The 56,180-nt window shown below is 71.8% G+C and carries 50 protein-coding genes, 3 tRNA genes and 1 pseudogene (1 of these 54 running past the window's edge); 28 read left to right on the forward strand and 26 right to left on the reverse strand.

Annotated features, from left to right (window positions below):
* Positions 1–143 precede the first annotated feature (143 nt).
* Positions 144–1,172, reverse strand: coding sequence for a LacI family DNA-binding transcriptional regulator (locus tag AB0J57_RS27860; protein ID WP_366131084.1), 1,029 nt, complete (start codon positions 1,170–1,172; stop codon positions 144–146).
* 339 nt (positions 1,173–1,511) lie between these two features.
* On the opposite strand from AB0J57_RS27860, the gene AB0J57_RS27865 reads away from it, so the two are divergent.
* From AB0J57_RS27865 to AB0J57_RS27895, 7 genes are all read left to right on the forward strand, one after another.
* A complete protein-coding gene (locus AB0J57_RS27865) occupies positions 1,512–2,852 on the forward strand; it encodes an extracellular solute-binding protein (protein ID WP_366131085.1) in 1,341 nt (446 codons plus the stop codon).
* Positions 2,853–2,902: 50 nt separating this feature from the next.
* On the forward strand, positions 2,903–3,850 hold the full coding sequence (locus AB0J57_RS27870; RefSeq protein ID WP_366131275.1) for a sugar ABC transporter permease: 948 nt from the start codon (positions 2,903–2,905) through the stop codon (positions 3,848–3,850).
* A gap of 2 nt (positions 3,851–3,852) precedes the next feature.
* Positions 3,853–4,695 carry a carbohydrate ABC transporter permease gene (locus tag AB0J57_RS27875; protein WP_366131276.1) on the forward strand — a complete coding sequence of 281 codons (843 nt, stop codon included), beginning with the start codon at positions 3,853–3,855 and terminating at the stop codon, positions 4,693–4,695.
* Positions 4,696–4,766: 71 nt separating this feature from the next.
* Positions 4,767–6,209, forward strand: coding sequence for a GH1 family beta-glucosidase (locus AB0J57_RS27880; RefSeq protein WP_366131086.1), 1,443 nt, complete (start codon positions 4,767–4,769; stop codon positions 6,207–6,209).
* Positions 6,210–6,295: 86 nt separating this feature from the next.
* The gene (locus AB0J57_RS27885) at positions 6,296–7,594 is read left to right on the forward strand and encodes an extracellular solute-binding protein (RefSeq protein WP_366131087.1); all 1,299 of its coding nucleotides are present in this window, start codon (positions 6,296–6,298) and stop codon (positions 7,592–7,594) included.
* 5 nt (positions 7,595–7,599) lie between these two features.
* Entirely contained in the window at positions 7,600–8,565 is a 966-nt protein-coding gene (locus AB0J57_RS27890; RefSeq protein ID WP_366131088.1) for a sugar ABC transporter permease, read from the forward strand.
* A complete protein-coding gene (locus AB0J57_RS27895) occupies positions 8,562–9,380 on the forward strand; it encodes a carbohydrate ABC transporter permease (RefSeq protein ID WP_366131089.1) in 819 nt (272 codons plus the stop codon). Before AB0J57_RS27890 ends, AB0J57_RS27895 begins: the two co-directional genes overlap by 4 nt.
* 70 nt (positions 9,381–9,450) lie before the next feature.
* On the opposite strand, the gene AB0J57_RS27900 is transcribed toward AB0J57_RS27895, so the two are convergent.
* The 3 genes from AB0J57_RS27900 to AB0J57_RS27910 form a co-directional block, all read right to left on the reverse strand.
* Positions 9,451–10,920 (reverse strand): cellulose binding domain-containing protein, encoded by a 1,470-nt coding sequence (locus AB0J57_RS27900; protein WP_366131090.1) that lies wholly within the window; start codon positions 10,918–10,920, stop codon positions 9,451–9,453.
* Between the two features lie 148 nt (positions 10,921–11,068).
* Positions 11,069–12,451, reverse strand: a complete 1,383-nt coding sequence (locus AB0J57_RS27905) for a HAMP domain-containing sensor histidine kinase (protein WP_366131091.1) — start codon at positions 12,449–12,451, stop codon at positions 11,069–11,071.
* Positions 12,452–12,566: 115 nt separating this feature from the next.
* Positions 12,567–13,256 (reverse strand): response regulator transcription factor, encoded by a 690-nt coding sequence (locus AB0J57_RS27910; protein ID WP_366131092.1) that lies wholly within the window; start codon positions 13,254–13,256, stop codon positions 12,567–12,569.
* Positions 13,257–13,325: 69 nt separating this feature from the next.
* Here AB0J57_RS27910 and AB0J57_RS27915 point away from each other — a divergent pair, with 69 nt between their 5' ends.
* The gene (locus AB0J57_RS27915) at positions 13,326–13,880 is read left to right on the forward strand and encodes a hypothetical protein (protein WP_366131093.1); all 555 of its coding nucleotides are present in this window, start codon (positions 13,326–13,328) and stop codon (positions 13,878–13,880) included.
* 11 nt (positions 13,881–13,891) lie between these two features.
* Here AB0J57_RS27915 and AB0J57_RS27920 read toward each other — a convergent pair whose 3' ends face one another.
* The 3 genes from AB0J57_RS27920 to AB0J57_RS27930 all read right to left on the reverse strand — a co-directional run bounded on the left by AB0J57_RS27920 (position 13,892) and on the right by AB0J57_RS27930 (position 15,595).
* On the reverse strand, positions 13,892–14,020 hold the full coding sequence (locus tag AB0J57_RS27920) for a hypothetical protein (RefSeq protein ID WP_366131094.1): 129 nt from the start codon (positions 14,018–14,020) through the stop codon (positions 13,892–13,894).
* Between the two features lie 105 nt (positions 14,021–14,125).
* Positions 14,126–14,992, reverse strand: a complete 867-nt coding sequence (locus AB0J57_RS27925) for a fused MFS/spermidine synthase (RefSeq protein WP_366131095.1) — start codon at positions 14,990–14,992, stop codon at positions 14,126–14,128.
* Positions 14,993–15,145: 153 nt separating this feature from the next.
* The gene (locus AB0J57_RS27930; protein ID WP_366131096.1) at positions 15,146–15,595 is read right to left on the reverse strand and encodes a hypothetical protein; all 450 of its coding nucleotides are present in this window, start codon (positions 15,593–15,595) and stop codon (positions 15,146–15,148) included.
* Positions 15,596–15,849: 254 nt separating this feature from the next.
* On the opposite strand from AB0J57_RS27930, the gene AB0J57_RS27935 reads away from it, so the two are divergent.
* Entirely contained in the window at positions 15,850–17,178 is a 1,329-nt protein-coding gene (locus tag AB0J57_RS27935; protein ID WP_366131097.1) for a tetratricopeptide repeat protein, read from the forward strand.
* On the opposite strand, the gene AB0J57_RS27940 is transcribed toward AB0J57_RS27935, so the two are convergent.
* Positions 17,175–17,771 (reverse strand): histidine phosphatase family protein, encoded by a 597-nt coding sequence (locus tag AB0J57_RS27940; RefSeq protein ID WP_366131098.1) that lies wholly within the window; start codon positions 17,769–17,771, stop codon positions 17,175–17,177. The two genes, AB0J57_RS27935 and AB0J57_RS27940, sit on opposite strands and share 4 nt — an antisense overlap.
* 119 nt (positions 17,772–17,890) lie before the next feature.
* Between AB0J57_RS27940 and AB0J57_RS27945 the strand changes: the two genes are divergently transcribed.
* The 6 genes from AB0J57_RS27945 to AB0J57_RS27970 all read left to right on the forward strand — a co-directional run bounded on the left by AB0J57_RS27945 (position 17,891) and on the right by AB0J57_RS27970 (position 23,313).
* Positions 17,891–19,015 carry a hypothetical protein gene (locus AB0J57_RS27945; RefSeq protein WP_366131099.1) on the forward strand — a complete coding sequence of 375 codons (1,125 nt, stop codon included), beginning with the start codon at positions 17,891–17,893 and terminating at the stop codon, positions 19,013–19,015.
* On the forward strand, positions 19,006–20,595 hold the full coding sequence (locus tag AB0J57_RS27950) for a hypothetical protein (RefSeq protein WP_366131100.1): 1,590 nt from the start codon (positions 19,006–19,008) through the stop codon (positions 20,593–20,595). Before AB0J57_RS27945 ends, AB0J57_RS27950 begins: the two co-directional genes overlap by 10 nt.
* The gene (locus AB0J57_RS27955) at positions 20,592–21,926 is read left to right on the forward strand and encodes an AAA domain-containing protein (protein WP_366131101.1); all 1,335 of its coding nucleotides are present in this window, start codon (positions 20,592–20,594) and stop codon (positions 21,924–21,926) included. Before AB0J57_RS27950 ends, AB0J57_RS27955 begins: the two co-directional genes overlap by 4 nt.
* 270 nt (positions 21,927–22,196) lie before the next feature.
* Positions 22,197–22,547: a hypothetical protein gene (locus tag AB0J57_RS27960; protein WP_366131102.1), complete on the forward strand. Its 351-nt coding sequence runs from the start codon at positions 22,197–22,199 to the stop codon at positions 22,545–22,547.
* Positions 22,548–22,655: 108 nt separating this feature from the next.
* Positions 22,656–23,249, forward strand: coding sequence for a bifunctional DNA primase/polymerase (locus AB0J57_RS27965; protein ID WP_366131103.1), 594 nt, complete (start codon positions 22,656–22,658; stop codon positions 23,247–23,249).
* Positions 23,240–23,313, forward strand: a tRNA-Lys gene (locus AB0J57_RS27970). The genes AB0J57_RS27965 and AB0J57_RS27970 overlap by 10 nt, the downstream gene beginning before the upstream one ends.
* 45 nt (positions 23,314–23,358) lie before the next feature.
* Here AB0J57_RS27970 and AB0J57_RS27975 read toward each other — a convergent pair.
* On the reverse strand, positions 23,359–24,600 hold the full coding sequence (locus tag AB0J57_RS27975) for a M6 family metalloprotease domain-containing protein (RefSeq protein WP_366131104.1): 1,242 nt from the start codon (positions 24,598–24,600) through the stop codon (positions 23,359–23,361).
* 550 nt (positions 24,601–25,150) lie between these two features.
* On the opposite strand from AB0J57_RS27975, the gene AB0J57_RS27980 reads away from it, so the two are divergent.
* Positions 25,151–27,193, forward strand: a complete 2,043-nt coding sequence (locus AB0J57_RS27980) for an EAL domain-containing protein (RefSeq protein WP_366131105.1) — start codon at positions 25,151–25,153, stop codon at positions 27,191–27,193.
* Here the strand turns inward: AB0J57_RS27980 and AB0J57_RS27985 are convergent.
* Positions 27,180–28,085, reverse strand: coding sequence for a LysR family transcriptional regulator (locus AB0J57_RS27985; protein WP_366131106.1), 906 nt, complete (start codon positions 28,083–28,085; stop codon positions 27,180–27,182). The two genes, AB0J57_RS27980 and AB0J57_RS27985, sit on opposite strands and share 14 nt — an antisense overlap.
* Before the next feature lie 92 nt (positions 28,086–28,177).
* On the opposite strand from AB0J57_RS27985, the gene AB0J57_RS27990 reads away from it, so the two are divergent.
* Positions 28,178–28,582 (forward strand): nuclear transport factor 2 family protein, encoded by a 405-nt coding sequence (locus AB0J57_RS27990; protein ID WP_366131107.1) that lies wholly within the window; start codon positions 28,178–28,180, stop codon positions 28,580–28,582.
* A gap of 46 nt (positions 28,583–28,628) precedes the next feature.
* Here AB0J57_RS27990 and AB0J57_RS27995 read toward each other — a convergent pair whose 3' ends face one another.
* The 4 genes from AB0J57_RS27995 to AB0J57_RS28010 all read right to left on the reverse strand — a co-directional run bounded on the left by AB0J57_RS27995 (position 28,629) and on the right by AB0J57_RS28010 (position 33,365).
* Complete coding sequence (locus tag AB0J57_RS27995; protein ID WP_366131108.1) at positions 28,629–30,308, reverse strand: glycosyl hydrolase family 18 protein; 1,680 nt, start codon at positions 30,306–30,308, stop codon at positions 28,629–28,631.
* Between the two features lie 387 nt (positions 30,309–30,695).
* Positions 30,696–31,778, reverse strand: a complete 1,083-nt coding sequence (locus AB0J57_RS28000; protein WP_366131109.1) for an LLM class flavin-dependent oxidoreductase — start codon at positions 31,776–31,778, stop codon at positions 30,696–30,698.
* A gap of 43 nt (positions 31,779–31,821) precedes the next feature.
* Positions 31,822–32,553 carry a decarboxylase gene (locus AB0J57_RS28005; RefSeq protein WP_366131110.1) on the reverse strand — a complete coding sequence of 244 codons (732 nt, stop codon included), beginning with the start codon at positions 32,551–32,553 and terminating at the stop codon, positions 31,822–31,824.
* Positions 32,550–33,365, reverse strand: a complete 816-nt coding sequence (locus tag AB0J57_RS28010; RefSeq protein ID WP_366131111.1) for a decarboxylase — start codon at positions 33,363–33,365, stop codon at positions 32,550–32,552. Before AB0J57_RS28010 ends, AB0J57_RS28005 begins: the two co-directional genes overlap by 4 nt.
* Before the next feature lie 76 nt (positions 33,366–33,441).
* Here AB0J57_RS28010 and AB0J57_RS28015 point away from each other — a divergent pair, with 76 nt between their 5' ends.
* Entirely contained in the window at positions 33,442–34,392 is a 951-nt protein-coding gene (locus tag AB0J57_RS28015) for a D-2-hydroxyacid dehydrogenase (RefSeq protein WP_366131112.1), read from the forward strand.
* Positions 34,385–35,806, forward strand: a complete 1,422-nt coding sequence (locus AB0J57_RS28020; protein ID WP_366131113.1) for an amidase — start codon at positions 34,385–34,387, stop codon at positions 35,804–35,806. Before AB0J57_RS28015 ends, AB0J57_RS28020 begins: the two co-directional genes overlap by 8 nt.
* On the opposite strand, the gene AB0J57_RS28025 is transcribed toward AB0J57_RS28020, so the two are convergent.
* Positions 35,787–36,284 (reverse strand): DUF3830 family protein, encoded by a 498-nt coding sequence (locus tag AB0J57_RS28025; RefSeq protein WP_366131114.1) that lies wholly within the window; start codon positions 36,282–36,284, stop codon positions 35,787–35,789. The two genes, AB0J57_RS28020 and AB0J57_RS28025, sit on opposite strands and share 20 nt — an antisense overlap.
* Positions 36,285–36,326: 42 nt before the next feature.
* Here AB0J57_RS28025 and ehuB point away from each other — a divergent pair, with 42 nt between their 5' ends.
* From ehuB to AB0J57_RS28055, 6 genes are all read left to right on the forward strand, one after another.
* Positions 36,327–37,214 carry an ectoine/hydroxyectoine ABC transporter substrate-binding protein EhuB gene (ehuB, locus tag AB0J57_RS28030; RefSeq protein ID WP_366131115.1) on the forward strand — a complete coding sequence of 296 codons (888 nt, stop codon included), beginning with the start codon at positions 36,327–36,329 and terminating at the stop codon, positions 37,212–37,214.
* Positions 37,211–37,870, forward strand: coding sequence for an ectoine/hydroxyectoine ABC transporter permease subunit EhuC (gene ehuC / locus AB0J57_RS28035; RefSeq protein ID WP_366131116.1), 660 nt, complete (start codon positions 37,211–37,213; stop codon positions 37,868–37,870). The genes ehuB and ehuC overlap by 4 nt, the downstream gene beginning before the upstream one ends.
* Positions 37,867–38,517 carry an ectoine/hydroxyectoine ABC transporter permease subunit EhuD gene (gene ehuD, locus AB0J57_RS28040; RefSeq protein WP_366131117.1) on the forward strand — a complete coding sequence of 217 codons (651 nt, stop codon included), beginning with the start codon at positions 37,867–37,869 and terminating at the stop codon, positions 38,515–38,517. The genes ehuC and ehuD overlap by 4 nt, the downstream gene beginning before the upstream one ends.
* Positions 38,507–39,262: an ectoine/hydroxyectoine ABC transporter ATP-binding protein EhuA gene (ehuA, locus tag AB0J57_RS28045; RefSeq protein WP_366131118.1), complete on the forward strand. Its 756-nt coding sequence runs from the start codon at positions 38,507–38,509 to the stop codon at positions 39,260–39,262. Before ehuD ends, ehuA begins: the two co-directional genes overlap by 11 nt.
* Positions 39,263–39,428: 166 nt before the next feature.
* Positions 39,429–40,187, forward strand: a complete 759-nt coding sequence (locus tag AB0J57_RS28050; protein ID WP_366131119.1) for an IclR family transcriptional regulator C-terminal domain-containing protein — start codon at positions 39,429–39,431, stop codon at positions 40,185–40,187.
* An 86-nt stretch (positions 40,188–40,273) separates the two neighbouring features.
* A tRNA-Lys gene (locus tag AB0J57_RS28055) sits at positions 40,274–40,347 on the forward strand.
* Between the two features lie 58 nt (positions 40,348–40,405).
* On the opposite strand, the gene AB0J57_RS28060 is transcribed toward AB0J57_RS28055, so the two are convergent.
* The 5 genes and pseudogenes from AB0J57_RS28060 to AB0J57_RS28080 form a co-directional block, all read right to left on the reverse strand.
* The gene (locus AB0J57_RS28060; RefSeq protein ID WP_366131120.1) at positions 40,406–41,059 is read right to left on the reverse strand and encodes a response regulator transcription factor; all 654 of its coding nucleotides are present in this window, start codon (positions 41,057–41,059) and stop codon (positions 40,406–40,408) included.
* Entirely contained in the window at positions 41,038–42,291 is a 1,254-nt protein-coding gene (locus AB0J57_RS28065) for a sensor domain-containing protein (RefSeq protein WP_366131121.1), read from the reverse strand. Before AB0J57_RS28065 ends, AB0J57_RS28060 begins: the two co-directional genes overlap by 22 nt.
* Before the next feature lie 107 nt (positions 42,292–42,398).
* The gene (locus AB0J57_RS28070; RefSeq protein ID WP_366131122.1) at positions 42,399–42,989 is read right to left on the reverse strand and encodes a lytic polysaccharide monooxygenase; all 591 of its coding nucleotides are present in this window, start codon (positions 42,987–42,989) and stop codon (positions 42,399–42,401) included.
* A gap of 150 nt (positions 42,990–43,139) precedes the next feature.
* Positions 43,140–44,315 (reverse strand): annotated as a pseudogene (locus AB0J57_RS28075) (SPFH domain-containing protein); the annotation flags it as partial.
* A gap of 56 nt (positions 44,316–44,371) precedes the next feature.
* Positions 44,372–45,691 carry a peptidoglycan-binding protein gene (locus AB0J57_RS28080; RefSeq protein ID WP_366131123.1) on the reverse strand — a complete coding sequence of 440 codons (1,320 nt, stop codon included), beginning with the start codon at positions 45,689–45,691 and terminating at the stop codon, positions 44,372–44,374.
* A gap of 196 nt (positions 45,692–45,887) precedes the next feature.
* On the opposite strand from AB0J57_RS28080, the gene AB0J57_RS28085 reads away from it, so the two are divergent.
* The 3 genes from AB0J57_RS28085 to AB0J57_RS28095 all read left to right on the forward strand — a co-directional run bounded on the left by AB0J57_RS28085 (position 45,888) and on the right by AB0J57_RS28095 (position 50,251).
* A tRNA-Lys gene (locus AB0J57_RS28085) sits at positions 45,888–45,961 on the forward strand.
* A gap of 415 nt (positions 45,962–46,376) precedes the next feature.
* Positions 46,377–48,302 carry a glycosyltransferase family 2 protein gene (locus tag AB0J57_RS28090; RefSeq protein ID WP_366131124.1) on the forward strand — a complete coding sequence of 642 codons (1,926 nt, stop codon included), beginning with the start codon at positions 46,377–46,379 and terminating at the stop codon, positions 48,300–48,302.
* Entirely contained in the window at positions 48,299–50,251 is a 1,953-nt protein-coding gene (locus AB0J57_RS28095; RefSeq protein WP_366131125.1) for a galactose oxidase-like domain-containing protein, read from the forward strand. The genes AB0J57_RS28090 and AB0J57_RS28095 overlap by 4 nt, the downstream gene beginning before the upstream one ends.
* A 58-nt stretch (positions 50,252–50,309) precedes the next feature.
* Here the strand turns inward: AB0J57_RS28095 and AB0J57_RS28100 are convergent, their stop codons facing one another.
* The 6 genes from AB0J57_RS28100 to AB0J57_RS28125 all read right to left on the reverse strand — a co-directional run.
* Positions 50,310–51,335 carry a glycoside hydrolase family 6 protein gene (locus AB0J57_RS28100; protein ID WP_366131126.1) on the reverse strand — a complete coding sequence of 342 codons (1,026 nt, stop codon included), beginning with the start codon at positions 51,333–51,335 and terminating at the stop codon, positions 50,310–50,312.
* A 375-nt stretch (positions 51,336–51,710) separates the two neighbouring features.
* On the reverse strand, positions 51,711–52,379 hold the full coding sequence (locus tag AB0J57_RS28105; protein ID WP_366131277.1) for a class F sortase: 669 nt from the start codon (positions 52,377–52,379) through the stop codon (positions 51,711–51,713).
* On the reverse strand, positions 52,376–52,966 hold the full coding sequence (locus AB0J57_RS28110) for a hypothetical protein (protein ID WP_366131127.1): 591 nt from the start codon (positions 52,964–52,966) through the stop codon (positions 52,376–52,378). The genes AB0J57_RS28105 and AB0J57_RS28110 overlap by 4 nt, the downstream gene beginning before the upstream one ends.
* A 125-nt stretch (positions 52,967–53,091) precedes the next feature.
* Positions 53,092–53,871 carry an HAD-IIA family hydrolase gene (locus AB0J57_RS28115; protein WP_366131128.1) on the reverse strand — a complete coding sequence of 260 codons (780 nt, stop codon included), beginning with the start codon at positions 53,869–53,871 and terminating at the stop codon, positions 53,092–53,094.
* A gap of 81 nt (positions 53,872–53,952) precedes the next feature.
* Positions 53,953–55,476, reverse strand: a complete 1,524-nt coding sequence (locus AB0J57_RS28120) for an alkaline phosphatase family protein (protein ID WP_366131129.1) — start codon at positions 55,474–55,476, stop codon at positions 53,953–53,955.
* Between the two features lie 137 nt (positions 55,477–55,613).
* Positions 55,614–56,180, reverse strand: partial view of a 2-aminoethylphosphonate ABC transporter substrate-binding protein gene (locus AB0J57_RS28125; protein WP_366131130.1) — the 3' portion only. It continues 495 nt past the right edge of the window; the window shows 567 of its 1,062 coding nt (coding positions 496–1,062); its start codon lies off the right edge, out of view; it ends in the stop codon at positions 55,614–55,616.

Below are 56,180 nucleotides of genomic sequence, written 5' to 3' on the forward strand. Positions count from 1 at the left end.
CCGGTCAAGGGTGGGCGAAGCCCATCGGCGAAGCCGACGCGAAGCGCCCTTGAGGGGACGCCGGAGCCCGCCACACTCGGAGAGAGGGCGGCCCACACGGTGACCGTCAAGGGGCGCCCACCCCGAGAAGCCCCACCCCCGCGTCACGTCGAGTCGCGGACCACCAGGGCCGTCGGCAGGATGACCTGGCTCGGCTCGGTGCCGGTGCCGGTGATCTCCTGGAGCAGTACGCGGGCCATGCGGCGGCCCATCTCCTCGATCGGCTGACGCACGCTCGTGAGCGGCGGGTCCATGAGGCGGGCCACCGCCGAGTCGTCGACGCCGATGAGCGCCACGTCGTCGGGGACGCGCCGGCCCGCCTCGCGCAGCACGCTCCGGGCGCCCGCGGCCATGACGTCCGAGGCGGCGAAGACGCCGTCCACGTCGGGGCAGCGGTCCAGCAGCTCCCGCATGGCGCTGCGGCCGCCCTCCTCGGTGAAGTCGGCGGCGGCGACCAGCCGGTCGTCGGCCGGGAGGCCCGCCGCTTCGACGCCCTGGCGGTAGCCGTCGAGGCGGCAGCGCGCCACGTACATGTCGAGCGGTCCCGTGATGGTCGCGATCCGGCGGCGGCCCCGCCCGGTGAGGTGGTCGACGGCCGAGCGGCCGGCGCCCACGTTGTCGGAGTCGACGTAGGCCCCGGGCTCGTCGCCGGAACGGCGGCCGTTCAGCACGGCGGGCAGGCCCAGTTCCCGTGCGAGGTCCGGCAGCGGGTCGTCCCCGTGGATGGAGACCAGCAGCACGCCGTCCACCCGCTGGGCGGACAGGTACTGCTCGAACCGCTGCCGCTCCTTGCTGGACCGGATCAGCGTCAGCAGGAGCTGCATGTCGGCGTCGGCGAGCTCGGCGCTGACGCCCCTGATGATGTCGAGGAAGTAGGGCTCGGCGAACAGGCGGGCCTCGGTCTCGGGTATCACCAGGGCGATGGCGTCCGTGCGGGCGCCGGCCAGTGCGCGGGCGGCGCGGTTGGGGACGTACCCCAGCTCGGCGATGGCCTGGCCGACCGCCTCCTTCGCCCGGTCGCTGACCCGCGGCGAACCGTTGATCACCCGGGACACGGTGCCGCGCCCGACGCCCGCCCGGGCCGCGACCTCCTCCAGCGTGGGCCTGCCGGTCTGCCGTCCGCTCACCGCCATCGGTCTCCCATCGAACCTTGAGCACGAACCTTGAGCACGAACCTTGAGCACGAACCTTGAGCATCGAACCTCGAGTATCGAACCTCGAGTATCGAAACATCGGACACCGGACATCGAACTCGAAAGCCAGTGACTGTCGTCAACCTAGAGGGTGCCCCTCCCGGGCGCCGAGCGGGAGTACCGGTTCGTAAACCCGTCATGGGAGCGCTCCCACCCTAAAGCCACAGCCCCTCTCCCCGCCACCGGCGACTTTGTGCACGCGCCTTGACACCCGCACCCGGCAGGCAGCAATCTTCCGGCGAGTGGGAGCGCTCCCACCACCTGGACGAGGAGAGTGGAATGCGCACTTCCAGCAGTACGCGCGGCCGCCGCCCCGCATCCGCGGCCGTCGCGGCGTTCATCGCCGGCGCCGCCCTGATCACCGGCTGCAGCGGCGACGCCGGTGGCTCCGGCGGGGCCACCGGCGACGAGAAGATCACCCTGCGCATAGGAACCTTCGGTTCCTTCGGCTACGACAACAAGAACGGCGCCAAGCTCTACGCCGAGTACGAGAAGCTCAACCCGCACGTCACGATCGTCGAGTCGAACGTCGCCGACGGCCAGAAGTACTGGGACACGCTGAAACTGCGCCTCTCCCGCAACAGCGGCCTCGCCGACATCCAGGCCATCGAGGTCGGTTACATCGCCGAGGCCATCGGCCCCACCATGGCGAACAAGTGGGTGGACCTGTCCAGGACCGGCGGCGCGGACACCTCCGCCTTCCTCGACTGGAAGGTCAAGCAGGCGACGACGGCCGACGGCAAGGTCATCGGCCTCGGGACGGACATCGGGCCGATGGCCATCTGCTACAACAAGGACCTCTTCGCCAAGGCCAAGCTCCCCACCGACCGCACCGAGGTCGCCAAGCTGTGGGCGGGCGACTGGGCGAAGTTCGTCGCCACCGGCAAGACGTACCGGAAGAACGCCCCGGCCGGGACCGCGTTCCACGACTCCGCGAGCGGCCTGTTCAACGCCGTGCTCTCCAGCCAGCCGCAGCAGTACGCCAACGCCGAGGGCGAGCTCGACTACGAGAACAGCCCCGGTGTCCGCGAAGCCTGGGACCTGGCGGTCGAGGCCGCACAGGGCGGCATCACCGCCAAGCTGCGGCAGTTCGACGAGAAGGGCACCTGGAACGCCGGGTTCAAGAACTCCCGGTTCGCCACCGTGGCCTGCCCGAGCTGGATGACCGGCATCATCAAGGACCAGGCCGGACCGGCCAACAAGGGCAAGTGGGACATCGCGAGCCCGCCGGTCGCCGGCAACTGGGGCGGCTCCTTCCTCGCCGTACCGAAGGCCGGCAAGCACGCGGAGGAGGCCGCCAAGCTCGCCGCCTGGCTGACGGCGCCCGAGCAGCACGCCAAGGTGTTCGGCGTCAACGGGAACATCCCGTCCACCAAGGAGACGCTCGCCTCGGCGACCGTGCAGAACGCCAGGATCCCGTACTTCGGTGACACGCCCGTCGGCAAGATCTACTCGCAGGCCGCGGCCGGGATCACGCCCGCGCCGGTCAGCCGCTACGACGGCCAGGTGAAGACGTTCATCACCGACAACGGCATCCTCGACATCGAGCAGCGCGGGACGTCGCCGGACGCGGCCTGGGAGAACGTCAAGAAACTGATCGAGGACAAGATCGACCGGTGACCTGGAAGGACGCCCCCGTGGCCACCTCCGTCCGCGCGGCGGCCGACCCCGTGTCACCGCCCGATCCACCTATCGCCCGCAGGACCCCCGGGGGCGACTGGCGCAGTCGCCTCTACCGGTGGGACCTCAAGGCGTCCCCGTACGCGTTCGTCTCGCCGTTCTTCCTCTGCTTCGCGGCCTTCGGGCTCTTCCCGCTCATCTACACGGGCTGGCTCTCGCTGCACCGCGTGGAGCTGGGCGGGGAGGCGGAGTGGCGTGGCTTCGGCAACTACACCGGGCTGTGGGACAGCGACTTCTTCTGGAACGCGCTGGCGAACACGTTCACCATCGGCGTCATCTCCACCGTCCCGCAGTTGCTGATGGCGCTGGGGCTCGCCCACCTGCTCAACTACCGACTGCGGGGCCGAGGGTTCTTCCGGGTCGCGGTGCTGGCGCCGTACGCGACGTCGATCGCCGCCGCGACGCTGGTCTTCGCCCAGCTCTTCAACGCTGACTACGGGTTGATCAACACCGTTGTGGGGTGGGCCGGGTTCGAGCCGGTCGACTGGGAATCGTCCAAGTGGCCGGCCCAGGTCGCGATCTCGGTGATCGTCATCTGGCGGTGGACCGGCTACAACGCGCTCATCTACCTCGCCGCCATGCAGGCCGTGCCCCAGGACCTGTACGAGGCCGCCTCGCTGGACGGGGCTTCGCGCTGGCGGCAGTTCGTCAGTGTGACCATTCCGTCGATCCGTCCGACCATCCTGTTCACCATCGTCGTCTCCACGATCGGTGCGACCCAGTTGTTCGGTGAGCCGATGCTGTACGGCGGGAGCCTCGGGGTGAGCGGTGGCAGCGGCAACCAGTTCCAGACGCTGAGCCTGCTGATGTACGAGAAGGGCTGGATGACGGGGGCGCTGGGGCAGGCGTCGGCCATCGCGTGGGTGATGTTGCTGATCCTGCTGCTGATCGGCGCCATCCGGCTGCTCATCGCCAGGCTGAACAGGGAGACGGCGTGAAGATGAAGCAGGTGGCGGGGCGTCAGCGCCACGCGGGGCCGCTGACGTACGTCCTGCTGGGGCTGGCCGCCCTGGTCTCGCTCTTCCCGCTGTACTGGAACCTCGTCGCCGCCTCGCACACCGGTGAGCGGGTCGTGGAGGCCCCGGCGCCACTGCTGCCGGGGCCGCACCTCCTCGACAACCTCACCTTCGCCTGGAACCAGGTGGACATGGGCGAGGCGCTCGTCAACACCACGGTGGTGGCCGGGCTGGTGGCGGTGTCGACGGTGGCCTTCTCCACGCTCGCCGGTTTCGCCTTCGCCCAACTGCCGTTCCGGGGCCGTAACGCCCTGCTGGCCCTCGTCGTGGCGACGATGGCGATCCCGCCGCAGCTCAGTGTCATCCCGCTGTACCGGATCATCACGGACCTTGGGTGGGTGGACCAGCTCCAGTCGGTGGTGCTGCCGTCGCTGGTGGCGGCGTTCGGGGTGTTCTTCATGCGCCAGTACCTGCTGGAGGCGCTGCCCGTGGAGCTGGTGGAGGCGGCGCGGGTGGACGGGGCGCACAGCCTGCGGATCATCTGGCACGTCGTCTTCCCGGTGGCGCGGCCCGCCATGGCCGTGCTGGGCATGCTGGTCTTCGTCCAGGCCTGGAACGACTTCTTCTGGCCGTTCATCGCGCTGACGCCGGACGGCAATCCGACGCTCCAGGTGGCGCTGGCCGGGCTCGGCTCGGGGAACCACACCGTCAACCAGGCGATCGTGCTGACCGGCGCGCTGCTCTCCACCCTGCCGCTGCTGCTGGTGTTCGCGGTGCTCGGCAAGCACATCGTGGGGGGCATCACCTCCGGCGCGGTCAAGAACTGACCGGTCAAGAGCTGACCGCGCGCGGTCGATTCCGTACGTACCATCCCCTTCTGCGTTGGGAGCGCTCCCGTATGACTGCGTCCGATTCCCTGCCGCTCACGGCGACCCGCCGGTTTCCGCCCGGTTTCCTGTGGGGCGCGGCCACCGCCGCTTATCAGATCGAGGGGGCGGCGGCCGAGGACGGCCGTACCCCGTCCATCTGGGACACCTTCTCCCGTACGCCCGGGAAGGTCTTCGAGGGCCATACGGGCGATGTGGCGGTCGACCACTACCACCGGTTCCGTGACGACGTACGGCTCATGGCGGACCTGGGGCTGAGCGCGTACCGCTTCTCGGTGTCCTGGTCGCGGGTGCAGCCGACCGGGCGGGGACCCGCCGTGCGGAAGGGCCTGGACTTCTACCGCCGGCTGGTGGACGACCTGCTCGCGCACGGCATCGAGCCGGTCCTGACGCTGTACCACTGGGACCTGCCGCAGGAGCTGGAGGACGCGGGCGGCTGGCCGCACCGGGCCACGGCCGAGCGGTTCGCCGAGTACGCCCGGATCGTCGCCGGGGCGCTCGGTGACCGCGTCGGCCGCTGGACCACCCTCAACGAGCCCTGGTGCAGCGCCTTCCTCGGGTACGGCTCCGGCGTCCACGCCCCCGGGCGCACCGACCCGGTCGCCGCCCTGCGCGCCGCCCACCACCTGAACCTGGGGCACGGGCTGGCGGTCCAGGCGCTGCGCGCCGCGCTGCCGCCGCGCGCGGAGGTGTCCGTGTCGCTCAACCTGCACGAGCTGCGGCCGCTCACCCCGGCGCCGGAGGACCTGGACGCGGTGCGGCGGATCGACGCGGTGGGCAACCGGATCTGGCTCGGGCCCATGCTGAAGGGCGCCTACCCGGACGACCTGCTGCGGGACACCGCCCACCTCACCGACTGGGGGTTCATCCGCCCCGGAGACCTCACCGACATCAACCAGCCCCTGGACACCCTGGGCATCAACTACTACACGCCCACGGTGGTGGCGGCGGCCCGCGACGGCGTCGAGGCGCCCCGCGACGACGGCCACGGCGCCGGCGCGTACTCCCCCTGGCCGGGCTCGGAGGACGTCGCCTTCCACCAGCCGCCCGGCGAGCGGACCGCGATGGGCTGGGCGGTCGACCCGACGGGCCTGTACGACCTGCTGCTGCGGGTGGCCGGTGAGCACCCGGGCCTGCCGCTGCTGATCACCGAGAACGGCGCGGCGTACGAGGACGAGGTCACCGCCGACGGCTCGGTCCACGACCCGGAGCGCCTCGCGTACGTGCACGGCCACCTGGACGCGGTGCACCGGGCGATCTCCGACGGGGCGGACGTGCGCGGGTACTTCCTGTGGTCGTTGCTGGACAACTTCGAGTGGGCGTACGGCTACGCCAAGCGGTTCGGCGCGGTGCACGTCGACTACGAGACCCAGCGGCGTACGCCGAAGTCGACGGCCCACTGGTACGCGCGCGTGGCCCGTTCCGGTGAACTGCCCGCACTCGACGGGGCGTAACCGGCACCGGTGGGTTCAGGCCGGGGCCCCGGACGGGCCCCGGGGCCTCGGCGCGTCGCGCCCCCGTTTGCGTACAGAATCGGCTCATGCGCGCACACATCCGCCGGTTCCGGGGACGGGCCCTGCTCCTCGCGGCCGTCGTGGCGCTCGGCACGGCCCCGGCCGCCGGCTGCGCCCACGGCGACCCGGCCGGCCGGACCACGCTGACCGTGGGCCTGTTCGGGACGTTCGGGTACGAGGAGGCCGGGCTCTACGCCGAGTACATGAGGCTGCACAAGGACGTCGTCATCAAGCAGACGTCCATCCAGCGCAACGAGAACTACTACCCGCAGCTCCTCACCCACCTCGTCAGTGACAGCGGCCTCGCCGACATCCAGGCCGTCGAGGCGATCAACATCGCGGAGGTCACCGCCACCCAGGCGGACAAGCTGGAGGACCTGGGCAGGGCGCCCGGGGTGCGCCGGGCGGACTTCCTGCCGTGGAAGTGGGCGCAGGCCACCACCAGGGACGGCCGCACGGTCGGGCTCGGCACCGACATCGGGCCGCAGGGCATCTGCTACCGCAGGGACCTCTTCGCCAGGGCCGGGCTGCCCACCGACCGGGAGGCGGTGGGCCGGCTGTGGGCGGGCGACTGGCGGAAGTTCCTGGAGACGGGCAAGCGGTACCGGGCGAAGGCCCCGGCGGGCACCGCGTTCACCGACTCGGCCTCGGGCGTCCTGTCGGCCATCACCGGCAGCAGTGCCCGGCGGTACTACGACGAGGACGGCACCGTCGTCTACAAGACGAACCCGGCCGTGCGCGAGGCGTGGGACATCGCCGCCTCGTTCGCGACCGAGGGGCTGACGGCCCGGCTCCAGCAGTTCACGCCCGCCTGGGACCAGGCGTTCGCGAACGGCACCTTCGCCACCGTCTCCTGCCCCGCCTGGATGCTCGGCTACATCGAGGACAAGGCGGGCGCGGCGGGCGAGGACAAGTGGGACGTGGCCGCCGCGCCCCGGCCCGGCAACTGGGGCGGCTCCTTCCTTGTCGTACCGAAGTCGGGCGAGCACCGGGCGGAGGCGGCGCGGCTGGCGGCCTGGCTGACGGCGCCCGCGCAGCAGGCCAGGCTGTTCCAGCGGCGCGGCAGCTTCCCCAGCGCGTCCGCCGCCCACGCCCTCCCGGCCGTCGCGGAGGCGAGGCACCCGTACTTCGGCGACGCCCCGATCGGCCGGATCTACACCCGCGCCGCCCAGGGCGTCCCGGTGACGGTCCTCGGCCCGAAGGACCTGGTCATCGCGCAGAACCTGGCCGACGTGGGCATGCTCCAGGTCGACCAGAAGGGCCGGCGGCCCGAGGACGGCTGGGACGCGGCGGTCAGGACCATCGACAACGCACTGGACCTGTGAGCGCCATGGCGAGCGACACGACGACGACCCCCTTGCCCGAGCCCCGCGTGGAGCGGATCGCCCCGCGCGGGCGCACGCACCGGTGGAGCGCGCGGTGGAGCCCGTACGCGTACATCGCGCCGTTCTTCGTCCTCTTCGCCGCGTTCGGGCTCTTCCCGCTCCTGTACACCGGCTGGGCCTCGCTGCACCGGGTGGAGCTGACCGCGCCCACCGACATGGAGTGGGTGGGGCTGCGCAACTTCTCCCGCCTGCTGGAGGACGAGTTCTTCTGGAACGCGCTGCGGAACACGGTCACCATCGGCCTGCTGTCCACCGTCCCGCAGTTGCTGATGGCCCTCGGCATCGCGCACCTGCTCCACCACCGGCTGCGCGGGTCGATGTTCTTCCGCGTCGTCGCCCTCACCCCGTACGCCACGTCCGTCGCCGCCGCGACGCTCGTGTTCGTGCTGTTGTTCGGCCGGGACTTCGGGTTCGTCAACTGGGCGCTGGGGCTCGTCGGCATCGACCCGGTGGACTGGCAGAACGGCCGGTGGACCTCGCAGATCGCGGTGTCGACGATCGTCATCTGGCGGTGGACGGGTTACAACGCGCTGATCTACCTCGCCGCGATGCAGGCGGTGCCCGACGAGTTGTACGAGTCGGCGGCGCTGGACGGCGCGTCACGGTGGCGGCAGTTCGTGCACGTCACCGTGCCGTCGCTGCGGCCGACGATCCTGTTCACCTGCGTCGTGTCGACGATCGGCGCCACCCAGTTGTTCGGGGAGCCGCTGCTGTTCAACGGCAGCGCGGGCGCGACGGGCGGCTCGGAGCACCAGTTCCAGACGCTGGGCCTGTACCTGTACGAGCAGGGGTGGGTGAACCTGCACCTGGGCCGTGCTTCGGCGATCGCGTGGGCGATGTTCCTGATCCTCGTCCTCCTCGGGGCGGCCGTCGCACTGATCAACGCGTACCGGAGGAGGAGGTCGGGTTGAGGGCTCGTCCAGGCCGGCTGACGTACGCCGTGCTCGTCGTCTTCGCCGTGCTGTCGCTGTTCCCGCTCGTGTGGACGGCGATCGCGGCGTCCAGCAGCAACGGCCGGCTGGCACAGACACCGCCGCCCTTCTGGTTCGGCGGCAATCTCCTCAAGAACCTGGGCATCGCCTGGACCGACGCGAACATGGGCCTGGCGCTGCTCAATACGACGATCGTGGCGGGCACGGTCGCGGCGGGCACGGTCCTGTTCTCCACGCTCGCCGGTTTCGCCTTCGCCAAGCTGCGGTTCCGCTTCAAGAACGTGCTCCTGCTGCTGGTGATCGGCACGATGACGGTGCCGCCGCAGCTCAGTGTCGTCCCGCTGTTCATGCTGGTCGCCGAGCTGTCGTGGACGGACCGGCTCCAGTCCGTGGTCCTGCCCGCGCTGGTGAGCGGCTTCGGGGTGTTCTTCATGCGCCAGTACCTGGTGCGGGCGCTGCCCACCGAGCTGATCGAGGCGGCCCGGGTGGACGGCGCGGGCGGCCTCAGGGTGGTGTGGCACGTCGTCTTCCCGGCGGCCCGGCCCGCGATGGCGGTGCTGGCCATGCTGACGTTCGTGATGGCCTGGAACGACTTCTTCTGGCCGATCATCGCCCTCACCCAGAGCAACCCGACGGTCCAGGTGGCGCTGACGTCCCTCGGCCGCGGCTACATCCCCGACCAGTCGGTCATCATGGCGGGCGCGCTGCTGGGCACGCTGCCGCTGCTGCTCGCGTTCGTGGTCTTCGGCCGGCAGATCGTCGGCGGCATCATGCAGGGCGCGGTGAAGGGCTGAGCCGGGAGCCGGGGTGGGGTGCGCTCCGGCCGGGTGGGGGGCGGGCCCGGCCGGAGCGCTCGGCAGGTGGTCAGTTGTAGGCGGCGAACGCCTTGGTGAAGGCCAGCGGCTGCTGGAGGATCGAGCTGCACGTGGCGTCCGCGTGGTTCACGGCCCCGGCCGCGCACTGCTTGTCGCGGGTCGCGGACCACATGGACAGCCACCCGAGGCCCTTGGACTTCGCGAAGTCGACGAGCTGCGTGGCGTCGTCGACCCTGAAGATCTCGGTGGTGACGTCGTTGACGCCGATCATCGGGGTGACGGCGACGGTCTTCCAGGCGGCCGCGTCGGAGAGCCCGAGGACGCCCTTGAGCTGCGCCTGTGTGGCGGTGGCGGCCTGGATGGCGTACTGGCCCATGTCGCCGCTGTACGCCGGGCCGTAGTCCATCGCCATGATGTTGACGGCGTCGATCTTCACGCCGTTCTTCTTGGCGTCGGCGAGCAGGTCCACGCCCGGCTGGGTCAGTCCCTCGGGCATGACGGGCAGGGTGAAGGACACGTCCAGGCCCGGGTGGGACTTCTGGAGCTGGGCGATGGCCTGGGCGCGGCGGGTGTTGGCCGCGGTGTCGGGCAGGGCCGCACCCTCGACGTCGAAGTCGACCTTGGTGAGCTTGTACTGGTCGACGACCTTGCCGTACGCCTTGGCGAGGTCGGCGGCCGTGGCGCAGTTGAGCGCCAGCTCGTGGCCCGCCGCGCCGCCGAACGACACCCGCACGTCACCGCCCTTGGCGCGCAGGGCGCCTATCTGTGCGGCGACCTTGTCGCTCGCCAGGTCGGTGACCCCGCCCCACAGGGGTGCGCAGGAGCCGCCGGAGGTGATGAAGGCGAGGTTGAACTCCTTCACGCCCGTCTTGGCCGCGGTGTCGAGCAGGTCGTACGCGGGGTGGAGGGAGGTGTCGACGTACGGGGCGAACCGGGCGGCCGGTCCCTGTGCGGGCGGCGGGGTGGGCGCGGGTGTGGTGGGTTTCGCGGTCGTCGTCGGGGTGGGTGTGGGAGTGGGCGTGGGCTTGGGCTGTTCCGTCGGGCGGCCGCTGGGCTGGGGTGTGGGCCCGGCGTCGGCCGAGCACGTCGCCTTGTCGATGAGGCACTTCACCGGGTCGCCCGGCTTGCCCGCCGCGCTGGTGACGAAGCCGACCGTGACGGAGGCGCCGGGGGCCAGCTCCTTGTTCCAGCTCGCGGGCGTCACGGTGACGTGCTGCCCGTCCACGGTGTGGTCGCCGTTCCACAGGGAGCCGATCCTCGTGCCGGCGGGCAGGTCGAATTCGAGGGTCCAGTCCGACTGGGCCTTGTCCGTCTCGTTGGTGATGACGTACTGGCCGGTGTAACCGCCGTCCCAGGAGCTGGTCCTGGTGTACGCGGCGCCGACGGCCGCCGCCTGCGCGGTGCCGGTGAACGCGAACGCCGCGCCGCCGATCACCCCGGCCGCCACGACCGCGCCGATCGCCTTGGTCCTGCCGCTCGCCCTGCGCCGGTGTGTGGCCCTGCTGCCCGTGCTGCCCATCGCGTGCCTGCCTCCGTACTGCTGTGGGGGGTGGTGGTGCGGCAGCACGCTAGCGAGCCGGAAACGGACAAATGTCCACTACGGGACGGTGGTTGAGGAACTTAGGTTCCGCTTAAGGAAGCCATGGGAGCCGATTAATGATGGACATTCACTGATGGGCACGGCGACGCCGGCTCACCCCGCGCCCGCGCCGCCGCCCCTCCGTCGTGGCGCGCCGCCCGTCCAGCCCGATCCACACGCGGACCTCCGTACCGCCGAGGACCGAGCGCCCGATGCGGACGTCGCCGCCGGTCGACTCGGCGACCCGCCGCACGATGTCCAGCCCGAGGCCCGTCGAGCCGTCCCGCGCCCCGCTGTTGCCGCGCGCCAGGGCGGCCTCCGGGTCGGCGATGCCGGGCCCCGCGTCCGAGACGAGGATGATGACGGCGTCGTCGCCGTTGTGGACGTCCACCGAGAAGGCGGTGCCCTCCGGGGTGTGCCGGAAGACGTTGCCGAGCAGTGCGTCCAGCGCGGCGACCAGCTCCGGGCGGGCGACCGGTATCCGGACGGGCCGGTCGACGCCCGCCAGGCGCACCTTGCGGCCCTCGTCCTCGGCGAGCGCGGACCAGAAGTCCATGCGTTCGCGTACGACTTCGGAGGCGTCGCACCCGGCGCCCGGACCGGTCGCCTGGGTCTGCGGCTTGGCCTCCCTGGCCGTGCGGATGATGGTGTCGACCTCGCGTTCCAACTGCTCCACGGCCGCCCGCGTCTGGTCGGCGGCGGGCCCGTCGCCGAGAGAGGCGGCGTTGAGGCGCAGCACCGTCAGGGGCGTGCGCAGCCGGTGGGAGAGGTCGGCGGCGAGCTCGCGTTCGTTGGCGAGGAGCTGGACGACCTGGTCGGCCATGGAGTTGAAGGCGATGGCGGCGGACTTCAGCTCGGCGGGCCCGTCCTCGGGTACGCGGGCGCCGAGCCTGCCCTCGCCCAGGTCGTGGGCGGCGTGGGCGAGCCGCTGGGCGGGCTGCACCATGCGGATGCCGAGCCGGTCGGCGACGGCGACGGAGCCGACGACCAGCGCGACGCCCACCCCGGCGAGGATCAGCCAGGCGGTGGCGAGGCCGTTGGTGACCTCGCCCTCGGGGACGTACACCTCGACGATGGCGATCTGGCCGGTGCTGATGGCGGTCGGCTGGAGCAGGGCGTAGCCGCCGGGGACCTCGGTGATGGAGGCGCGCGGTACGCGCTGGACGGTGGCCAGGTCCTTCGCGGTGGCCCGGCCGGTGCCGATCTCCATGGGCTCGGCTCCCGCGGACGCCGGGATGTGCACGGCCAGGTGCCCGGCGGCGCCCGCCTGGGTGGAGGCGACGGCCCGGTCGAGCTGGGCGCGGTCGGTGGTGATGGACAGGGATGTGCCGATGGCGGCGGCCTGCCGTTCGGCGTTGGTGAAGGCCCGGTCGCGGGCCATCTCCTTGATGACGAGCCCGAGCGGCACGGCGAACGCCACCACGACCATCACCGTGACGGCCAGCGCCACCTTGACGAGCGCCCACCTCACCGTACTCGGCTCGCTTCTCCGCCCGCGCGGCGCAGAGGTGCGGCTTTCTCGGTCTCCCCCACAGCCTTCGGCGTGGGAGGTGCCCCCAGCGGCCCGGCGGCCGCGCGTGCGACGCTCACAGCGGCGGCTCCAGCTTGACCCCCACACCCCTGAGGGTGTGCAGGTAGCGGGGCTTGGCGGCCGTTTCGCCCAGTTTCCGCCGCAGCCATGACAGATGTACGTCGATGGTCTGGTCGTCCCCGTACGACTGCTGCCACACCTCGGCGAGCAGTTCCTTGCGCGGGACGACCACGCCGGGCCGTGCGGCCAGGAAGGCCAGCAGGTCGAACTCCCGGCGCGTCAGGTCCAGCCGTGCCCCGTCCAGTTCCGCCTGGCGCCGCAGCGGGTCGACGGTGAGGCCGCCGACCTGGAGGACGCTGGTGGGGGGCGCCTCGCCGGCGGCCGCACGGGAGCGGCGCAGCACGGCGGCCATCCGGGCGGACAGGTGCTCCACCGAGAACGGCTTGGTGAGGTAGTCGTCGGCGCCGTCGTTGAGGAGCCGGACGATCTCGGCCTCGTCGTCCCGCGCGGTGGCGATGATCACGGGTACGTCGGTGATGCCGCGCAGCATCTTCAGCGCCTCGGAACCGTCCAGGTCGGGCAGTCCGAGGTCCAGGATGACGACGTCGAAGCGGAAATGGGCGACCTCGCGCAGCGCCTCCAGTGCCGTGCCGACGCTCCGTACGGTGTGGGAGGCCTCGGTCAGGTGCCGGATGAGGGCGGAGCGCACGAACTGGTCGTCCTCGACCACGAGCACACTTGCCATGGGCGGCACCGTACGCCATACGGCGGAATGAGGGGGACCGGTGTTGACCTCTGGGGCGTGTGGTGCAGGATGGCCCGGATGCGTAGAGGACTCGTACATGCCATGGCGTGGTCGCTCGCCACGGGCGCGGCGGTCACTCTGTCGTGGTGGGGCGTGCACACGGTGATGGCCGGGACGGCGTACGATCCGCCGCGCGCCCTGCCGATCACGGCCGACCGCCCGGCGACGACGACGCCGAGCGTGGCGCCGCAGGCCTCCTCCACGCGGCGCCCGAAGCCGTCCCCGCCGCCGAGTCCCACGCCGCCCCCGGCGTCCTCCGCCGCTCCGGACCGCGAGCCGTCGGCCACCCCGTCGCGCCGGTCGTCACCGCCGCCGAGCACGCCGCCCGCGAGCACCGGCGATGTGAAGAGCTACACGGTCGACGGCGGCCGGGTGGCCTTCGACATCGGCGCCTCGTCCGCCGAGCTGGTCTCGGCGACCCCGGCGTCGGGCTGGCAGATGCAGGTGTGGAAGCAGCCGACATACATCCGCGTGACGTTCAGCAGGGACGGCAAGGAGATCGACGTGTTCTGCACGTGGCACGACCACGCGCCGACGGTGCAGATCGAGGAGCGTGAGCGCTGAGCGCCGGGCGCTCAGTCCTCCTCGACCTGGTACGACTTCGTCCAGGTGGCGCCGCAGCGGCAGTGGTAGTGCTCGATGAGCTCCCCGCTTTCGGAGACGCCCATGCCCTGGTGGACGCGAACATGGACATGCGTACCCATGAGTGCCTCTCTCTGCCATCGGTGACAATTGACCGATTTTCGCCACGGCGTCTCATCAGCGGCAAGGAAACGTCCAGCATGCGGACGTGACCTTTACCGGAACCCTCACTGGAACACCGAGGCGGGTGGTACGGGTGAGTCCTTGGCGCTCGCGTCGGTGACCGCGACCGCCCCGCCCGTGAAGTCGGTCAGCCCTCGCCCGTGCTCGACCCTTCCCGGATGCGGATCGGTGGCGACCCGGCGGGTCAGCTCGGCGACCGGCAGGGCGGTGCCGGAGGCGACGAGTACGGCGTTGCCGAAGCGGCGCCCGCGCAGCACGGCCGGGTCGGCGGCGAGCGCCAGCTCGGGGAAGACGGCGGCGGCGGTGGCGACCTGGCCGCGCAGATGCGCCAGCGGCGGCCCGTCGGCGAGGTTGGCGGCGTAGTGCCCGCCGGGCGCCAGGACGCGCCGCACCTCGGTGAGGAACTCCGCGCTGGTGAGGTGCGCGGGGGTGCGGGCGCCGCTGAAGACGTCGGCGATGACCAGGTCCGCCCAGCCGTCCGGCACCTTGCCGAGCCCGGCGCGGGCGTCGGTGCTGCGCACCCGGATGCGGGCGCCCGGATCGAGCGGCAGTTCACGGCGCACGAGCTGGACGAGGGGCGCGTCGAGCTCGACGATCTGCTGGGTGGAGCGGGGCCGGGTGGCGGCCACGTACCGGGCGAGGGTGAAGGCGCCGCCGCCGAGGTGGACCACCTGGAGCGGCCGGCCGGGCGGTGCGACGAGGTCGGCGACGTGGCCGAGCCGCCGCTGGTACGCGAAGCTCAGCCGGGCCGGGTCGTCGAGGTCCACGTGCGACTGGGGCGCCCCGTCGATGAGCAGCGTCCAGGCCCGTGCGCGCTCCGGGTCGGGTATGAGTTCGGCGACCCCGCCGGCGACGGTCTCGACGACGGCCTCGGCCGCCGCCGCACGTCCGCGCCGCTTGTTCCTTGCCATCCGCCCATTATCGGCGCTCCGCCCCGGAGCCCGGTCCGGGCCGACCGTGCGACCGCGCAGGACCGTGCCGGGCCGGCCGTGCCGTCTCTCCGGTGCGCCGGGCACGCGCGAACGGCCCGGCGGGGCGACCGGCCGGGCGGGCGGAGGGTGTGCCTAACGGCAGTTGTCGGCGGCCTCGATCAGGCGGGCGGCCTCGCCGAGCGCCTCGCGCAGCACCACGGGGTCGGTGACCGGGCCGGTGTCGGTCGGGGGCAGCAGCCAGCCGGTGCCGGAGACGGGGGGCTCCGGCTGGGCGCCGGGGAGGGGAGGGACCCGCAGGCCTCGCCCGGAGGTCTGGGTGCAGGCGCTGCCCGGCATGTCCCAGCCGGCGGCGGTGCCCGGCGGCACCAGGAAGCCGAGGGTGTCGCACGACCCGTCGTGCAGCACGGGTCCGACGAGGGGGGCGCCGCCGCGCCGCAGGATGTCGACTGCTTCCAGGCCCTGCCGGGCCGGGACGGTCACCAGATCACAGGGCTCGCCCCCGGGCGGGGCGCTCGCGTCGGGTGTGGGCCAGTGCTGCGCGGTGGTCCCTGACGCACCGCCGGATTGCGGGTTCGCCTGCATGCCGACCTCCAACAAGGGGTCCCCTCCTCGCTCGAGTCCCCGTATGGAGACACGTTGCGTCTCTCCACATGGTTCAACGCCCATGCGCGTCAACGGCTACGGCGGCACGCCGCCGCAAAGGATGGCAGTTCATGGCGGATCGTGGGTGAGATATCCCGTTTGTAGCCAAACACCGCGTAGCCGGACCGTCACAGCAGGTACGTTCTTGCCCCGCCGGAACAACGGCAGTGCAGTACGCAGGAGAGGGCTCGGCCATGGCGACGTCACGGGCAGTTCCCAATCTCGCCTTCCGCCGACTGCGCGGGCAGCGCTCCGCGGGGGAGTTCGCGGCCGCGGTCCGCCGGGCCGCCCGGGAGATCGGCGAACAGGTGGCGTGCGACGCCCGCTACATCGGGCGCGTGGAATCGGGCGAGATCCGCTGCCCCAACTACGCGTACGAGCGGGTGTTCCTGCACATGTTCCCCGGACTGTCCCTGACTGACCTGGGGTTCACCGCGCGGGAGCGGGTACGCGGCCGGGGGGCGCGTGCCGCGGCCGCCGCCGCACCGGCGCCACAGAACACCATCCGGAACGATGAGGAGAGCGACGTGCTGCGTCGCGCATTCATGACGAGCGGCACCGCCACCCTGGCGGCCGCCTCGCTCGGCCTCGGCGGCGCCGTCCCCGCGCCGCGCGCCGGCGGCAGGTTCGGCGAGACCGAGGTGAACGCCGTCGAGGAGGCGGTGCGACGGATCCGGCTGCTCGACGACCGGCACGGCGCCGACCGGCTGTACCGGATGGCCGCCGAGCCGCTGCGCAGCGCCTACGCGCTGCTCGACGCCGGGACGGCGGCCCGCCAGTCGACCACCGACCGGATGCACGCGGGCGCCGGTGAGCTGGCGCTCTCGGTGGGGTGGCTGGCACACGACTCGGGCCGGCTGGAGGACGCCCGCTCGCACTACGCGGAAGCCCTGGCCACCGCGCGCGTGGCGGGTGATCCCGCCCTGGAGGCGCACGCCTTCTCCAACACGTCGTTCCTGGCCAGGGACGCGGGCCGGTACCGGGAGGCGGTACGGGCGGCGCAGGCCGGGCAGCGCGCGGGCAAGCACCTGTCCTCGCCCCGGCTGCTGGCCCTGCTGACGCTGCGGGAGGCGGGCGGCTGGGCGGGCCTTGGCGACCGGGCCGCGTGCGAAGAGGCCCTGGGCCGGGCGCACACGCTGTTCGGGCGCGGCCCGGGCGACGCCGACCCCGAGTGGATGTCGTTCTTCGGCGAACCGGAGCTGGAGGCGCTGGAGGCCCAGTGCTGGTCCGCCCTCGGCGACTGGTCGCGCGCCGCCCGGCACGCGCACCGGGCGATCGTCCTCCAGAACCCGCACTTCACCCGCAACCTGGCGCTGTACCGCGCCCAGCTCGCGACCGACCTGGCACGCGGCGGCTCCCCGGAAGAGGCCGCGGCGGCCGGTGAACGGGTCCTGGACCTGCTGGACGAGGTCCAGTCGAGCCGCATCCGCGCGATGCTGGCCGAGACGGTCCGGCTGCTCGCCCCGCATCAGGCCGGCCCGGCGGTGGCGTCCTTCCTGGCCCGCCACGCCGCCGTGGTCTAACCCTCCAGGTGGCCCGTGTCGTTCCAGCGTTCGATCGCGGGGTCCCCGTACGCCCAGCCGAGGGCGGACAGGCTCGTCGGGTCGAGGCGGACACGGGCCGCGAACGACACGTCCTCGCCCAGCCAGCGCGCCGCGATGGAGCGCAGGATGTGGCCGTGTGCGAAGACCAGGACGTCACGGTCGGCCGAGCGCGCCCACTCCACGACCTCGTCCGCGCGGGCGGAGAGCTGCGCCAGGGTCTCCCCCTCCGGCACGCCGTCGCGCCAGATGAACCAGTCAGGCTTGATCGCCTTGATCTCGGCGGGCGTCATGCCCTCGTACGCGCCGTAGTCCCACTCCATCAGCGTGTCCCAGCGCTCGGCGCGGTCGCCGAAGCCGGCCAGTTCGCAGGTCTCACGCGCGCGTGCCAGCGGGCTCGTACGGATCTCGACACCGTCCAGGCCGTCCCAGGGCCCGCGGTGGAGCCGTTCGCCGAGCAGCTTCGCGCCCCGGCGGCCCTCCTCCAGCAGCGGTATGTCTGTCCTGCCGGTGTGCTTGCCCAGCAGCGACCATTCGGTCTGACCGTGCCGGGCGAGCAGGATCCGCGGTGCCATGGGGGCTCTCCTGAAAGTCTCGCGAGGGGTGTCCGTCCATCATCGCGCACGGGCTCCGCCGCCCTGGAGGGCGGGCGTCCGGTCCCCCGTTGTCAGTGCCGGATGCGAGACTTCCGCGGGTGAGCGAATCCCTGGGCAGCGGACCGGTTCGGCGTCCGCACACGACACTGCGGCACCAGCTCGCCGAGCTGCGCGGACCGGCCACCGCGCCGCGTCCGCTGGACGCCCGTGCGCTGGCGGCGCTGGCCGCCAATCCCGGCTGCCGGCGCCGGGCGCTGCTGGACGGCGCCGGGGTCGACAAGGCCGCGCTGGCGTCGGCGCTCGGGGCGCCGTCGGGCTTCGGCCAGTCGCAGTTCGCGTTCATGCGGGGCAATGCCTTCGAGGCGAAGGTGAAGGCCGACGGCGGCATGGAGCTGATGCGGCTGCTGGGCGTGGCCGAGCCCGGGGAGGTCCGGGTCCCCGACCTGGCGGCGGCCGGGCCCGAGGGCCGAGCGGCGCGGACGGCGCTGGCGCTGCGGGAGGCGACGGCGGCCGGGGCGTGGGCGCTGCTGGACCACCCGATGCTGGCCCTGGAGGTGGCCGGTTCGCCCGCGTATCTGGAGCCGGACGCGGTCGTGGTGCACCCGGACGGCCGGTGGACGGTCGTGGAGATCAAGTCGTTCCCGATGATCGACGGTTCGGCGGACGCGGCGAAGGTGGGCGCGGCGGCCCGGCAGGCCGCGGTGTACGTGCTGGCGCTGGAGCGGGTCGCGGCCCTCACGGACGGCGCCCGGGTGGCGCACTCGGTGCTGCTGGTGTGCCCCAAGGACTTCTCCAACCAGCCGACCGGTTCGGTCGTCGACGTACGCAAGCAGTTGTCCGTCACACGGCGGCAGCTCGCCCGCCTGACCCGGGTCGAGGACATCGCGGCGGCGCTGCCCGACGGGGTGAGCTTCGATGTGGAGGCGTGCTCGGCGGAGCAGCTCGCGGCGGCGGTGGAGGCGGTACCGCACGCGTACGCGCCGGACTGCCTGGCGGCGTGCGAGCTGGCGTTCCACTGCCGGGACCGGGCGCGCGCGGCGGGCGCGGTGGAGGCGCTGGGGCGTTCGGTGCGCGGCGAGCTGGGCGGGCTGACGACGGTCGGCGCCGTGCTGGCGGCGGCGCGCGGCGAGTCCGGTGACCCGGACGACCCGACGGTGTCGGCGCTGCGGCGGGCGGCGGCGCTGCGGGCGGAGTCCCTGGAGGCGGTGGGCGCATGTCGCTGATCTCCACGCTCGCGAGGCTGGAGGCCGTCGAGTCCGGGCGGGCCCAGCCGCTGGCCACCGTGCGGCACCGGCACCTGTCGGAGCGGCCCCTCGTCCTCGTACCGCTGACGACCGCCGGTGAGGCCGGTGCGCCGCTGGGGGCGCTGGTGGGGACGGACCCGGAGGAGCCCCGGCTGCTGGTCGTGCCGCAGCCGCGCGACCGGGACCTGCGGTTCGGGTTCCTCGCGGACCTGGCCGAGGCGGTCCTGCCGCACATCGAGGGGTACGCGGACGACGTCGAGGCGGCGGAGCGGAACGAGACCGACCCGGAGACCGGCAAGAAGGTCAAGGTCGAGGTGGAGCTGTGCGCGGACGCGCCGCAGCTCGTCGTGCCGAGCCGCGCGGGTGTCGAGTACGTACGGCTGCTCGGCCGGTCGATGCGGTTCCGCCGCACGGCCGAGCAGGACCCGGAGACGCCGTTCCCGGCGCCGCCGCGCGTGCCGCTGCTCGGCCGGTGGCTGACGCACTACGGGGAGCGGGCGCGGGTGCCGGGCTCGTCGCTGCTGCTGGCGGCCACCGACCTGCTGAACCGGCACTGGGCGACCGGCCAGTCGTCGCTGGAGGACCAGCACTTGGGTGCGCTGCTCGCCTGGATCGACCCCCAGGCCGGGGAGTCCGGGGCGGAGGCGGCGCTGCGGGCCGAGCTGGCGCGGGACCGGGAGGGGCAGTTGCTGTGCCCGCCGGCCGGTCCGGCGACCGACCCGGCGTTCGACAACCGGCTGCTGGCGCCCGCGATCGAGCGGTACGACCGGGCGCGGCAGGCCCTGGCGTCGGCGGAGGACGGGGAGGCGGCCGATGAGCGGCTGGGCGAGCTGCACCGGGCCGAGCGGGAGATCCGGCGGCTGATCCTGACGCAGCTCCAGCCCACCTGGCACGCCATGTGGCGGGCGATCGGGCTGCTGCGCGAGCTGCCGCCGGGCGCGCGCGTGGCGGACCGGTGGACCCGCGACCGCTGGTCGTTCACCGGCCACCGGGACCGGGTGCGGGCGGGCGAGCCGCCGCAGCCGCGCCGGGACGACGCCGTGACGGCGGCGAACAAGCTGGCCGCGCGGGAGAGCGCGCAGGCGCAGTTGGAGGCGCAGGAGGCGCTGGACGACCCGCTGGTGATGGCGGGGCGGCGGCTTGCGGGCGAGGCGTTCGTGGCCGAGGTGGTGGACGTGACGATGGCCTGGACGGAGTCGAAGCGGCCCTCGCCCCGGCCGCTGCTGACGGTGCGGACGGACGACCGGCCGCACCTGGGCGAGCGGGTGAAGGTGTACCGCTCGCTGGACGGCAAGCCGCAGAGCGCGGAGTTCGTGCGGTACGAGGAGGACGGGTCGCCGGTGCTGCGGCTGCTGGACCGGATGGGCCGTTCCAAGGAACCGGCCGAAGGTTCCGTACCGGAGAAGGGCGACCGGGTGGTGTGGACGCTGTTCGAGCACGACCAGCGGGTGGGGCCGAAGCTCCCGGACCCGGAGGAGACGCCGTGGACGCACGGCGGCCCGCCCCGCCCCGATGCGGTGGAAGCCCCTGATGCCGTGACCCCGGAGGACCTGCTGTGACCTTGGCCTTCGATCCTTCCGCCGAGGCGGCCGGGGCGACCCGCGGCATCCTCGCCGACACGCTGCACGGCGAGGCCCGGGGCGTCGTGGTGGACTCGCCCCCGGGCGCCGGCAAGTCCACGCTCGTCGTGCGTGCCGCGCTGGAGCTGGCGGCGGCCGGCCGGCCCCTGATGGTGGTCGCCCAGACGAACGCGCAGGTCGACGACCTGGTGCTGCGGCTCGCCGAGAAGGAGCCGGAGCTGCCGGTGGGCCGGCTGCACAGCAACGACTCGGACCCGTACGACAAGGCGCTCGACGACCTCGGCAACGTACGGAAGTCGGCGAAGGCGGCGGACCTGGCCGGGCTGGACGTGGTGATCTCGACGGCCGCGAAGTGGGCGCACGTGAAGGGCGTCGAGCCGTGGGGGCACGCCATCGTCGACGAGGCGTACCAGATGCGGTCGGACGCGCTGCTGGCGGTGGCGGGGCTGTTCGAGCGGGCGCTTTTCGTGGGCGACCCGGGGCAGTTGGACCCGTTCAGCGTGGTCGGCGCGGAGCAGTGGGCGGGCCTGTCGTACGACCCGTCCGCGAGCGCGGTCTCGACGCTGCTGGCGCACAACCCGGACCTGCCGCAGCACCGGCTGCCAGTGTCCTGGCGGCTGCCGGCGTCGGCCGCGCCGCTGGTGTCGGACGCGTTCTACCCGTACACGCCGTTCCGCAGCGGGACGGGCCCCGGCGACCGGCGGCTGGCCTTCGGGGTGCCGTCGGACGGTTCGGGCCCGGACCGGGTCCTGGACGAGGCGGCCGAGTCGGGCTGGGGCCTGCTGGAGCTGCCCGCCCGGCACACCCCGCGCACCGACCCGGAGGCGGTACGGGCGGTGGCCCTGGTGGTGCGGCGGCTCCTGGACCGGGGCGGGGCGGCGACCAGCGAGCGCGCCGAGGCCCCCGTACCGGTGGGGCCCGACCGGATCGCCGTCGGCACGGCCCACCGCGACCAGGCGGCGGCGGTACGGGCGGCGCTCGCGGAGCTGGGCGTGGCGGGTGTCACGGTCGACACGGCGAACCGCCTCCAGGGGCGGGAGTACGACGTGACGGTCGTCCTCCACCCCCTGTCGGGCCGCCCGGACGCGACGGCCTTCCACCTGGAGACCGGCCGCCTGTGCGTCCTGGCCTCCCGCCACCGGCACGCCTGCATCGTCGTGTGCCGCGCGGGCGTCGCCGATCTGCTGGACGAGCATCCCTCGACGGAGCCGGTCCAGCTCGGCGTGACGGTGAAGTTCCCGGACGGCTGGGAAGCCAACCACGCGGTGCTCTCCCACCTGTCGGAGCACCGCGTGGTGTGGCAGCCGTGACCGGCACCCCGCCCCTTCCCGAAACCGGGGCTGTGCCCCGGGCCCTGGCGGGGCGTGCAGACGTGGGGCTGACGCCCCCACACCCCTGGGGCGCGGCTGATTCGCAGCGCGCCGATGGCGGGGTGGTCGCCCGCGCATGGCCGCCCACCGAGGGCGCGCCCGCCCGGCGGGAGGGCGTACTTGCGGAGGGCGGGAGAATGGAAGGTGGTCCATCACGACGGGGGCGTCCCCGCGGGTGGGGGAAGCGCGTCGTGCGAGGAGGAGACACTCATGGCGGAAACCGAGCGGAGTGAGCGGCGACTGAGGCCCGCGCCCCTGCTCTTCGAACCCGCGGAGGCCGCCTCCGACCCCGAGCACTTCTTCGACCTGGAGTCGATGGAGGACCCCCGGGAGCTGCTCGCCCGGTCCACGGAGCTGGCGCTGGCGTTCCGGGCGGCGACCGACCGGGCGGTGGAGTTCCAGGCGCTCGCGGCCGCGCAGCTCGCCGATCCGCAGCGGTTCGACCGGCTGACGGCCGGGGACATCGCCGAGCGTGCCGAGTGGACCGAGGACTATGCCAAGAAGATGATCGAGTTCGGGCGTGACCTGCTGCGCAACGGAGGCCGTCCCGGCGAGGAGTAGCCGGGTGGCATATGACCGGGGCGCAAGATACTCCTCTCCGCCCGGCGCTGTCCCGGTTTCCCTCAACTCCCCGGAACCAGGCCGTCACTGGCGGTACATCTGGATGCCATGAGCGCATGGCTGCGAAACGAATCGCCCCACGATCACGCCACCGAGGTCACGGCGGCCGGAGCCGGCTGGCTGACGTCGGCGGCGGCGTACCCGCGTTCCACGCTCTCCCTGTGGGAAGCCCGGCCGACCGCGCCGGCGGTGCTCCCGTGCGGTTCCGTCTTCGACGTGGTGAGCGTGGAGTCCGTGTTCGGGCGCCGCATGCTCGACCGCCTGTGGGGTGAGGGCCCCGGCTCCGGCCCGGTCGCCGTCCACCGTGGGCGGATGCTGCTGTTCACCGCCCCCGGCACGGCTCACCGGCTGCCGTCCCTGCTGCGCTGGGAGGAGTGGGGCGACGCCGTGCCGCCCCCGCTGTGCCACGGCGCCGGGGACGCGATCACCGTGCCTCCGCTGACGCCGGGGGGCGCGGACGGCGGCGCTCCGCGCTGGCTGGTGGCTCCGGACACCCGGCACCCCTGGCTGCCCGGCCCTGAGGTGATCCTCTGGGCATGTGTACGGGCGGCCCGGGCGGGGGTGGCCGCCGGCGTGCGGGTTTCGATTTTTCCTACCGCCGACCAGGGTGCTAAGGTCTACGACGTCAGCAGGCGCCGCTAGCTCAGTTGGTTAGAGCAGCTGACTCTTAATCAGCGGGTCCGGGGTTCGAGTCCCTGGCGGCGCACAGACGGGAAAAGCCCCTCGCGGAAGCGGGGGGCTTTTTCGTGCGTCACGGTACGGTCACCCGGACCGTCCACGCGCCCGTCCGCGTCCGGTCGGCGACCTCGACCCGGGCTGTTCCCCCCGGCACCGTGAACGTCTCGCCCACGCGCAGCGGCGCGTCCGCGAGCGGCGGGTAGACCGACCGGCCCCAGCAGGCGTCGGTGGTCGGGTGGGTGTCGATCACCTCGACGGGCCCGCCGCCGGACACGGCGTCCGTACGGACCCGGTAGATCAGCACGCCCTCGGTGCAGGTGCCGTGGTCGTTCCCGGTCGCCCCGCGCGCCTCGATCGCCAGCGCGCTGTTGCTGCCGGTCCTGACGACCGCCAGCCGGGTGCCGACCGAGGCGCCCCGCTCGGGCCTCGCCGCCAGCGGCTCCAGGGTGAAGCGGCTGCTGCCGGACCCGGCCACGCAGTGCACCTGGCGCCGGTCCAGCCAGCCCAGCTTCCACTTGTGCCAGCCGAACAGTTCCGGCGCGAGTGCGAACTGGCTGCCCATGACGTCCCAGTCACCCACATGGGTGTCCCAGTCGCCCTTGCCGTCCATGGGGCGGTGGTAGAGGTCGGGCAGGTCGAAGACGTGCCCGGTCTCGTGGGCGAGGACGTTGCGGTCCGGCGGGTGCCGCTCGAAGACGGTCACCACCCGCTTGATCGCCGCGCCGTCGGCGTACAGCGGGGTGTTGAAGTTGACGACCTTCGTCGCGTCGGAGTCCACGCCGGGCGCGTCCGGGTCGGCGACCAGGTAGACGATGTCGTACCGCGAGAAGTCGACCACCGGGTCGGCCGCGGCGAGCGCGTCGCGCAGGTAGGCGGCGCGGCGGTCCGGCTCCCAGTCGCGCCGTATGGCGTACGAGGTGGACGGGTGCGGCATCCGGATCCAGTCGCGCCGCGGATGCGGGCGGAGGGTGAATTTCCCGTACGAGGCCCGTTCGAAGAAGTGGCTGGTCTCGGGGAAGTAGTCGGCGGCGAGCTGGTCCGGGGCGGTCAGCGGCCGGGAGTCGGGGAACGACAGGAAGACCATCAGCGCGTCGAGCCGGCGGACGGGACGCGGGTAGGCGGTGTTCCAGGTGTCCAGGCCGAGCGAGTGGTGGGCGTCGGTACGCCGCAGGGCGCACGGACCGGCCATCGGCTCGGCGCTCGCGGGGCCGGCGACGAGACCGGTGGCCGCGAGCGAGAGGAGGGCGAAGAGCCCCGCGGCGGTGGAGCGCAGGCGACGGCGTTCCACTCCCTCGGGTGTCTGCTGGCCCTCCACGTCAACCTCCGGTGCGGCATACGGGACGTCTCACCACCCTGTGACGATTCGTGGTGATACGCCCTGTTCCGCTGCCCCAGTCGGGTGAGCCGCCGACGCGCCCCGCCGGTCCGGGAAGTTCACCGACAGTCACAACTGGTCACGGCAGGACCGGGCCGCGCCACACCCGTGCAGAAACGATCGGCCTCCTGTGGGTGGTGTGGTTCCTCACAACAACCCCACCCGTCTCACGCGGTGGCGGCGCTGGAACGGCCGCCGCGAGAGCCTCTATGATCGGCACACTTTCCTGGCCGACCCATCCCGACCACATCTGTGCGTCACAACTGCCTTGCGGGAGCGAGCCGTGAACGGAACCTCCGAAGGACCGGGAGCTGCGGCAGCCTCAACGACCGGAACCGCCCGGCGTCCGGTCACAGAGCGTCATGAAACCGTCGGCGAACCGCGCCCCTCGGCCACCGCTGCCCGCGTCCCGCCCGAGACGCCCGACGGGCGTGCCGCGACCCCCTCCCCGCCGGCCCCGCCCGACCACGCCCCGGCCCGGAACGGCGCCGTGCGGCCCGCCCCGCAGAACCCGCCACCGCCCCCGGCCGGCGCCCGGCCAAACCCGGACCACGAGCCCGGCCTCCAGGCCCCGGCCCCGGCCCGCGAGCCCGCCACGGACCCGGCCTCCGCCCTCCACGCCCCGCACCCGGACCGCGCCCCTCAGAGCCCGGCCCGACCCGCGGACCGCGACCCTGCCCCCCACGTCCCGGCGGGCGAGGCCACCCGGCACACCCCGGCCACGGCCCCTGCCCCTCAGAGCCCGGCCCCACCCGCGGACCGCGACCCTGCCCCCCACGCCCCGGCCTCCGCCCTCCCCTCGCACCACGACCACCACCACCCCCACCACGCGCACGACTACCGCGCCGCCTTCAACGCCGCCCACATCGCCATGGCCGTCGTCGACCCCGACGGGCTCGTCGTGACCGCGAACGACGCCCTCGCCGCGCTGCTCGGCACCGACGCCGCGTCGCTCCGCGAGCAGGCCGCAGCCGACCTCGTGGACCTGGCATCGGACAGCCGGACCTGGCACGCGTACCACGAGGTGCTGCGCGGCCGGCGCTCCCGCTTCCGCTGCACGCGCCGTCTCAAACATCCCGACGGGCGGTCGCTGTGGGCCGAGGTGACCGTCGCGCCCGTCACGCCCAGCCGGGGCGTCCTGCTGTCGATCGCGGACATCAGCGACCGCCGCCAGCTCCAGGCGCGGCTGCGGCACCTCCAGATGCACGACCCGGTGACCCGGCTGCCCAACCGCACGCTGTTCTTCGAGCGCCTGACCTCCGCGCTGGAGAACTCCTCGTACGACGACGGCGGCACCGGCCGGATCGGCCTGTGCTACCTCGACCTCGACGGGTTCAAGGCGGTCAACGACACCCTCGGGCACCGCGTCGGCGACCGGCTGCTCGCCGCCGTCGCCGCGCGGCTCACCGAGTGCGCCGACAGCGACGGCTACACCCGCGGCGGCGGCCACCTCGTGGCCCGGCTCGGCGGGGACGAGTTCGCGATCCTCGTCGAGGACTCCACCGGTACGGAACAGCTCGCCGACCTCGCCAGGTCCGTACTCGCCGCCGTACAGCGGCCGTTCGACCTCGCCGGGCAGCGGCTGTCGGTGTCGGCGTCCATCGGGGTCGTCGAACGGGCCGCCGCCGGCACCACCGTGAACGGCCTGATGCAGGCCGCCGACACCACGCTCTACTGGGCAAAGGCCGACGGCAAGGCCCGCTGGACGCTCTTCGACCCCGAGCGCAACGCCCATCGCATGACCCGGCAGGCGCTCTCCTCGACCCTCCGCCCGGCCGTCGAACGCGGCGAGTTCGCCCTGGAGTACCAGCCGCTCGTCGGCATGGCCGACGGAACGGTCCGGGGCGTGGAGGCGCTGGTCCGCTGGAACCACCCGCAGTTCGGCTCGCTGGCGCCGAATCGGTTCATCGGAATTGCTGAAGAGGACGGCTCGATCGTCCAGCTCGGCCGCTGGGTGCTGCGTACGGCGTGCCGGCAGGCCCGGCAGTGGCAGCTCGACCACCCGCACGAACGACCGCTGTTCGTCAGCGTCAACGTCGCCGTACGCCAGGTCTGGGACTCCGACCTGGTCGCGGACGTCGCCGAGATCCTCGCCGAGACCGGACTCGCACCGCACCTGCTCCAGCTCGAACTGACCGAGTCGGCGGTGATGGGCTCCGCCGGGCGGCCGCTGCAAGCCCTCCAGGCGCTCAGCGACATGGGCGTACGGATCGCGATCGACGACTTCGGCACCGGGTACTCCAACCTCGCCTACCTCAGCCGCCTCCCGGTCTCCGTCCTCAAACTGGACGGTTCCTTCGTCCGCGGCTTCCAGGACGAGGAGCACCCGAACCCCGCCGACGAAGTGATCGTCGAAGCCCTCGTCCAGCTCGCGCACCGGCTCGGGCTGACCGTCACCGCCGAGTGCGTGGAGACGTCCGGCCAGGCCGCCCGGCTGCGGCGCATCGGCTGCGACACCGGCCAGGGCTGGCTCTACTCCCGCGCGGTCACCGCCGAGCGCATCGCCGAACTGATCGGCGTCACCCCGGGCTGACCCCACGGCTCACGGTCAGCGCGCTGTGGACGAAGTCCCGCACCACACCCGGAACGTCGCCGTCACGGGACCACACGACCCCGACCTGACTGTGGCTCACGCCGCGCACCGGGCGGTAGACCACGTCGGGGCGCTGGTAGAAGCGAGCGGTGGCCTCCGGGGTGAGGCTGATGCCGTAGCCGTTCGCGATCGCGTTGAGCCACTCGTCCGGGTTGTTCGCCACCGCACCCACCAGGACGGGGTGGCCGTCGCGTTCGTCGGCGGCCAGCCAGTAGTCGCGCCACCAGCCGGAGGCGTCCGGCGTGGCGATGAACGGCTCGTCGAAGACCTCCCGGAAGTCGATGACCTCGCGGTCGGCCAGCCGGTGCGTGGCGGGCAGCGCGAGCCACCGGTCCTCGGTGAGCAGGACCTCCACGCCCAGCTCCTCCTGGCCGGGGAACGGCAGCCGCAGCAGCGCCACGTCGGCCTCGCCGCCGGCCAGCCCGGCCGTCGGGTCCTCCCAGCCGGTCTGGATCATCCGCACCCGCCAGCCGGGGCGGCGGCGGGCGAACTCGGCGATGATCCCCTGGGTCAGCTCGTTCGCGGCGGACGCCACGAACCCGACGCGCAGCACCCGCGCCGCCCGCTCCGCCGCGACCTTGGTGGCGCGCAGGGCGGTACTCCACGCCCCGAGAACGGGGGGTACGGCGGCGGCGAGCGCGGTACCCGCCTCGGTGAGGGTCATGCCGTTGCGGGAGCGTACGAACAGATCCACGCCCAACTGGGCTTCGAGTTGCCTGATCTGCCTGGTCAGTGCGGGCTGCGAGATGAATAACCGTTCCGCGGCGCGGGTCAGGTGGCCCTCTTCGGCGACGGCGGCGAAGTAGCGCAACAGCCGGGTGTCGATGTCCATGCCACAAGGTTATGGATTCAAGCATTGGACCGGAGCGGCAGATCGGCGGGAAGCTCGATCACACAAGGAGCCGCAGGCCGGGGAGATTTGAGATGAGCAACCCCAACATCGAGTTGATCAGACGCTTCTGGGCCGGCTACGCCACCGGCGACCTGGACGGACTCCGCGACTCCGTGCTGGCGCCGGAAGCCGTGTGGCACGTACCCGGCAACCACCCCCTGGCCGGCAGCCACCGCGGCGCGGAGGGCATCACGACGTACCTGGAGGGGCTCGCGACCGGGGACTTCATCGCGGACGTCTGGTACGCCGGTGCCGACGAGAGCCATGTGGTGGAGGTCCACCACTGCGTGAGCCACCGGGGGGACGGCACGGACATCGACATGGACTGGGTGCTGGTCTTCCGCATCGAGGACGGGCGCATCGCCGAGATCCGGCACTTCCCGGCCGACCAGTCCGCCGTGGACGAGTTCTTCAACGTCCTGGTGGGAAACGGCTGAGAACCCCTGCCCGGAGTCTCTCCGGGCAGGGGCAGGGTGAAGGGCTTCAACAGGCGCCGAGGTCCTGCCAGACACCCCACTCGCCGGTGGTGCCGGGCTCCTCGCCCTTCGTCCACCACTTGGCCTTCCAGGTGTGCCCCTTGTGCGAGACCTGCGCTCCGCCGGTGTACTCCGTGGCCGAGGACCAGGCCGCCACCGAGCAGCCCACGGGCGGGTCCGTCGGAGTCGGAGTCGGAGTGGGCGTCGGAGTGGGCGTCGGCGTCGGATCAGGGGTCGTCGGAGACGAACCGACCGCCGCCACGATGTCGTTCAGCAGCGTCGTCCTCTCGTCCAGGCCGAGCAGCGAGTACATCATCGCGCCCGCCAGGCCCCGGCTGTGGGCGTAGTCCGCGCGGGCCTGGATGGCACGCTTGTCCAGCCCGGTGAAGAACTCACCGTCCTTGTAGAAGTACGCGGCCTTCGCTTCCTCGTCCCAGAAGGTCGTCGCCGGGTTGTCGACGATGCCGCCGAGCTCCTTGTAGTGCGCGATTCCTGCCTGCTGGCTGACCGGACGGGCGGCGGAGGCACCGGTCGCGGGCTGCGCGAGGCCGTTCTTCGCCCCGGCCGGGACGCCCTTCCAGCCCCGGTAGTAGAACTCGTAGCCCAGCGTCAGCTTGTTCGCCGGGAAGCCGCCGGCGATCCCGTAGGCCGGCTTGCCGTCGATCCAGGCGTCGATGGCGTTGTCGATCGAGTACTTCTCGGTCCCGGGCTTGATCGGGTCGGTCGGGTCACCGGCACCGGAGTACAGCGGCGACTGGTGGTACGTGGGCCCGTCACCGTCCCAGGCGCCGTGCATGTCGTACGTCATGATGTTCGCGTAGTCGAGGTACGCGCCGATCTTGTCCGTCTCGATGTGCTTGATCTTGTCCTGCCCCGCCGGCAGGGCAGCGGTCAGCAGATACTTCTTCCCCTTGTCCGCCCCGAACGCGTCGAGCTGCTTGCGGAACTCGGCGAGCAGCAGCGTGAAGTTCTGCTTGTCCTCGGGCCCGTAGTGATTGCCGAGGTGCCCGTCCGGCGAACCCGGGTACTCCCAGTCGATGTCGATGCCGTCGAAGATCCCAGCAGCAGTACCTGGACCGCCGTACCCGCCCTCGACCGGCAGGTCGCCGGCGATGTACTGCTTGATGCACGAGGCCACGAACTTCTTGCGGCTCGCATCGGTCTTCGCGGCGTCGTGGAAGTACTTGGAGTACGTCCACCCGCCCAACGAAATGTTGATCTTCAGCCTCGGGTACTTCGCCTTCAGCTCCTTGAACTGGTTGAAGACGCCCACGATCGGCTGGTCCCACTTGTCGGCGACACCATCCACGCTGTCGGCGGCCGAGAAGGAACGCTGGTAATCGGCGTACGAATCGCCCGCGCCGTCCCCGGCGTTGGGGTTGTTGTCGTCACCGGCCGCCTTGTTGGCCTCGAAGCACGTCAGCTCCGTGGGATGGATGTTGCCGAACGAATAGTTCAGGACATCCAGCTTCCCGGCGATGCCCCGCGTATCCAGGTGCTTGGGGTAGAAGGCGTTCCCGTACACGCTCCACTGGTCGTAGTACGCGATCTTCACCCCGCCGGAAGCGGCGCCGGAAGAAGCGGCGGTCCGGGCGCTGGCCGTGCCGGCGCCACCGAAGGAGGCGAGCACTCCGGCGGCGAGCGCCACGCTCGTGAGCGCGGCGATGAGGGGTCTGCGGTGGTGCACGTGCGGCCTCCGAAGGGTTACGCAGCGGTAGTTGACGAAGTGATAACCGCCACGCGAACACCGCGTCAATGGTCCGGACCAAAACAGGACTAGACCAATACTCACGCAAAATCCCTAGTCACAGCGCCGCAGAGAGCACAGAGAGCCGCCCGCCACCACCACTGACGAGCGGCTTAAGCCTGCCTTAGGGACCTTGTTCCTCCGTTCCCAAGCCAGAACCAACGGCCAGACGGCGGACGGCCGGGTGGGGCCGTGCAGGGTCGCCCCCGCAGAGGTTGGCGGCCACCGAAGGGCTCCCGACTCGGCGTACCCGAGGCCGCCGGCCTCAAGGAGGTGAGCCCGGAGGGGCCACACCCCCACCCCCAACCCCATCCGCACCGCCCCCGCTCACCCAGCCAAGTCGTACACGTCCGCGATCAGCTCGTACGAGCGCAGCCGCGCCTCCGCCCCGTGCGCGTTGGCCGTGATCATCAGCTCGTCCGCGCCCGTGCGCTTCTGGAGATCATCCAGACCCGCCCGGACCGCGTCCGGCGTACCGTGCACCACGTTCGCCAGCCAACTGTCGACAAAGTCTCGCTCCACCGCGCTGAACTCGTACGCCTCCGCCTCCTCCGGCGTCGGGATGAGCCCCGGGCGCCCGGTGCGGAGCCGGACCATCGACAGCGCGCCCGTCAGCACCTGCCGCCGCGCCTCCCGCTCGTCGTCCGCGGCCAAGGCGGAGACACCGATCACCGCATACGGCGCGTCCAAGACAGCCGACGCCCGGAAAGTGTCCCGGTACAGCTCCAGCGCCGGAATGGTGTTCCGCGCCGAGAAGTGGTGCGCGAACGCGAACGGCAGCCCCAGCATCCCCGCCAGCCGCGCGCTGAACCCGGACGAACCCAGCAGCCACACCGGCGGCCGCCCCGTCGGACCCTGCACCGGTCCGGGCACGGCGTGGATACGCGCGTAGGGGTGACCGTCCGGGAAGTCGTCGTCCAGGAAGCGCGTCAGCTCCGCCAACTGCTCCGGGAACTCGTCGGCGCCCTCCCCCACCCTCTCCAGACGCCGCAGCGCGGCGGCCGTGGCGCCGTCCGTCCCCGGGGCGCGGCCCAGCCCCAGGTCGATGCGGCCCGGCGCCATCGCCTCCAGGGTGCCGAACTGCTCGGCGATGACGAGCGGCGCGTGGTTGGGCAGCATGACGCCGCCCGATCCGAGCCGGATGCGCGAGGTGTGGGCGGCGAGGTGGGCGAGGATCACGGCCGGCGACGAGGAGGCGACGCCGGGCATGGAGTGGTGCTCGGCGACCCAGTGGCGGTGGTACCCGCGCCGCTCGGCGAGCCGGGCGAGATCGACGCTGGTGCGCAGGGCCTGGGCGGCGGTGCGGCCGCTGCCCACGGTGACCAGGTCCAGCACCGACAGGGGCACGGGCGCCGACCCACTCGCCCTGCCTCGAATCACGTCATCGCTCACCGCTGGACCCTCCTGCACCGGAAACACGTACAGCCACCCAGCAACAGGAGGACCACTCCGCTTATTCCCCGGCCATGTCCTTCCGCGCGAACAACGCCCCCAGCTCCGTCGACCACGCCCCGTGCCGCTCCGCCAGCCGCAGCCCCTCCCACACCGTCACCTGGTTCGCCGTGAGCACCGGCTTGCCCACCGCCGCCTCCAGCTCCGGCAGGCACCCCACCGTGTGCAGCGCCGTGTCCGGAACGAGGACGGCCTCCGCCTCGGGACGGTCGGCCGCCCGCACCAGCTCCAGCACCCGCTCCGGCCCCCACGTCGCGACCTCGGCCGCCGTGACGATCCCGCCCGCCCGGGAGGCGACGACCTCGATGCCCGCGGCCTTCAGGAACCGGGCGAACAGCTCCGTGACGTCCTCCGGGTACGTGGCCGCCACCGCCACCCGCCCGGCGCCCACCTCCCGTGCCGCGTGGACGAAGCCGAACGAGGTGCTCGACGCCGGGAGCCCGGCCGTCACGGCCAGGGCGCGGACCTGCTCGTGGGCGCCCTCCCATCCGTACACGAACGACCCGCTGGTGCACGCCCACACCACCGACTCGGCGCCGGACAGGCGCAGCTCCTCCACGCCGGCGGCGAGCCGCTCGGCCGAGCCCATCTCCAGCAGGGCGTCGACGCGGTGGGCGTCCTCGCCGATGTCGGTGTGGACGATCGGCACGTTGACGCCCGTGAGCAGCGCCTCGATGCGGGGGTAGTCGTCCTCGGCGGAGTGCCCGGGGTAGAGCAGTCCGACAGTCGTCATGTCACGCCCTCCTGGGGGTCGGGGGCCGCCTGGGCAACCCCGGGGGTCGCCTGGGCAGCCCCGGGGGCCGGCTCGGCGGCCCCGTTCATGAGCAGCGCCTGGTACGGGCCGACGGCCTCCGCGCCGATCCGGCGCAGCGCCGCCCACATGGTGACCTGGTTCGCGGAGAGCACCGGCATCCTCAGTTCCGCCTCCAGTTGCGGTATCGCGTCGTACGTCGCCAGGTTCGTGCAACTGATGAACAGCGCGTCGGCCGCGCCCCGCACCGCCCGCCGCGCCATGTCCACCACGTCGCGGTACGGCACCTTCCAGATGTGCCGGGTCAGTCCGAGGAAGGCCCGCCCCGTGACGGCTGCCCCGGCTTCCCGCAGATAGTCCTCCAGGGCGCGGGTCACCGACTCGGTGTACGGCGTGACAAGCGCGATCCGCCGGGCGCCCAGTTCCGTCAGCGCCTCCAGCAGGGCACCGGACGTCGTCACGGAGGCGACCTCACCCGCCCGGGTCATGGCCGCGCACATGGCCCGCTCCCCCGCGAGGCCCGCGACGAAGCTGCCGGAGGCGCAGGCGTACGCCACGACCTCCGGCTCGGACGCCGACAGTGCCCGTACGGCGTCCGTCAGCGTCTCGTGCTCGCTGACCAGCCGGGCCAGGTCCAGGGACACCTCGACCGGCACATAGGGCGTCCGGGTCAGCCGCAGCGAGACGTCGTCGGGCACCCAGCGCCACAGCTCGCGGTCGAGGGCGAAGTCGAACGGCGCGACGACGCCGACACCGCGCTGCGGGCCGGGCCCGCCCAGGAAGGAGACGTCCATGACAGGCCCCCAGCGTTCGCAGGCTCCCCAGCCTCTTGTTGACGACGGTAGGTTCGGGTGCGAGCGTGGTCAATTGATGCCGTTGCCCACACTTCTCGTCCTCAAGGCGGACCCCGCGCCCCGCCTCGGCCAACTGATCGGCCGGGCCGGCATCCGGTACGCCGACGAGCACTCCCTCGCCTCGGAACTTCCCGCCGCCGATGTCCTCCTCGTGTGGGACTTCACCTCCGACGCGGTCCGCGCGGCCTGGCCCGGCGACGGGCCGAGACCCCGCTGGGTGCACACGGCGAGCGCGGGGGTCGACCGGCTGCTGTGCCCGGAACTGGTCGCCTCGGACACGGTGGTGACGAACGCGCGGGGCGTGTTCGAGGAGCCGATCGCCGAGTACGTGGCCGGTCTGGTGCTGGCCATGGCGAAGGACCTGCCGGGCACGCTGGAGCTGCAACGGCAGCGGCGCTGGCGGCACCGCGAGAGCCTGCGGGTGGCGGGCAGCCGGGCGGTGGTGGTCGGGGCGGGGCCGATCGGCCGGGCGGTCGCCACGACGCTGCGGGCCCTCGGCGTGCGTACGGCGGTCGTGGGGCGGACCGCGCGGCCGCGCGTCCACGGCGCCGATGAGCTGGACCTGCTGCTGACGCGGGCGGACTGGGTGGTGTGCGCGGCGCCGCTGACGGAGTCGACGCGCGGCATGTTCGACGCGCGGCGCTTCGGGCTGATGCAGCCGTCGGCCCGGTTCATCAATGTGGGGCGCGGGCAGCTCGTCGTGGAGGACGACCTGGTCACGGCGGTGCGCGAGCGGTGGATCGCGGGGGCGGCGCTGGATGTGTTCACCGAGGAACCGCTCGGCGAGGACAGCGCGCTGTGGGACGTACCCGGGCTGATCGTCTCGCCGCACATGAGCGGGGACACGGTGGGCTGGCGGGACCGGCTGGCGGCGCAGTTCGTGGAGCTGTACGAGCTGTGGGCGGCCGGGCGGCCGCTGCCGAACGTGGTGGACAAGAAACGTGGGTACGTACCCGTGCATGACTGAGCCGACGACGTTCCTCACGGACCTGACCGCACGTCAACTCCTGGACGGTTACGCACGGGGCGATTTCTCCCCGGTGGACGCGGTGCGCGCGGCGCTGGAGCGTGCCGAGACGGTCCAGCCGCTGGTCAACGCGTTCGTGCGGGTCGACGCCGAGGAGGCGCTGGCGGGCGCGGCGGCGTCGGCGGAGCGGTGGCGGCGCGGGGAGCCGAGGGGGCGGCTCGACGGGGTGCCGGTGACGGTCAAGGACGTCCTGCTCCAGGCGGGCGGTCCGACGCTGCGCGGTTCACGGACCACCCGTGCGCAAGGGGCGTGGGACGAGGACGCGCCACCCGTGGCCCGGATGCGGGAGGAGGGAGCGGTGTTCCTGGGCAAGACGACGACGCCGGAGTTCGGCTGGAAGGGCGTCACCGACTCGCCGCTGTCGGGCGTCACCCGCAACCCGCACGACCCCTCCCGGACCGCCGGCGGTTCCAGCGGCGGGAGCGCGGCGGCGGTGGCCCTGGGGGCGGGCGCGCTGTCGCTGGGGACGGACGGGGGCGGGTCGATCCGCATCCCGGCGTCGTTCTGCGGGATCTTCGGGCTGAAGCCGACGTACGGGCGGGTGCCGATCTATCCGGCGAGCCCGTACGGCACGCTGTCGCACACGGGTCCGATGACCCGGGACGCGGCGGACGCGGCGCTGCTGCTGGACGTGATCAGCGGCGACGACTGGCGGGACTGGTCCCACCTGGGCCCGGCGCGGCCGGTGAGCGCCACGCTCCAGGAGGGCGTGAAGGGGCTGCGGATCGCCTACTCGGCGTCCTTGGGCGGGCAGGTCGCGGTGCGCCCGGCGGTGGCGTCGGCGGTGCGGACGGCGGTGGAGCGGCTGGCGGCGCTCGGCGCGTACGTGGAGGAGGCGGACCCGGACGTCGCGGACCCGGTGGACGCCTTCCACACGCTGTGGTTCAGCGGGGCGGCGCGGCTGGTCCAGCCCCTGGGGCGGGAGCAGCGGGAGCTGCTGGACCCGGGGCTGCGGGAGGTCGCCGAGCGGGGTGCGCGGTACAGCGCGCTGGAGTACCTGGCGGCGGTGGACACGCGGATGGCGCTGGGGCGCCGGATGGGGAGGTTCCACACGTCGTACGACCTGCTGGTGACGCCCACGCTGCCGCTGACCGCGTTCGAGGCGGGCGTGGAGGCGCCGAACGGGTCACGGCGCTGGACGGCGTGGACGCCGTTCACGTACCCGTTCAACCTCACGCAGCAGCCGGCGGCGACCGTGCCGGTCGGCGCGGACGGCGACGGTCTGCCGATCGGGCTCCAGTTGGTCGCCGCCCGGCACCGGGACGACCTGGTGCTGCGGGCGGCGCACGCGCTGTACGAGTCGGGCGCCGCCCAGGTCATGAAGCCCGGCGCCGCTACGCCCGGCGGAAGCTGAGCGTCTCGCCGAGCGCGCCCGCGCGCCACAGGTCCTGGCAGGCCTCGGCCATCCGGTCGAGGCCGTCGACCACCGTGCCCCACACGATGCCGGGGACCCAGCCGGTGTCGCCGTTCAGCAGCAGGTTGTTGCGCTCGTAGAAGAGGGCGAGGTCGACGGTGACGGGGCGGCGGGAGAGCTCCTCGCGCCCGTATCCGTACGCTGCCGTTCCCAACTCCGTACCTTCGAAGGTGAAGTAGCACAAATCGCCCGGAATCGGAGTCACAGTCGGGTTCTCCAGGGGCGGTTCCGCCTCCGCGAACGCCGGAAACAAGGCATAGATCTCATTACGGGCATACTTCGCGTGGTAGACATCGCCGCCCAGCGGCAGCGCGTCCCACACGGCCGCGCAGGTCAACGGCGCCCGGTCGTCCAGCAGTTTCGCGGTGCACCGCACCCCGCGCTTGTCCAGGGACACGGTCAGGTATCGGTCGGCCATCCCGTACGCATACCCCGCCCGCTCCCGGGTAGCCGCGCGCCCATGGCTCGAACAGCTCGTCGACACAGAACACACCCCATACGGCGGCGCACCCTCCTGCTCGGCCCGGCCGTGGCGGCCCTCGGCGCCGCCTCCGCCACCGGTTGCAGCCGGGTCGCGTCAGGCAACGTACTGGACCGGCTCAGATCCCAGGGCACCGTCCGCCTCGGCATCGCCGGCGAGGTGCCCTACGGATACGTCGACGACCAGGGTGAATTCACCGGCGAGGCGCCGGAGCTGGCCAAAGTGGTCTTCAAGCGGCTCGGCATCGGCCGCGTCCAGCCCGTGGCGACCGACTTCGCCTCCCTCATCCCCGGCCTGAACTCCCAGCAGTTCGACGTCGTCTCGGCGGGGATGTACATCAACAAGGAGCGGTGCGAGCAGGTCATCTTCTCCGACCCCGAGTACCAGATGCTCGACTCCTTCATCGTCCGCAAGGGCAACCCCAAGAACCTCCGGTCGTACGAGGACGTGGTGCGCACCAAGGCCAGGTTCGCCACCGGCACCGGGTACGCGGAGATCGACTACGCCGTGGCGGCCGGGTACCCCGAGAAGGACATCGTCATTCTCCAGGATCAGGTGGCCGGGCTGAACGCCGTCGAGTCCGGCCGCGTGGACGTCTTCGCCGGCACGGCTCTGACGACCCGTGAGGTGGTGAAGAAGAGCCGCCGGGCCGAGGCGACGCCCCCCTTCGCGGCCGTCGTCGACGGCAAGAAGAAGATCGACGGCGGCGGCTTCGCCTTCCGCCCCACCGACACCGAGCTGCGCGACGCCTTCAACACCGAGATACACAAGATGAAGAAGAGCGGCGAGCTCTTCCGCATCCTGCGGCGCTTCGGCTTCACCGAGGCCGAGATGACCACTCTCACCGCCGAGGAGCTGTGCCGATGACCGCCGGACTCTGGCAGAACTGGGTACTCCCCGGCATCTGGATCACCATCCAACTGCTCGTCTACAGCGCGGCTCTCGGCGCGCTGGTCGCCTTCACCGTCGGCATGGCCCGCACCCACCGCTCCCTGCTCGTCCGCTTCGTGGCGGGCGCCTACACGGAGATCTTCCGGGGCACGTCGGCGCTGATCCTGATGTTCTGGCTGTTCTTCGTGGTCCCGCCACTGCTGGGCTGGCAGCTCGTGCCGATGTGGGCGGCGGTCCTCGCGCTCGGCCTGTCGTACGGGGCGTACGGCGCCGAGATCGTGCGCGGCGCCCTCAACTCCGTACCCACGGCGCAGCGGGAGGCGGGCGTCGCGCTCAGCTTCACGCCGTGGCAGCGGATGCGGCTGGTGGTGCTGCCGCAGGCGGTGCCCGAGATGATCCCGAGCTTCTGCAACCTGCTCGTCGAACTGCTCAAGGGCACGGCGCTGGTGTCGCTGCTCGGGGTCGGTGACGTGTCCTTCGCCGCGTATCTGGTGCGCCTGGCCACCCAGGAGAGCGCGCAGATCTACTCCATCATCCTGGTGATCTACTTCGTGATCGCGTTCGTCATCACCCGTTCCATGAAGGCCCTCGAACGGAAGACCAAGGCCAACCTGGGGGTGATGGCCAAGTGACCTGGGACTGGTCCGCGGTGGCGGACTTCATGCCGCGCTTCTGGGACGGGCTGCTGGTCACCCTCCAGGTGCTGGTGCTCGGCTCGCTGATCTCCTTCACCCTCGGGCTGGTGTGGGCGGCCGGTTTCCGGGCGCCGAGCCGGCTGGTGCGGTGGCCGGTCAACGTGGTGACCGAGTTCATCCGCAACACGCCGCTGCTGGTGCAGCTCTTCTTCCTGTTCTTCGTCCTGCCGGAGTGGGGGGTGCAGTTCTCGGCGCTGACCACCGGAACCCTCGCCATCGGGCTGCACTACTCGACGTACACCGCACAGGTCTACCGGGCCGGCATCGACGCCGTGCCCGTGGGGCAGTGGGAGGCGGCCACCGCGCTGAGCCTGCCGGCCCACCGGACCTGGTTCGCGGTGATCCTGCCGCAGGCGCTGCGCCGGATCGCGCCGGCGCTCGGCAACTACGTCATCGCGATGCTGAAGGACACGCCGCTGCTGGCCGGCATCAGCGTGCTGGAGCTGCTCCAGCAGTCCCGGCTGGAGAGCGCGTCCACCTTCCAGTACACCGAGCCGCTCACGGTCGTCGGTGTCGCCTTCGTCCTGATCGCCTACCCGGCTTCCCTCTTCGTACGGTCCCTGGAGCGCCGCCTTGTCAAGTGAACCCGTCCGCAGTGAACTCATCCGTTTCGAGAACGTCAGCAAGCGCTTCGGCGAGAACACCGTCCTCGACGACCTGTGCTTCTCCGTAGAGGAAGGCCGGCACGTCACGCTCATCGGGCCGTCCGGCTCCGGCAAGACCACGATCCTCCGGATGCTGATGACCCTGGAGCGCCCGGACTCGGGGACCATCCGGGTGAACGGCGGCCAACTGTTCCCGGCCGACGAGAAGCAGCGGCGCGAGACGCGCAAGAAGATCGGCATGGTCTTCCAGCAGTTCAACCTGTTCCCCAACATGTCCGTGCTGCGCAACATCACCGAGGCCCCGGTGCGGGTCCTCGGCCTGGACAGGGACGAGGCCGAGCAGCGCGCCCGGGAACTGCTGGACCTGGTGGGGCTGGCCGACAAGTGCGGCGCCAGACCCGCCCAGCTCTCGGGCGGCCAGCAGCAGCGGGTGGCGATCGCCCGCGCGCTGGCGATGCGGCCGAAGGTGCTGCTGCTGGACGAGGTGACGTCCGCGCTCGACCCGGAGCTGGTCGCCGGGGTGCTGGACCTGCTGCGGGACATCGCCAGGAGCAGGGACATCACCATGCTCTGTGTCACCCACGAGATGAACTTCGCCCGAGACATCTCGGACGAGGTCTTCATGTTCGATTCGGGGAAGGTCATCGAGTCCGGTTCGCCGGAGAAAATCTTCGCCGATCCGGAGCACGAACGTACGCGCGACTTCCTCGGTGCGGTCCTCTGACCTCTCATTACCGGCCGGAAGTGTGCCGTTGGCATATGCCCCCGTGTCCCGCCCCAGCGTATGCGTGTGGGGCGGGACAGTTTCTTGTCAACAGGAGCCCACGAAACGGCTCTTGGCGGCTATCGTGGTACGGAAGCTTGCGGTCACAACCTGGTAGGGGGAAACCGTGGCGCTGAAGCCCGAGCCGACCGCGCCGTTCCATTCGGTGCAGTACGCCCTGCGTGTTCTCGAAACGATCTCCAGGCACGGCGGTGGGGTGACCGACGTCCAGATCGCACGTGAGACAGGGCTCCCGGCCGGCCATCTGACCCCGCTGCTGCTGATGCTGCGCCGCGAGGGGTACGTCGAGCAGGTCAGCGACGGCGCCTATGTCGTGGGCGACTCCCTGGTGCTGCTGGGCTCGGGCGCCACGCGCCGCGAGGCCCTCCAGAACAAGCTCCAGGAGACGCTCACCGAGCTGCGCGACTCCGTCGGCGCCGCCGTCTACATCAGCCGGTACATCGACGGCGAGGTCAAGATCACCCAGATGGCCGACGGTCCGCACACGCCCAAGGTCAATGAGTGGGTCGACTTCCGCTCGGCCGCCCACGCCAGCGCGGTCGGGAAGTGCCTGCTGACCCAGCTCGACCAGAACGGCCGCCGCGACCACCTCTCCCGCCACAAGATCGCCCGCCTCACCTCCCGGACGATCACCAGCGAGAAGGTCCTGTTCTCCAAGCTGGACAGCCAGCCGCCGACCGTCCCGGTGCTCGACCTCCAGGAGTACGCCGTGGGCACGGTCTGCGCGGCGGTCCCGCTGACGGCCGGGTCGGCAGTCGGCTGCCTCGCCCTGTCGCTCCCGATCGAGCACGCGCACCGGCTCCGCTCGGCGGCGGACACGCTCAACCGCAAGGCGGCACCGGTGGTGCTCTCGCTGGCCCTCTAAACCTCCCGGGGCCGTACTGTGAGCCAGCTCACGCCCTCGTGGTCGGAAGCACCCATCGGACCAGGTAGTATTAACTCTGTCAGCAGGCGCCGCTAGCTCAGTTGGTTAGAGCAGCTGACTCTTAATCAGCGGGTCCGGGGTTCGAGTCCCTGGCGGCGCACAGACGGAGAAAGCCCCTCGCGAAAGCGGGGGGCTTTCTCGTGCTCGGGAGTCCGACCTCACGCGCGGAGGAAGGCGAGCACGGCCAGGACCCGGCGGTGGGTGTCCTCGGCCGGCGGCAGGTTCAGCTTCCCCAGGATGTTGCCGATGTGCTTGCCGACCGCCGCCTCGGTCACCGTCAGCCGCCGCGCGATCTCGCCGTTCGAGTGACCTTCCGCCACCAGGGCGAGCACCTCACGCTCGCGCGGCGTCAGCGCCTCCAGCGGATCACGGTGCCGGCGCAGCAGTTGGCGCACGACCTCCGGGTCCACCACCGTGCCACCCGCCGCGACCCGTGTCAGGGCGTCCAGGAACTCCTCGACATGGCCGACCCGGTCCTTGAGCAGGTAGCCCACACCGGTGCCGTCGCCCGACTCCAGCAGCTCGGCGGCGTACGCACGCTGGACGTACTGGCTGAGGACCAGCACCGGCAGGGCGGGGCGCTCGGCGCGCAGCGCCACGGCGGCGCGCAGCCCCTCGTCCCGGAAGCCGGGCGGCATCCGCACGTCGGTGACCACGATGTCCGGGTCGTGCTCGGCGACCGCGCCCTGCATGGCGGCCGCGTCGCCGACCGCCGCGACGACCTCGTGGCCGAACCGGGCGAGGAGCCCGGTCAGCCCCTCGCGCAGCAGCACACTGTCCTCGGCCAGGACTATCCGCAGAGGGCTCGGCACGGGATCTCCACTCGCAGCACGGTCGGCCCGCCCGTCGGGCTGTTGATCGCCAGTCTGCCATCGAGGACGGCGATCCGGTCGGCCAAGCCGGTCAGACCGGTGCCTTTCCCCGCGTCCGCACCACCCGTGCCGTCGTCCTCCACCTCTATATGGAGCAGCTCGCCGCCGTGCCGGGCGGTGAGCCGGGCCCGGCCGGCGCCGCTGTGCTTGCCGATGTTGGTGAGCGCCTCGCAGACCGCGAAGTACGCGGCGCTCTCGACGGGCGGCGGGAGGCGCGGCAGGTCGAGGTCGGTGTCCACGGGGACGGCCGACCGGTCGGCGGCGTCGGTCAGGGCGGCGCCCAGGCCGTAGTCGGCGAGGACCTGGGGGTGGATGCCGTGGATCAGCTCCCGCAGCTCGGTGAGGACCCGGCCGGCCTCGTCGTGGGCCTTGGCGAGCTGGTCGGCGAGCGGACCGGGCGGGGCATCGAGCCGGGCGAGGCCGAGGGTCATGGCGAGGGCGACCAGCCGCTGCTGAGCGCCGTCGTGCAGGTCGCGCTCGATGCGGCGGCGCTCGGCCTCGAACGCGGCGACCAGGCGGGCGCGGGAGCGGGTGACCTCGCCGATGCGGCGGCGCAGCTCGGTGTCGCGGGGCGCGAGGAGGAGCCGGGTCAGCGCGGCGCGGGCACCGGCCAGGGCGCCGAGCGGGTAGAGCAGGGCGGGCAGCAGGAGCAGCCCGCACAGGGCGGCCGCGAAGGCCACCGGGTACGTGGTGACCAGGGGGCCCTTCAGCACCCGCACCTCGTGCCCGTCCAGGGCGAGCCCGAGGGGCGTGGCCATCAGGGCGAGCGGCGCACCCAGGGCCACGGCGAGGGCGAGCAGCTCCAGGGGCCACAGGACGCAGCCGTGCAGCAGCGCGTACGCCAGCTCCCGCCAGGTGGCCTGCTCCCGCACCCGTACCCGGAGCCAGGCCCACAGCCCCGGCTCTTCCGGTATCCGGTGCGGGTCGGCGGCCGGGTTGGTGTCGACGAGCCGCAGCCGCCACCGCTCGACGCCGCCGAGGGCGACCCCGGTGAGCAGCAGCAGCGGCGCGCCGACGAGCACCAGCGAGAAGGCGGCCAGCACCAGCAGCACGGCCAGCACGGGTACGCCGACGAGCACGCCGCTCGCCAGGTAGCCGGCCGACCGCCAGGGCCAGCCGCCGCGCAGATAGTCACCCCTGGTCAGGGCCTGCCAGGGCGTACGGGGATCCATGGGAATCACGGTAGGCGCCGGGCTCACGGCGCCACCATGGCCCCAGCGGGGGTACGCGGGGTATGGCAGGCCCTACCAGCCGCACGGCGGCTGTCCCTGCCCGTCCGTCAGAACTGCACGTCGGAGCAGGCGTAGAAGGCGTTCGCCGTGTCCGCGATCGTCCAGACGGCCAGGATCAGGTGCTTGCCGGTCTTGCCGCTGGGGATCGTCCCCTGGTGGGTGAGCGTGGACGGCGGCTGCTGGGCGTTGTACGGGACGGTCAGGAACGGCTGGGGGTCCAGGGCCGCGCGGGTGAGCGGCGCGGTGCGGTTCCAGCCGTTCTTGGTGATGAAGTACTTGAAGTCGGTGGTGCGGTGCCGGGCGGTGAACTGCCAGCGGAAGGTGTAGCTCTGACCGCCGGTCACCTTCGTGGCGGGCCAACTGCCGCCGCGCGGGTCGTCGAGCTGGGCGAACTGCCCGTTGCCGCCGGCGCAGATCCTGCCGTCGGCGGGGCCGGCGGCCGGGAAGCCCTTGGGCCCCTCGACCGACTGGGGCTCCCACTGGATGTTGCCGCAGTTGGTCACGGTGCCGTTGGCGCAGAGCTTCTGACGGCTGATCGGGGAGTCGGTGTAGCCGTGGCTGCTGGCGCTGCCGGTGGCCACGAGGGAGACCCCGGCCACGCCGAGGGCCACCACGGCCGCGCCTATCTTGTGTCGCATGCTGTTGCTCCAGGTGGACGTGGGGGAAGTTCCATGAGCCGTGCTGCACGCGTGCGGGTGGTGCCGGTGGTGCCGGTGGCACCACGGGTGGGGATTGCGGTCTAGACCAAGTTCCAATGTATGGATGCCAGTTGAGCATGTCCATACCAATCACGGGCCTTCGACCGGACCACTCCTGCCCGTGTAGAAGGCCACCGTCAGGTCCTTGACCAGCGCCTTGCGGTCGTAGTCGTCCAGCTCGACCAGACCACGCGTGGTCAGCCGGTGGACCATGTCGTCCACCGCGTCCACCACCGACGTCAGCACCGTGTCCCGGTGCTTGGCGTCGATCGCCGCGACCCGGCGCCGCTGCATCGCGGCCGCGATCTCCGGCGCGTACTCGATCCGTGTCGGCTGCGCCGAGAAGACGTCGATCCCGACCGGGGCGCACTCCGCCGCCAGCATCCGCGTCAGCGCCTCCCCCACCACCTCCGCGTCCCGCAGCGTCGGGGCGTCCTCATGGAAAGCGTCGGCCGGGAGCCGCGACAGCACCCGGGCCATCGCCGACTCCACCTGCTCACGCAGGTACTGCTCGTGGTCCGCGACCCCGAGCGCCGCCCGCACCGTGTCCCGGATCCGCCACACCACCAGCACCACCACCCGCAGCGCGGTGCCGTTCGCGTCGACGGCCGGGAGCGGCTCGCTGCGCCAGTGCCGCAGCCGTACGTCGATCCGGCGCCGCAGCAGCAGCGGGCTCACCCACATGAGTCCCGTGCGCCGCACGCTGCCCCGGTAGTCCCCAAACAGGGTGAGGACCCAGGCGTACCCGACCCTCCCGCGCCCCAGCCCGCCGAACGCGAACAGCACCACCAGCACGCCCAGCGCGAGCACCGCCCAGATCCCGAGCGGGATGCCGTGGTACGGGCGCGACGGCAGCCCCAGCATGCCGGTCACCGACGCGGGCACCGCCCCGGTCCACCACAGCAGCGCCGCGCACCCCGCCAGCGCGACCGCCCCGGCCACCACCCCGGCCCACCCGGGCAGCACCGGCCCGGGCCGCTCGGCCAGCTCGGAGTCGGCGACCGGCCCGCCCCGCCGCACCGGCGCGGGCACGCCCGCAGCGGCCGGTTCCGCCGGTGCGGCAGGCGCCGCCGGCGCCGCCGGTGCCGCTGGTGCCGCTGTCACGGCCGGGCGCACCTCCGTGGTCACTCTGCTCCCCCGCACGACCGTGACCGGTCCGGTGGTGTCCACCGCTCCCGGGTCCGGCTTCCCGTCGTCCCGGAACAGCAGATGCACCGGGATCGTCCCGGTGGTCTCGCTCCCGATCACCGGGACGCGCCGACCGGCCGTCGCCCCGCCGCCCTCCGGCGTCGCCGTACTCAACCCTGCCTCCTCGTGGTCGTTCATCGGAACAGGCGCCGCCAGGTCTCGGGGCCCGGGTAGCCGTTGGCGGCGGCGCCGCGCCAGCCCTGGGCCCGCTGGAACGCCTCGACGTTGCGCCGGTCCGCCTCGCTCCAGCGCGGCCCGGGCCCCGAGCGGTAGTGGGCGCCGAAGCCCCGTTCCACCAACCGGCGCCCGAGCCGCTCGACGTGCTCGTTGGACTGGCCGGGCCGGAAGTACGCGCGGCCGGGGAACGCGGGCGCCGAGGCGGCCGCACCGGAGCTGGAAGGGATGTCGCGCCCCTGCCCCTTGACCAGCAGCCGCCAGGTGTCCGGGCCGGGCAGCCCGTCCGCGTCCCGCCCGGTCCAGCCCTGCGCGCGCTGGAAGGCCCGCGTCGCCTTGCGGTCCGCCTCGCTCCAGCGCGGCCCGGGCCCCGAGCGGTAGAACCGCCCGCCGCCCCGCTCGACGAGCATCCGCCCGAGCCGCGTGACGTACCGGTTGTTCGCCCCCGGCCCGAACGACGCCCGGCCCGGGTAGGCCACGGACGCGCCGGGGCTGCCGGGGTTGCCGAGGGTTCCGCCACTCAGGCCCTTGTAGCGGTAGGCGACGTAACGGCTGGAGTTGTTCCAGTACGCCATCGGGGTGGCCAGCCTGCGGGCGTGCGGCCGGGTCTGCTCGTAGGCCGTGTAGAAGGTGTGCGTGTAGTCGGTCCAGCCGCCGAAGATGGTGACGTGCGAGCCCCGGTTGGGGTCGGCCGGGTTGTGGAAGAGCAGGATGTCGCCGGGCTGGAGCTCGGAGCGGTCCAGCCGGGTGCCGAAGCGGTCGAGGGTGCCGGTCCATTCGTTGCCGGCGAGGTTCCAGGCCATCGACACGAAACCCGAGCAGTCCTGGCGGTATCCGTCCGTCCAGTACTTCTCCATGGAGTACGGGACCTTGGCGGCGACCCAGCGCTTGGCCCGGTTGATGATCTCGGCCCGGGTGGACCTGCGCAGGGACGGGGCGGAGGCGTGGCCGCCCGTCGGCCCGGCGTGCGGGCGCCCGTGCAGCGGCCCGGTGCCGCCCTGCGGGGTTTCCGCGTCCGGGTCGTCCCGGTCCCGGCCGGGGCCCACAGGGCCGGCGGGACCGGCGGGGCCGGCCGGGTGGGCGGCCGCGACGGCGCCGCCGCCGAGGGCCACCCCGGCGGCGGTGACCAGCACCAGGGCGCGGCGCGCGCCGTGCGCGGCGGGGTGGCCGCCGGACCGCACGGCCAGGCGGAGCGCGGTCTCGCGGCGCTGCCGGGCGCAGCCGGTGCAGGGGCAGTCGGCGGGGGGCTCGTACTCCTCGAAGTCCGGTACGGCGGCCATGCGGTTCCCCTCCAGGATCTTCCGGTGCTGCGGTACGGGCGCCAGTGTCTCAACTGTCCCGACATGTCGCATTTTGACGGTTGAAAGGGAAAAAACGGCTCGCCGACAGGCCGGGAGGGGCCGCCAATGATCACCGGGCGGGCCGCGGTGGTCCGGAGCACCCCTGGAGATCGGGTAAAGTTATGCAGGTCAGCAGGCGCCGCTAGCTCAGTTGGTTAGAGCAGCTGACTCTTAATCAGCGGGTCCGGGGTTCGAGTCCCTGGCGGCGCACGCGAGGCCGAGGCCCTCTCACCACGGGTGAGGGGGCCTCAGTCGTACCACTGCTCCCGGGAAGCCCCCAAACCGTGCCTATGCCCGGCAAACAGTCCGTTTCACCCTTGCGATCAAGAGTGGCGGGCGTAGACCCTATCCTGGAGCCGATGCCCCCCAATGGGGCATGAGGTTCGTGCAGTTGGGAGCAGTTACGGGGGATGCTCCGGTTGCGGGAACCGCGGGGTGGGGGCCCCGTTCACGACGGGATGCCGTGACAGGCATCATGCAACCGGAAGGTCGTCTTTCCCTGTCTACAGGGACGGTGGCCTGCCACTTGTGCGTCGGGACACGCCGGTCCAAGGGGGGACCGCGCGCTCCGGACGGAAACGACACGACCAATCACGCAGCCAGCATGCGTGCGGGGGGAAGACTCATGACGTCGACGCCGACCGGCGCCCGGCAGGACAACGACCCGTCCAGGACCACCCAGCTCCGGGTACCCCCGCAGCTCCGGACCGGCGGACCCCGGCAGCGCGCCGCCGCGAAGCCGCTGCCCCGCTACGACTACGAGCACTACAGCAGGCTCGCCGGACCCCTCACCCAGCCGGACCCGAACAAGCCGTACAAGGTGCAGTACCGCTCCCTGATCTCGCAGGAGCCGCACCGCATCCGGGTCGCGCTGATGCTCGCCGCCGCGCCGCTGCTCTCGCTGGTACTGCTGGCCTGGCTGCTCCAGCCCCAGCACTGGACCGAGCGGGACTACCCGGCCTTCGACTGGCTGCCGGCGCTCGACATGGTGATGCTCGTCTCGATCGGCCTGATCGAGTTCTTCCGCTGCATGAACGTGTTGTCGAACGCACACGCGACGCTGGTCGCCCGCGACCCGGTCCCGGTCGTTCCGGAATCCGGTACCCGGGTCGCCTTCCTCACCTCCTTCGTCCCGGGCAAGGAGCCCCTGGAGATGGTGACGAAGACGCTGGAGGCCGCCGTGAAGATCCGGCACCGCGGCCTGATGCACGTCTGGCTGCTCGACGAGGGCAACGACCCCGAGGTCAGGGCCGTCTGCGAGCGCCTGGGCGTGCACCACTTCTCCCGCAAGGGCATCGCGAAGTGGAACCAGCCCGCCGGTCCCCACCGCGCCAAGACCAAGCACGGCAACTACAACGCCTGGCTGGACGCGCACGGCGACAAGTACGACTTCTTCGCCTCCGTCGACACCGACCACGTGCCGCTGCCGAACTACCTGGAGCGCATGCTCGGCTTCTTCCGGGACCCGGACGTCGGCTTCGTCATCGGCCCGCAGGTCTACGGCAACTACGACAACTTCGTCACCAAGGCCGCCGAGTCGCAGCAGTTCCTCTTCCACGCGCTGATCCAGCGCGCGGGCAACCGCTACGGCGCGCCCATGTTCGTCGGCACGTCGAACGCCGTGCGCATCAAGGCGCTCAAGCAGATCGGCGGCCTGTACGACTCGATCACCGAGGACATGGCGACCGGCTTCGAGATCCACCGCCACAAGAACCCGGCGACGGGCAACAAGTGGCGCTCGGTCTACACCCCGGACGTCCTCGCGGTCGGTGAGGGCCCCAGCGCCTGGACGGACTTCTTCACCCAGCAGATGCGCTGGTCCCGGGGCACGTACGAGACGATCCTCAAGCAGTACTGGAAGGGCTGGTACTCGCTGCCGCCGAGCAAGCTCTTCAACTACACGATGATGATCATCTTCTACCCGATGTCCGCCCTGAACTGGATCCTCGCGGCACTCAGTTGCGCGCTGTTCCTGGGCCTGGGCGCCTCGGGTGTGAACATCGACCCGACCGTGTGGCTGATGCTCTACGGCAACGCCTCCGCGCTCCAGATCGGCCTGTACGTCTGGAACCGGCGGCACAATGTCTCCCCGCACGAGCCGGAGGGCTCCGGCGGTGTGGCCGGCATGGTGATGTCCGCGCTGTCCGCGCCCCTCTACGCCAAGGCGCTGCTCGACTCCGCCCTCCGCCGCAAGAGCAAGTTCGTGGTCACCCCCAAGGGCGACTCGGCGAGCCCGGACCGATGGTTCGCGACCTTCCGCTACCACTGGTACTTCATCGGTATCTTCGGTGCCTCCATGGCCGCCGGTTTCATCTTCGGGCACTCCCACCCGGCCATGATCATCTGGGCGTCGTTCGCCACACTGATCACCGCGACACCGATCTTCGCCTGGCGGTACATGCTGCGCCAGGAGAAGAAGCGCCCCAACCGGCACCGGAGCGGACAGCCGCATCCGCCCGCACCGGCCGTGGACCACGCGCCGCAGGCCAAGCCGAGCTGGGCCGAGCAGAACGACACCATGCAGATCGCCCTTGGGGGACGTAACAAATGAGCAGCCTGCCCGTCCGGCCCAACCACCGGAGGAACCGCGCCCGTCGCATCCTGATAGGCACGGCGGTGGTTGCTGTGGTCGCCGGGTTCAACGGACCGGCCCTGTACCGGTACGGCTCGGAGCAGTACCACGAGTACACGATCAACAAGCCGGAGTACAAAGCCGCCAACGGCCACTGGGACTTCCTCGACGTCCCCTCCGAGTTCCGGATCAACACCATCCACGCGGCCCTGCTGCACACCGGCAAGGTGCTGCTGGTCGCGGGGTCCGGCAACAACCAGAAGAACTTCGACGCGAACAAGTTCGAGTCGGTCCTGTGGGACCCGAAGACGAACAAGTTCAAGAAGATCCCCACCCCCAAGGACATGTTCTGCGCCGGGCACACCCAACTGCCCGACGGGAAGCTGCTCATCGCCGGCGGTACCAAGCGGTACGAGAAGCTCAAGGGTGACGTCACCAAGGCCGGCGGCCTGATGATCGTCCACAACGAGGACCCGGACAAGCCGATCACGCTGCCCGCCGGGACGAAGTTCACCGGCAAGGCCAACGGCAAGACGTTCGTCTCCAAGGACCCGGTCCTGGTGGAGAAGGCCGAGAAGGTCTTCGACAAGGCCACCGGCCGCTTCCTGCGCACCCAGCCGGGCCTGGGCCGGATCTACGTCGAGGCCGAGGAGTCCGGCAAGGAGTTCGAGACCGGCACCGAGGACAACTACAAGGTCGAGGGCCTCAAGGGCAAGGACGCCCGCAACGTCTACGGCATGGCGCAGAAGCTCGCCCTCGACAAGAAGGACTTCCAGGGCATCAGGGACGCCTTCGAGTTCGACCCGGTCGCCGAGAAGTACATCAAGGTCGACCCGATGAACGAGGCGCGCTGGTACCCGACGCTGACCACGCTCAAGGACGGCAAGGTCCTCGCCCTCTCCGGCCTGGACGAGATCGGGCAGATCGTCCCCGGCAAGGACGAGATCTACGACCCGAAGACCAAGACGTGGAAGTACACCGGGATCGAGCGCCGCTTCCCCACGTACCCGGCGATCTTCCTGATGGACAACGGCAAGCTGTTCTACTCCGGCTCCAACGCCGGGTACGGGCCCGCCGACGTCGGCCGTGACCCGGGCATCTGGGACCTGGAGACCAACAAGTTCGACAAGATCCCCGGCCTGAGCGACGCGGACAAGATGGAGACGTCCGCGACGGTCATGCTGCCGCCCGCGCAGGACCAGCGGTTCATGGTCATCGGCGGCGGCGGGGTCGGCGAGTCGCAGGAGTCCAGCGAGAAGTCCCGGCTGGTCGACCTGAAGGACCCCAGCCCCCGCTTCAAGGACGGCGCGTCCCTCGACAAGGGCACCCGCTACCCGAGCGCCTCGCTGATGCCGGACGACACCGTCCTGGTCACCGGCGGGTCGGAGGACTACCGGGGCCGCAGCGACTCCAACGTGCTGGAGGCGCGGACGTACGACCCGAAGACGGGTACGTACACGCGCGTCGCCGACCCGCGGGTGGGGCGCAATTACCACTCCGGTTCGGTGCTGCTGCCCGACGGGCGTGTGATGATCTTCGGCTCGGACTCGCTCTTCGCCGACAAGGCCAACACCAAGCCGGGCGTCTTCGAGCAGCGCATCGAGATCTACACCCCGCCCTACCTCTTCCGGGACTCCAAGCCCAGGATCACCGGTGGCCCCAAGACGATCGAGCGCGGTGACAGCGGGGTCTTCGAGACCCCGGACGCCACGAAGATCAAGACGGCCAAGCTGATGCGGCCGAGCGCCGTCACCCACGTCACGGACGTCGACCAGCGCTCGATCGCCCTGGAGATGAAGAAGACGGCCAAGGGCATCGAGGTCACCGTCCCGAAGAACCGCTCCCTGGTCCCGTCCGGCTGGTACATGCTCTTCGTCACCGACGACAAGGGCACGCCGTCCGAGGCGGTGTGGGTCGAGGTTCCGTAGCACGTACGTGAGAAGGGGCGCCCCCCGCAGGGGGGCGCCCCTTCTTGCGTCCGTGGTCCTACTTGCTGTTGCGGGCCAGTTCGAGGGCGTACTCCGGGAACCAGTCGCCCGCCTTCGGGCCGCCCTTGCAGTCGCCGTCCGACTCGCCCGGGCGCTTGACCCACAGGTAGGCGTCGACCAGCGGGTCGCCCGTGTTGGTGGTGGGCGTCTCGCCGAGGGCGCGACCCGGGGGGTTGCACCAGTTCTCGGCCGGATCGCCGCCGGTGTAGGGGCCGTTGCCGTTGCGGCTGGTGTCGATGACGAACGGCTTGTTCCCGACCTTCGCCGAGACCTTCTTGCCGTACTCCTTGCTGGCCTCGGTGGTCTGGAAGTTGGCCACGTTCACCGCGAAGCCGTCGGCCTCGCCGACGCCCGCCCGCTGCAACGGCTCGAAGATCTGGTCCGGCTTGCCCCAGCCGGCGTTCCCCGCGTCCAGGTACACCTTGGTGTTCGGGAGCTGCTTCAGGCGCTTGACGGCGCCCTTGAGCAGGTCGTACCGCTCCTCGTGGTACTGGCCCCCGGTGCAGCCGTCCACCATGTGCATCACGGCGTCCGGTTCGACGATCACCGTCGCCCGCCGGTCGCCGATGCCCTTGGCGACCTTCTCCAGCCACGCGCGGTACGCGTTGCCGTCGGCGGCGCCGCCCGCGGAGTGCTGACCGCAGTCGCGGTGCGGGATGTTGTAGAGAACCAGCACGGCGTCCCGGTCGGCCTTCGCGGCGGCCTCGGTGAAGCCCCGGGCGTCCTCCTCCGGCTGCTCCGTGCCCACCCATTCGCCCACCGGCTGGGAGGCGATCTTCTTGATGAGCTCGGCGTCCTCCTTCTTGCCGTCCCGCAGATAGCTCGCGACCTGCTGGGCCGCCTTGCTGCCGGGGTTGACCCAGAACGGGTCGGTCGCCTTCGGCTGCTGGCTCACGCCGGGCACGGCCTCGGGCTTCGTGCCGCCGTCGGAGGTGCAGCCCGCCAGCAGCAATGCCGCCGCGGCACCCACCGCCCCCACCGCGGCCGCCCTCGCGCGGGCACGCGCGGTGCAACTGCCGTACATCCACTCCCCCTTGGGCGCACTGTGTGCGGGTCCACCCCCCAGGTGTCCCCTCCCGGACAACCCGGTCGAATCCATCCTGGCATACCTGTCCGGAAAGCCACGAGGGCGTCCGCCCGGGCCACTGCGCGCCCGCCACCGAGGGCGACGGGATCGCGACATGGTGTCAGATGGGCTCTGGAACCCGTCCGTGCGGCGCTCTACAGTGAGCGGGAGCTGCCGGACCATCCCCGACCTCCCGCGCCGATGCCGGGCTTCTCCCGCAGCCCGGGTTCACGCGGTCGAGGGCCGGCTCGGTCGACGGCCCGGGGATGGGGGGGTCCCGGTAAAGCCGGGGAGGGCCGTCGGCCGGGCCAGGTGGTGCGTCACGTCGGTGCGTCATGTCCCTCCGGTGAGGTACGCGGAGACGACGACGTTCGCCGTATAGGCTCCGGACGCGCGGTCGAAGGTGCCGCCGCAGGTGATCAGGCGCAGTTCGGCCCGGCCGGGCTGGCGCTGCCCGTATGCCTTCTTCGGGTCGAACTCGTGCCGGGCGAAGACCTGTACGTCGTCGATGGTGAACTCGGCGACCGAGCCGTCCGTCCGCTTCACCGTGATCCGTTCACCGGGGCGGGCGGAGCTCAGGCCGTAGAAGACGGCCGGTTTCGTCTCGGTGTCGACGTGGCCGACGAAGAGCGCGGCACCGTCCGTGCCCGGCTTCGCCCCGTCGCCGAACCAGCCGACGGTCTGCGCCTTCTCGTACGGGGGCGGGTCTATCGCGCCCGCCTTGTCCAGGGCGCGCGGGACGACCGGTGCGGTGATCCCGAGCGACGGGACCTCCAGGCGCTCGGGCGCGGCGGGCCCCATCGGCGGGCGGGCCGGGGGCAGCGGGACGCCCAGGGGGCGGCCGACGGCGGCGACGTCACCGGTGGTGGGGGCGGACAGGCCGCCGGGGCCGGCCGTGATGTCCTTGCCCCACAGCCACAGGCCCAGCAGCAACAGCGCCCAGGCCACACCGGTGAGCAGCCGGCCCTGTCCGGCGGGGTGCGGTGCGGTGGACACGGTCAGTCCGCGCGGGTACGGCGACGGCGGCGCGTGCTGCGCAGCGCGACGGCGACGGCCGCGACGCCCGCCAGCACCAGGCCGATCACGGTGTGCGGGGTGCTGGGCCCATGCTCCTCGACGCCGCCCCTGGGCGCGTCGGCGGCGAGCGCCGCGGTGCCTCCGCCGCCGGCCTTGACCGGGGCGACGGGGCTGGGCGGCGTGTGGCGGGTGACGTGGACGGTGCCGGCGTCGTGGTGGTCACGCCCGTCGCAGTAGACGGTGAGCGAGTACGTACCGGAGTCCAGGTGCGACTTGACGGTGGTGTCGCCGTGCAGCGGGCCGCCCTTGCCTTCGCGGCCGGACAGTTCGGCCTCCGCGACGAACGCCTTGGACCTGACCGAGCCGTGCTTGCCGTGGCAGCCGTGGACCTGGATGTCCACGTCGCCGCCAGGCTTGACGGTGGCCGGGACGACCAGGGCCGTCACCTTCTCCCGGTGCTTCTCGCCGTCCCGGTGCTCATCGCCGTCACCGGCGTACGCGGCTCCCGCGGCCGACAGGACGAGGGCGGTGGCCGTCCCCGCGGCACGGAGAGCAAACAGAGCTGAACGCATCGTGAACCTCCTGCACTGAAGATTCACCCCGTTCGGTGGTTTCCGCATCCGCAGGGGGACGGCTTTCACCCGGTCTTTCACCCGGTCGGGCCCCGCTGACCTGGGCTGATCGGCCCGGAGAAGGGTCAGATGCGATCGACCAGATCGGCGATCGAGTCGACGACCGTGGAGGGGCGGAACGGGTAGCGGTCCACATCGGCGGGGGTGGTGAGCCCGGTGAGGACCAGGAACGTCTCCATACCCGCTTCCAGCCCGGCCAGCACGTCGGTGTCCATCCGGTCGCCGATCATGGCGCTGGTCTCCGAGTGGGCGCCGATGGCGTTCAGCCCGGTGCGCATCATCAGCGGGTTCGGCTTGCCCGCGAAGTACGGGTCCTTGCCGGTGGCCTTGGTGATCAGCGCGGCGACCGAGCCGGTGGCGGGCAGCGGGCCCTCGGCGGACGGGCCGGTCTCGTCGGGGTTGGTGCAGATGAACCTGGCCCCGCCGTTGATCAGCCGGATCGCCTTGGTGAGGGACTCGAAGCTGTAGGTGCGGGTCTCGCCGAGCACCACGTAGTCGGGGTCGTGATCGGTGAGGATGTAGCCGATGTCGTGCAGCGCGGTGGTGAGCCCCGCCTCGCCGATGACGTACGCCGTGCCGCCGGGCCGCTGGTCGTCCAGGAACTGGGCGGTGGCCAGGGCGGAGGTCCAGATGTTCTCGACGGGCACGTCCAGGCCCATGCGGGCGAGGCGGGCGTGCAGGTCGCGGGCGGTGTAGATGGAGTTGTTGGTGAGGACCAGGAAGGGCCTCTCCGCTTCCCGCAGCTTCTTGATGAAGGCGTCGGCGCCGGGGATGGGAACGCCCTCGTGGATGAGGACGCCGTCCATGTCGGTGAGCCAGGATTCGATCGGCTTGCGCTCTGCCATGGGGCGGGACTCCTGCCGTACAGATACGTGCATGCGTGCTGGGGACGCCGCGACAGCGCTGTGGCGACGCCCCCAGCCTAATCAGGATGCGGTGATCTTCACCCCGTCGATCGTCCAGTACCAGTTGTTGGACCCGGTGTAACGGAAGCGGAAGCTGACGCTGGAGGCCCCGGCAGGGACGGCGACGGTCAGCGACTGGGGCTTGGAGATGACGTCGGACGTGTAGCTCTTGACAAGAGTCGGTGCTCCACCGTTGAACGACGCGAGGACCTGGGCGCTCTGGCTGCCCTCCTGCCGGTAGAGGGTGGTGAAGTCCAGCGTGACCTTCGCCTTGCCGGTGACGCTGTACGCGGGGGTGACCAGGGTCGAGTCGTACGTACCGGAGAAGGACTTGTCCGCCCACTCGTCGGAGTCGGCGACCGCGAAGACGCCCCGCGCCCGGACGTTGAGCTCGCGCTGCTGGTCGCGCTGGGTGCGGGACCAGAACTCGTCGGTGGCGAAGGACCAGCCGCGCCACTCGGTCATGCCGCCCGTGCCCATGGCGTTGTTGATGACGGACCAGCCGCTGGGCGGGGTGTGGGTGAAGCCGAGGATCCCGGCGGGTATGCCGGTCTCGTCGACGCGCTGCGCCAGCGAGGCCTGGAGGGTGTCGAAGGGGTCGGCGGAGCGCTGCTGGATCGGCTTGCCGTCCAGGCCCCAGGACGGGTCGGGGACGATGCCGAGCTGGTGGAACACGGTGGCGGCGACGTCGACGAGCCGGGTGTCGAGGGGGCGGGCGCCGGCCGCGATGCCGGGGCCGGTGGCGAGGACGAAGGTGCGCCGCTCCTCGATCGAGCTGCCGCCGTGGCCGCCCGCGTCGACGTGGCCGTGGTCGGTGGCGACGATGACCGTCCAGCGCTCGGTGGCGTACGAGGGGCGGGCCTTGATGGCGGCGAGCATCCGGCCGAGCTGGGCGTCCTGGACGGCTATGGCGTCCAGGTACTTCTGCCCGGTGCCGTTCGCGTGCGCGACCACGTCGGTGTTGCCGAGGTAGACGAACAGGACGTCCGGGTTCTGGTCGCGCAGGATCGACTCGGTCTCGGCGGTGATGGTGGCGTCGTGGGCGACGTACCCGTCGCGGTCGCCGTCGAGGACCAGTTTGGCGTCGGCGCCGGGGGTGACGGTGCCCTGGGTGTCCAGCGGCTTCCAGTCGACGGCGGCGTACGTGGACAGCTCGGGCCGCACCTGGGCGAGGCGGGCCAGGAAGCCGGGGTAGGTGCCGTAGTTCTTGCCGGTGAAGGTGTTGTCCTTGACGCCGTGCTTGTCGGGCCAGACGCCGGTGGAGATGGTCGACCAGCCGGGGCCGGATGAGGTGGCGGCCATGGGGTTCGCGTACAGCAGGGACAGGCCGTAGGTGCCGTCTCTCATCATGGCCTTCATGTGCGGGGCGTCGGCCGCGTCGATCCTGTCGTGGCGCAGCCCGTCCATCCCGACGACGAGCACCTTGTCCTTGCTGGTGCCGTTGGGGAGGGTGGGCGCGGCGGCGGCCGGGGCGGCGGCCACTGCCGCCGTAGCGGCTCCGGCCGCTGCTACGAGCACGGTACGGCGGGACATGCCGTTCGGCATCGGGAAACCTCCATCGAAGGATCGGCGTACACGCCAACGCCCCTGGTTCTCCAGGGGCGTTGGTCCGTACCCGTTATCTTTCCGCTACCTTTCGCGGGGCACCAGGTACGTGCGGTGAACTATTGGCTTCGTGTTGGCTAGCTGCCCGTTGCGGTCTTCCACGCGTCGACGTACGACGTCAGGTTCTTGTCGATGTCGGCCCAGTCCGGTTCGAAGATGTCGACACCCTCCATCAGCCCGGCCAGCTCGATGGCGTTGGCGTCGGTGGGCTTGATGTCGGCGCGGGCGGGGAAGCCGCCGCCGATGGCGCTGACCTGGCGCTGTGCCTGCTCGCTGAGCATGAAGTCGAGGAGCTTCTTGCCGTTGGCGGCGTGCGGGGCGTCCTTGACGAGCCCGGCGGCGTACGGGAGGGCGAAGGTGGTGGGCTTCCCGCCCTGCCGGGCCGGGAACCAGATGCCGAGGTTCGGCATGGACTTGGCCTGGGCGAAGTTCATCTGGACGTCGCCGTTGGCGACGAGCAGCTCACCCTTGTCGACCTTGGGGGCGAGCTTGGAGGTGGAGGAGGACGGGCCGACGTTGTTGGCCTGGAGCTTCTTCAGGAACTCCATGGCCGGCTTCTGGCCGCCGAAGTCGTGCAAGGCCTTGATGACGACGGCGGTGCCGTCGCCGGCGACACCGGGGGTGGAGTACTGGAGCTTGTTCTC

Origin of the sequence: Streptomyces sp. NPDC049837 (assembly GCF_040674455.1) — a bacterium.
Lineage (GTDB): Bacteria > Actinomycetota > Actinomycetes > Streptomycetales > Streptomycetaceae > Streptomyces.

Coding starts and splice junctions, on each gene's coding strand:
- AB0J57_RS28100 (WP_366131126.1), bottom strand. CDS start 51,335: ATGTACGGCAGTTGCACCGCGCGTGCCCGCGCGAGGGCGGCCGCGGTG.
- ehuB (WP_366131115.1), top strand. CDS start 36,327: ATGGCTCGAACAGCTCGTCGACACAGAACACACCCCATACGGCGGCGC.
- AB0J57_RS27880 (WP_366131086.1), top strand. CDS start 4,767: ATGACTGCGTCCGATTCCCTGCCGCTCACGGCGACCCGCCGGTTTCCG.
- AB0J57_RS27950 (WP_366131100.1), top strand. CDS start 19,006: ATGTCGCTGATCTCCACGCTCGCGAGGCTGGAGGCCGTCGAGTCCGGG.
- AB0J57_RS27875 (WP_366131276.1), top strand. CDS start 3,853: ATGAAGCAGGTGGCGGGGCGTCAGCGCCACGCGGGGCCGCTGACGTAC.
- AB0J57_RS27910 (WP_366131092.1), bottom strand. CDS start 13,256: ATGGCAAGTGTGCTCGTGGTCGAGGACGACCAGTTCGTGCGCTCCGCC.
- AB0J57_RS27920 (WP_366131094.1), bottom strand. CDS start 14,020: ATGGGTACGCATGTCCATGTTCGCGTCCACCAGGGCATGGGCGTCTCC.
- AB0J57_RS27900 (WP_366131090.1), bottom strand. CDS start 10,920: ATGGGCAGCACGGGCAGCAGGGCCACACACCGGCGCAGGGCGAGCGGC.
- AB0J57_RS28020 (WP_366131113.1), top strand. CDS start 34,385: ATGACTGAGCCGACGACGTTCCTCACGGACCTGACCGCACGTCAACTC.
- AB0J57_RS27890 (WP_366131088.1), top strand. CDS start 7,600: ATGGCGAGCGACACGACGACGACCCCCTTGCCCGAGCCCCGCGTGGAG.
- AB0J57_RS27885 (WP_366131087.1), top strand. CDS start 6,296: ATGCGCGCACACATCCGCCGGTTCCGGGGACGGGCCCTGCTCCTCGCG.
- AB0J57_RS27940 (WP_366131098.1), bottom strand. CDS start 17,771: ATGGCACCGCGGATCCTGCTCGCCCGGCACGGTCAGACCGAATGGTCG.
- AB0J57_RS27860 (WP_366131084.1), bottom strand. CDS start 1,172: ATGGCGGTGAGCGGACGGCAGACCGGCAGGCCCACGCTGGAGGAGGTC.
- AB0J57_RS28010 (WP_366131111.1), bottom strand. CDS start 33,365: ATGGACGTCTCCTTCCTGGGCGGGCCCGGCCCGCAGCGCGGTGTCGGC.
- AB0J57_RS28005 (WP_366131110.1), bottom strand. CDS start 32,553: ATGACGACTGTCGGACTGCTCTACCCCGGGCACTCCGCCGAGGACGAC.
- AB0J57_RS27930 (WP_366131096.1), bottom strand. CDS start 15,595: ATGCAGGCGAACCCGCAATCCGGCGGTGCGTCAGGGACCACCGCGCAG.
- AB0J57_RS28115 (WP_366131128.1), bottom strand. CDS start 53,871: ATGGCAGAGCGCAAGCCGATCGAATCCTGGCTCACCGACATGGACGGC.
- AB0J57_RS28095 (WP_366131125.1), top strand. CDS start 48,299: ATGAGCAGCCTGCCCGTCCGGCCCAACCACCGGAGGAACCGCGCCCGT.
- AB0J57_RS27985 (WP_366131106.1), bottom strand. CDS start 28,085: ATGGACATCGACACCCGGCTGTTGCGCTACTTCGCCGCCGTCGCCGAA.
- AB0J57_RS27935 (WP_366131097.1), top strand. CDS start 15,850: ATGGCGACGTCACGGGCAGTTCCCAATCTCGCCTTCCGCCGACTGCGC.
- AB0J57_RS27915 (WP_366131093.1), top strand. CDS start 13,326: ATGGCCCGGATGCGTAGAGGACTCGTACATGCCATGGCGTGGTCGCTC.
- ehuC (WP_366131116.1), top strand. CDS start 37,211: ATGACCGCCGGACTCTGGCAGAACTGGGTACTCCCCGGCATCTGGATC.
- AB0J57_RS28025 (WP_366131114.1), bottom strand. CDS start 36,284: ATGGCCGACCGATACCTGACCGTGTCCCTGGACAAGCGCGGGGTGCGG.
- AB0J57_RS28065 (WP_366131121.1), bottom strand. CDS start 42,291: ATGGATCCCCGTACGCCCTGGCAGGCCCTGACCAGGGGTGACTATCTG.
- AB0J57_RS27965 (WP_366131103.1), top strand. CDS start 22,656: ATGAGCGCATGGCTGCGAAACGAATCGCCCCACGATCACGCCACCGAG.
- AB0J57_RS27925 (WP_366131095.1), bottom strand. CDS start 14,992: ATGGCAAGGAACAAGCGGCGCGGACGTGCGGCGGCGGCCGAGGCCGTC.
- AB0J57_RS27990 (WP_366131107.1), top strand. CDS start 28,178: ATGAGCAACCCCAACATCGAGTTGATCAGACGCTTCTGGGCCGGCTAC.
- AB0J57_RS28120 (WP_366131129.1), bottom strand. CDS start 55,476: ATGCCGAACGGCATGTCCCGCCGTACCGTGCTCGTAGCAGCGGCCGGA.
- AB0J57_RS28110 (WP_366131127.1), bottom strand. CDS start 52,966: ATGCGTTCAGCTCTGTTTGCTCTCCGTGCCGCGGGGACGGCCACCGCC.
- AB0J57_RS27865 (WP_366131085.1), top strand. CDS start 1,512: ATGCGCACTTCCAGCAGTACGCGCGGCCGCCGCCCCGCATCCGCGGCC.
- AB0J57_RS28090 (WP_366131124.1), top strand. CDS start 46,377: ATGACGTCGACGCCGACCGGCGCCCGGCAGGACAACGACCCGTCCAGG.
- AB0J57_RS28080 (WP_366131123.1), bottom strand. CDS start 45,691: ATGGCCGCCGTACCGGACTTCGAGGAGTACGAGCCCCCCGCCGACTGC.
- AB0J57_RS27960 (WP_366131102.1), top strand. CDS start 22,197: ATGGCGGAAACCGAGCGGAGTGAGCGGCGACTGAGGCCCGCGCCCCTG.
- AB0J57_RS28070 (WP_366131122.1), bottom strand. CDS start 42,989: ATGCGACACAAGATAGGCGCGGCCGTGGTGGCCCTCGGCGTGGCCGGG.
- AB0J57_RS28015 (WP_366131112.1), top strand. CDS start 33,442: ATGCCGTTGCCCACACTTCTCGTCCTCAAGGCGGACCCCGCGCCCCGC.